Here is a 55422-nt window from a genome sequence, read left to right as displayed (position 1 = left end):
GTGTTCAGCTCGTCGATCCGAGCCTTGAGCGCCCGGTAGAGCGGGCGGGGCAGCCGGAAAACCCGGCCGTGGTCGTGAAAACGCACTGGCACCACGGTGGTGCCGTGCGGGGCCAGCGTGGTCACCACGTGGTCGAGGTCGGCCGCGATGGCCGCCGCGTCGAAATCCGAGCGCAGGGTGTCGTTCATCCCGACGATCACCAGCGCCACGTCCGGCCGGTGCGCGGCCGCCGCGGGCAGCTGATCGGTGCGCACGCATTTCATCCTGGCGCCGGTGAACGCGGTGTTGAGGTAGCCGCCCGGCGGGATGCCGAGCGCGGCCGCCACGAACGGGCCGACGCCGCGCCAGCCGCGGCCGGGCACGGGATCACCGAGTCCGACGGCCGTGGAATCACCGAGTACTGCCAGCCGCTCGGCCCGGCGGGGAAGGGTGGTCAGGGGGATCTGCTCGCTCACCGCGGTCACGTCTACAGACCATCGGGCACGCAGACTCACCAGCGGTGAGCACCGGGTAACGAGCCCGGGACCGCGAGGGGAAATTACCGGAACGCCGGATACAGCGGCAGCGCCAGGCCCGGCCCGAACCGCGCGTCGAGCGCCGCCGCGACCGCGCCGGCGTGCTCCGCCAGCTCGCCCTCGCCCTGGCGGCCCGCGTACGCCTCGAGGTTGCGCCACCACGTCACCAGCGCGGACGGCTTGTCCCCCGTTCCGGACAGCGCGTGCCAGCTGTTGCCCCACACGAGCAGCAGCTGGTGGTCCAGCAGATGGGCCGAGAGCACCTCGTTGTCCGCCAGCCCCGGCCAGACCTGCGTGACCTCGGCGCTCCAGGCGGCCACCATCGCCTCGCTCATGCCCGCGGGCAGCGCCCTCGGTTCGACGCAGGAAACGAACGGCACCCGCAGGTGCGCGGCGTCGATCAGCGCGTTGCGCACCCGGCCGCGCTCGAAGTCCAGGAACCGGACCCCGCCGCTGGTGACCAGGTTGTTGTCCGGGCTGAGGTCGACCGGGCTGAAGGCACGGTAGGCGATGGACTTGGCCCGGCGCAGCACCTCGGCGGCGAATGCGCGGACCGGCTCCGGGGTTTCCACCCCGAGCTGCTCCGCCAGCAGGCCGGGCAGTTGCGCGTACGCCACGGCCGGGGTGCTGTCCTCGTGTTTGACCGGCCCGCCGAGCCGGCGCAGCAGCGCATCGAAATCGGCCTCACGGCCGGCCGTCGTCGCGTGCATCCGGCCCAGCGACCGCGCCCACGACAGCAGCGAACGCTCGGCCGCGCGGGCGTCCGAGCCGCGCAGTTTGTCCTGCAGGGTGGGCGCGCGGCCGAGATCGTCGATCACCAGCACCCGCCGCGCCCCGTCGTGCGCCAGCAGTTCCGGGCACATCCTGTCCTCCGGCGGCAGCGCGGTGAACAGCTGGTAGCTGACGGCCTCCTGGGCGAACGGGTCGGGCGCGCCCTTGGGCGCCGGCTCCGGGTAGTGCTTGATCACCAGGGTGCGGGGCAGCCCGAAGGGCGAGGTGGCGATCCGCGCCCGGACCACCGTCGCCGGCCCGGATCCCGGCAGGACCTCGGGCTCGACGAGTGCGATGGAGCTGCCGAACCGGTGCGAGAGCACCGCTTCACCGGCTTCGACCGCTTGTGCCGCCAAGGTGCTCGCAGTCAACCCGGCTGCGCCTTCGGCGGCAGTGCCTTCTTCTGAAGTGTCCACGGTCATCGCCTTCGACCCTACTAGCGGGCCTGCCTGCCTCACCACAATCATTTGCCCCAAGAACGGTCAAGTTGACCACGTCTGCGCACAGCGAGCACCGCCCCGGCGGCGGCGACGATGCCGGTCAGGTTGACCACCAGCTGCGCCGCGGACTCCCCCGCCCGCGCCCATTCGCCGGTGACGGCCGCCACGATCGCGTAGCCGGCGGCGGGCACGGTGGTGACCGAGATGAATACACCCACCAGCGCCGCCGATTTCGCCGAAGTCATCGCGAGCATCCCGGCAGCACCGGCGAGCACGGCCACGATCAGCGAATACCAGCCGACCTGGTAGACGAAGTCGACGTCGGGCCGCCCCTGCCGAAACGAGGCCACGTCCAGCAGCCCGATCGCCTCGCTCGCCAATGTGGCGAGCGCGGTCACCACCATCGCCACCGGGAACCCGACCGCCAGTGCCAGCGAAGCCCGGCGCACCAGCCCCCACTGGCGGAGCACCAGGCCGACCGCGATACCGGCCAGCGGGCCGAACTCGGGGCCCACCACCATCGCGCCGACGATCGTCACCGGGGAGTCGGTGATCACCCCGACCGACGCGAGCAGGCAGGCGATGGCCAGGAACGCCTGGAACGTGCCGTTGAGCCGGGATTCCTCGCCGGTGCGCGCCACGAGCTCGCGCCAGACCACCGCATCGGCCCCGTCGCCCGGCGCCCGCTCCTCGGCCCTGTCGGCGGCGTCGGAGAGCACGGTGTCGATCGCTTCGAGCGTGACACCGCCCTCTTTCTCCAGTCCGGCCGCGCACAGCAGGTCGATGATCTCGTCGGCCGCCTCCCTGGCGACGTCGGCCTCGATCAGGTCACCGGCCGGGGCGAGCGCGGCGCCCCGGTGCAGCACGAGATGCGCCGTGCCCGGATGCTCCCGCAGCCGGGCCAGCGTGTCCTCGGTCCGCTCCGGCGGGCTGATGGCCCGCAGGTGCAGCATCGATCAGGCCGGCTTGACCGGCGGCTTGGCGTCGATACCGGCTTCCTTGCGCTGCTGCGCGGTGATCGGCGCGGGCGCCGCGGTCAGCGGGTCGAACCCGTTGCCGGTCTTCGGGAACGCGATCACGTCACGCAGCGACTCGGCACCGGCCAGCAGCATCGAGATGCGGTCCCAGCCGAACGCGATCCCGCCGTGCGGCGGCGCGCCGAACTGGAACGCGTCGAGCAGGAAGCCGAACTTCTCCTGGGCTTCGGCCTCCGAGAGACCCATCACCTCGAAGACCCGCTTCTGCACGTCGGCGCGGTGGATACGGATCGAGCCACCGCCGATCTCGTTGCCGTTGCAGACGATGTCGTAGGCGTAGGCGAGCGCGTTGCCCGGGTCCTGCTCGAACTTGTCGATCCACTCCGGGGTGGGCGAGGTGAAGGCGTGGTGCACCGCCGTCCACTTGCCGGAACCGACCGCGACATCGTCACCGATCTCGTCGACCGGGGCGAACAGCGGCGCGTCCACGACCCACACGAACGACCACTCGTTCTCGTCGATCAGGCCCAGCCGGTGCCCGATCTCCACGCGCGCCGCGCCGAGCAGGGCACGCGCCCCGCTCGGGGCACCCGCGGCGAAGAACACGCAGTCACCGGGCTTCGCACCGACCTTCGCGGCGAGGCCCTCGCGCTCGGTGTCGGAGATGTTCTTGGCGACCGGGCCGGACAGCGTGCCGTCCTCGCCGATCAGCACGTACGCGAGCCCCTTGGCCCCGCGCTGCTTCGCCCATTCCTGCCAGGCGTCGAGGGTGCGCCGGGGCTGGCTGCCGCCGCCGGGCATCACCACGGCGCCGACGTACGGGGCCTGGAAAACGCGGAACGGGGTGTCGGCGAAGTAGTCGGTCAGCTCGGTGAGCTCCAGGCCGAAGCGCAGGTCCGGCTTGTCCGTGCCGTACTTGGCCATCGCGTCGGCGAAGGTGATCCGCGAGATCGGGCGCGGCACCTCGTGCCCGATCAGCTTCCACAGCGCGGCCACGATGTCCTCGCCGACCGCGATCACGTCGTCCTGCTCGACGAAGCTCATCTCGATGTCGAGCTGGGTGAACTCAGGCTGCCGGTCGGCGCGGAAGTCCTCGTCCCGGTAGCAGCGCGCGATCTGGTAGTAGCGCTCCAGGCCGCCGACCATCAGCAGCTGCTTGAACAGCTGCGGCGACTGCGGCAGCGCGTACCAGGAGCCGGGCCGCAGCCGCGCCGGGACCAGGAAGTCACGGGCGCCTTCGGGCGTGGAGCGGGTCATCGTCGGGGTCTCGACCTCGACGAAGTTCTGCGCGTGCAGCACTTCGCGGGCCACCCGGTTGGTCTCGCTGCGCAGCCGCATGTTGAACGCCGGGCCGCTGCGACGCAGGTCGAGGTAGCGGTACTTGAGCCGGGTCTCCTCGCCGACGTCGACCCGGTCGTCGATCGGGAAGGGCAGCACGGCGGCCTCGGACAGCACCTCCAGCTCCGTGGCCAGCACCTCGATCTCGCCCGTGGGGATCTCGGCGTTCTCGTTGCCCTCGGGGCGCTTGCTCACCTCGCCGGTGACCCGCACGCAGAACTCCGAGCGCAGCTGGTGGGCGCGCTCGGCCATCTCGCCCTCGCGGAAGACGACCTGGGCGACCCCGCTGGCGTCGCGCAGATCGATGAAGATCACCCCGCCGTGATCGCGCCGCCGGGCGACCCACCCGGTGAGCGTGACGATCTGTCCGGCGTGCCCGGCACGCAGGGTGCCGGCTTCGTGGGTGCGTAGCACTGCGGTTGCTCTCCTCGAAGGCAGGTGGCTAGCAGGGGATTTGCTGCCCGTCAAGGCTAACGAACGCCCCCGGGGGCGGCGCCACCAGGTTTCTCAGAGCAGCCGCATCTGCTCCGGCCGCGGGGCGGGCTCGCCCTCGCGCGGCTGCGGAAGCCGGTGCTCCGGCTCCTGTTCACGGCCGAAACCGTGGCGCCGCAACAACGGCCCGACGCGCGCGGCGAGCGTGCGCCGGTAGCTCGCGTGCGCGTAGCTGCCGCGGCCGTAGATCTCGCGATACCGGGGCCCGAGCGCGGGGTGCTCGCGGGCCAGCCATTGCGCATACCACTCGCGGGCGCCCGGACGCAGATGCAAGGCGAGCACGGTGGCACTCGTCGCCCCGGCGTCGGCGACCGCCGCCAGCAACGCGTCGAGCTGTTCGGTGGAGTCGGTCAGCCCCGGCAGGACCGGCGCGATCATCACCCCGCACGGCAACCCCGCGTCGCGCAGCCGCCGGACGAGTTCGAGCCGGGCCTGCGGGCTGGGCGTGCCGGGTTCGACGCTGCGGTGGAGTTCCCGGTCCAGCAGCGCTATCGACACGCCCAGCCCCACGTCGACCTCGTTCGAAACGCTTTGCAGGAGCGCGATGTCCCGGTTGAGCGTGGTGCCTTTGGTGAGGATCGAAAACGGCGTGCCGTACGTGGCGAAGGCCCGGATGATGCCGGGCATCAGCTGGTAGCGCCCCTCCGCCCGCTGGTACGGGTCGGTGTTGGTGCCCATCGCCACGTGCTCCCCCGTCCACGACGGGCGGCGCAGCTGGGCGGCCAGTACCTCGGCCGCATTGATCTTCACCACCACCTGCGAGTCGAAATCCGCGCCGGCGTCGAACTCGAGGTACGTGTGAGTGTTGCGGGCGAAGCAATACACGCACGAATGCGAGCAGCCCCGGTACGGGTTCACCGTCCAGCTGAACGGCACGGCCGACTGCCCCGGCACCCGGTTCAGCACCGAACGGGCCCGCACCTCGTGGAAGGTGATGCCGTGGAAATCCGGGGAACGCACCGTGCGCACCAAACCGTCGAGCCCGAGCAGAGCCTGTTGCGGATCGGTGCCCGCGCGCTGACTGTCCCACCTCATGACCTCAGTCGAACATCCGTTCTATTCGCTGTCAAGTCGAACGTGTGTTCGCGGCGAAGCCGCCGAGCAGCAGGTCCGCTACCTGCTCACCGATGTGCTCCGCGTCGAAGCGAAGGCTGCGAGCGAAGCGAATCGTGGTCCGGAGGGTGCCGACGATCGCTTGCGGCAGCAGCTCCGCGGGAAGATCCGCGCGGAGGCTGCCTTCCTTTTGCCCGCGCCGGACGAGGTCGGGCACCGCGCGCTGCATAGCCCGGCTCATCGGCGGCGAGAGGGAACGGCGGACCGCTCCCGGCAGCGGCTGCAGATCCGTGCCGACCGACAGCAGCGGATAGCGCTGCGCGATGGCGGCCATCTCGATGATCAGGTCCCGCAACGCTTCCACCACACCGAGATCACGCGCGAACGTGCCCGTGACGATGCGATGAGCCTCCGCTGCCGCGGCCTCGAAGATCGCGCGGCGAAGCGCTTCGCGGTTGGGATAGGGGCGATACACGGTGAGCCGCACGACGCCCGCCTCGTCGGCGATGGCCTGGATCGTTGCTTGCGGATCGGCCGCGAGCAGCCGTGCGGCGGCTTCGAGGATGCGCCGGTCGTTGCGCTGGGCATCCGCACGGCGACGGGTTTCCGGCACACCGCTAAGTGTTACACCTGCGGCACAGATCAGCGCCTAGCGTTTCGAGGATGAACACTCTTCCCACTGGAAGCGGCGTACTGGCATCAACGTCTTCGCCGTGCGGCCGGAAAACCAGCAGGCACTGATCGACGTCATCCAGCAGGCGGGCGACCCGCGCGACATCCCGGGGCTGCTGTCGATGCACCTGCTGCGCAGTCCGGACGGCACCCAGGTGATCAACCACATGCTCTGGGCCGGCGAGGACGCCTTTACACGCGCCACCAAGGAAGACCCGGTCATCGCGGCCACTCGCGACCGCGTCGGCGGGCTCATCGAGGGCGCGCGCCCCGGCCGATACGAGGTGATGCCCTGGCCCACCGACTCTCCCGCTGGGTGAAAGACATGCTGCGTGCCCGCCGTGCGGAGATTTGGATGGTGGGACCGGAAGACGCGACTGCGGGAGTGAACGTGACCTTTCTCGACGAGGAGAAGTGGACCGGCCGGATCTTCACCGGCGACTGGGTACAGGGAGCCGGCGGGGACGCGCCCGTCGTCGAGCCCGCGACCGGTGCCGAACTCGGCCGTGCCGGGCGGGCCGCACCGGCGGACGTGACCACCTCGGCCGCCATGGCCGCGGAGGCGCAAAGTGCTTGGGCGGCAACGCCTTTCCAGGAACGAGCCGCGATCCTGCGGCGCGCGGGCGACCTGTGGCAGGAGCACGCCGAAGAGCTCAGGGGCTGGCTGGTCCGGGAGGCCGGGAGCATCCCCGGCAAGGCGGACTTCGAACTGCACGTGGCCGCGCAGGAGTGCTACGAGGCCGCCGCGCTGCCGTCGCACTCCGTCGGTGAGCTGCTGCCGAGCGAGGCGCCGCGGCTGAGCATGGTCCGCCGGGTGCCCGCCGGGCTCGTCGGCGTGATCTCACCGTTCAACGCCCCGCTGATCCTGGCGATCCGTTCGGTCGCGCCCGCTCTGGCGCTGGGGAACTGCGTGCTGCTCAAGCCCGACCCGCGCACCGCGGTCTGTGGGGGCTTCGCCCTCGCCCGGGTCTTCGAGGAGGCCGGCCTGCCCGCCGGGGTCCTGCACGTGCTGCCCGGCGGCGCGGACACCGGTGCCGCGCTGGTCGAGGACCCGCACGTCCGGGTCATCTCGTTCACCGGGTCGACGGCCGCCGGGCGCGCGGTCGGCGAGCTGGCCGGACGGCACCTCAAGCGGGCGCACCTGGAACTGGGCGGCAACTCCGCACTGGTGGTGCTGGAGGACGCCGACCTCGACGCGGCGATGAGCGCGGCCGCGTGGGGTTCGTTCTTCCACCAGGGCCAGATCTGCATGACCACCGGCAGGCACCTGGTACACGCCTCGATTTACGACGAGTACGTGGAACGCCTGGCGGACAAGGCCGAACACCTGCCGGTCGGCAACCCGGCCACCGACCAGGTCGCCCTCGGCCCGATCATCGACGCCGCACAGCGCGACAAGATCCACGGCCTGGTCACCGGCAGCGTCGACGCGGGCGCCAAACTCGTCGCCGGCGGCACCTACGAGGACCTGTTCTACAAGGCCACCGTGCTCGCCGACGCCGGCCCTTCGGTGCCCGCCTATGACAACGAGGTGTTCGGCCCGGTCGCACCCGTCGCGAAGTTCTCCACTGTGGACGAAGCGGTGCGCTTGGCGGCGGACAGCGAGTACGGCCTTTCGCTGGGCATCATCACCGCCGACGTCAACCGCGGCCTCGCGCTCGCCGACCGGATTCCGACGGGCATCGCGCACATCAACGACCAGACGGTGAACGACGAGGCCCTGGCGCCGTTCGGCGGGGTTGCCGCTTCGGGCACCGGGTCGCGGTTCGGTGGCGCGAGCGCGAACATCGAGGCGTTCACGGAAACCCGGTGGGTCACCGCGCGCGGGGATGTGGCCGGGTATCCGTTCTGACGGTTGACGGGGGCGGGCCGCGCCAGCGGTCCGCCCCCGTCAACACCCCCCGAGTAGGTTTCATCTCATCGCCCGCGACCCGAAATCACTTTGCCCTGGGCCCGCACCCTCCCTCGGATCCGTTACCCGAAAGACCAAAGCGTGCCGGCTCAGGGGAAAGTGATACTCCTGGAAGCAGGCGACGGGATGAACCCCAACTCCCCTACCCAGCCACGCTCCCAACCGGCAGCCGAGGTACGGGCCCCCTTCATCATGGAGCCAGCCCCTCGGGCGAGGAGTTCTTTGGTCTTTTCCCTTGCGCTGCAACAGCAACGGCCGCGCGCGGGGCGGGGTGTGACACGGCTTGCGTTCCCGGCCGGCCGGTAGTCACCGCGCGGTGGCGGCGGCTTCCCTTGCCCTGCCTGGAAAGGCGCGCGCGGCGAGTTCGTCGTAGGGCACGCCCCGGGCGCCTTGACGGTTCCGGCCGGCGAGACTTCCCAGCCAGCAGCACAGGAAACCCGCGGGCACGGAGACCAGCGCGGGGATCGACAGCGGGAACAGATGACCGGCACCGAGCACGTCCGGACCGATGAGCACGAGCCCCACCGACACGACGAGCCCGCCGATCAGCCCGGCTGTGGCGCCGACGCGGTTGAAGCCGCGCCAGTAGATCGTCAGCAACAGTACCGGCATCGTGGTGCTGGCCGCGATCGCGAAGGCGACGTTGGCGAGGAACGCGATGTTCCAGGATTGCAGGCCGAGCGCGAGCAGGATCGCGACCACCGAGATGCCGAGCCCGGAGATCCGGCTGACCACCAGCTGCTTGCGCTGGCTCATCTGCCCCCGGTGCAGCGCCGTGTTGTACAGGTCGTGCGCCACGGCCCCGGAGGACGCGATGGACAGACCCGCCAGCACAGCCAGGATCGTCGCCATCACCACGCCGACCACGATCGCGAACAACAGGTTCCCGCCGACCACCTCGGCGAGCCGGGCCGCGGCGAGGTTGCCTGCCTTGTTGTCGCGGAGGATCTGGTCGCGGCCCACCTCGTTGAGCGCGGCATAGCCGAAGATCGGCAGCAGCAGGAAGAACACGGCGAAAATCCACATCGCGATCTGCGCCGAACTGCGCGCCGCCTTGGCGTCGCGGACGGTCAGGAAGCGCACCATGACGTGCGGCAGACCCATAATGCCCAGCGCGAGGCCGAGGTTGAGCGACACGTTGTTCAGCCCGGTGACGACGCTCGAATGCGAAGGGGTGACCACGCCCGCGCCGTGCGTGCGCTCGGCTTCGGCCATCGCGCCGAGTGGGTTCCAGCCGGTGCGGGCCATCACGATCACCAGCAGCACCAGCACGGTCGCCAGCAACAGAATCGCCTTGAACACCTGGATGTAGGTGGTGCCGACCATCCCGCCGATCGAGGTGTAGACGGTCATCAGCACGCCGATCACGATCACCGCGACCGGAAAACTCACGCCCAGCAACAGTTGCGCGAGCACACCCGCGCCGACGAACTGGATCACCATGTACACAATGGACAGTACGAGCGACGCGATCGCCAGCACGCCGCGCAGCAGCCTGCCGTCGAACCGGGCGGCCACCGCGTCGGCCAGGGTGAAGCGGCCGAGGTTGCGCAGCGGTTCGGCGATCACGAGCAGCACCAGCAGGTACGCGATCGGGATGCCCAGCGCGAGGTAGATCCCGTTGAACCCGGTGAGCGCCACGGCACCGGTGATACCGAGGAACGACGCGGCCGAGAGCTGGTCCCCGGCCAGCGCGAGACCGTTCTGCCAGCCGGAAACCCGGCCGCCGGCGACGTAGTGGTCGTCGGTGCTGCGGTTGCGGCGGGCGGCGTAACTGGTGATGCCCAGGGTGACCGCGACGATGGCCGCCACCACGACGACGGCGAGCACGTTCATCGGCGATCCTCCCAGCGGTTCGCCCACCGGGTATACAAATGCGCCCCGGCCAGCGGGAAGAGGATGGCGAACGCGGCCGCCGGATAGCCGGCCCCGACCGGCCCGGCCTTGCCGTCGAACAGCGTGGTGAACGCCGTCAGCACCGGCACGGCCAGAAACAGCACCAGCGCCACCAGCCCGCCGATGAACGCTATCCGGCGGCGCACCACCAGCTCGGAATTCTGCTCAGGCTCCTCGGCCGCCACGTCGTGTCCTCCGCTCTCGCCAAGGGGACAGCATGGCCACGCGTGCGGGCGCGAGGCAACGAGATCGTTCCGGTGAACGAGATCGGGCGGACCTCAGCCGACGACGCGGTCCACGAAACACCAGCGCCAGTTCTCCCCCGGCTCATAGCTGCGCATCACCGGGTGGCGGGTGTCGTGGAAATGCTTGCTGGCGTGCCGCCGCGGCGAGGAGTCGCAGCAGCCGACGTGCCCGCATTCCAGGCACAGCCGCAGGTGCACCCACGTGGTGCCCTCGCGCAGGCAGTCCACGCAGCCCGTTTCGTCCGAAGTGGCCGTGCCGGCGTTTTCGAGGTGCTCGCAGGAACCGGCGGTGGCCGCGGGGGTGTCGAGTTCGCGGCCGGGGTTGCGGGGGTTCTCCTCGGGCGGTTCCAGCATCGACTCCTCGATGTCCAGGGTTTCGAGCACGTGCCGCAGCACCTCGTCGTCGGCCGTGGCGCGGTCGCGGGCGGTCAGCAGCACCTCGCGCTCGGCTTCGAGCATCGCCGCGCGCAACCGCCGGTAGGCGGCACTCGGTGTCTCCTCGAGACTACTGCGGGCACCGAGCCGTTCCCACGCGGAATCCGAGCGGTAGGCCTGTTTGTCACGCAATCGGTCGATCACGTCGGCCGGGTCGTCCGGGCCGCGGATCTCCTCCAGCCGCGCCAGCCCCGCCGTGGTCATGTCGTGCAGCAGAGCGGCTTCCTGCAGCGCGTCTTCACCCGGGTCGGGCGCCGGAAGATCCAGCCGCCGCACCAGTTTCGGCAAGGTGGTGCCCTGCAGCAGCAGCGTGCCCGCCACCACCACGAACGCCGAAAGCACCAGCACCCCGCGTTCCGGGGTGTCGGTGGGCAGCACGAACGCCGCCGCCAGCGTGACCACGCCGCGCATCCCGGCCCACGAGATCGCGGTGGTCTCGGACCAGGACAGGTTCCAGCCGGGCAGCAGCTTGCGCACCAGCCCGGAGCCGAACAGCCACGCAAGCCGCGCCAGGATCGTCGCGACCAGCACGCATGCGCAGATCCCGGCGATCGCGAGCCCGCTCAGTTCGCTGTCGGCGACCTCGGCCAGTATCCGCCGCAGCTGCAGGCCGATCAGCAGGAAGACGACGTTCTCCAGGAGGAACTGGATGGTCCGCCAGTTCAGCCTGCTCGCCAGCCGGGACGGCCCCGACGACATCCGCGGGGTCTGCTGGCCGAGGATCAGCGCGGCCACCACCACCGCCAGCACCCCGGAACCGTGCACCGCCTCGGCGGGCAGATACGCCAGGAACGGCACCGCGAACGACCAAGCCGTGTCCATCACCGGGTCGGTCAGGCGCCGGCGCAGCTGGAAGGCGCCCCAGCCGATGAGCGCGCCCACCACGACCCCGCCGACAGCGGCGAGCACGAAGTCGAGCCCCACCTCCCACAGCGTCACCGAACCGGCGATGGCGGCGATCGCCGTGCGCAGCGCGACCAGCGCGGCCGCGTCGTTGAGCAGGCTTTCCCCTTCGAGGATGCGCACCACCCGGCGCGGCATCCCGACGCGGCGCGCGACCGCGGTGGCGGCCACCGCGTCCGGCGGCGCGACGACCGCGCCCAGCGCGATCCCCGCGGCCAGCGGCAGGCCCGGGATCACCGCCCAGGTGACGAGCCCGACGGCGATCGTGGTGAACGCGACCAGCCCGACCGACAGCAGCGCGATGGGCGCCTTGTTGACCCGGATCTCCACCAGCGAGGTGCGGACCGCGGTGGAGAACAGCAGCGGCGGCAGCAGCCCGACCAGCACGAACTCCGGATCGAGCTGGTAGGAGGGCACGCCGGGGATGAACGAGGCCGCCACGCCGACCACGACGAGGCACAGCGGCGGGGACCAGTCCAGCCGCCGGGCGGCCCCGGTGACAAGGAGGACCACCAGGACGAGACTGAGGATTTCGGTGGCTACCAGCATCAGCCGTGCGTGAAGGGTGCCGGGGAGGAAAAGGCCTCCGTGTCCGCTGCCATGATCGCCTTTGGCTCGCCGCTGGTGGAAGTCCCATGATATCGGTAGGCCGAGCGCCGGGGAGCCGAAGTGCCACCATCCGAGGTCGAGGTATGGACCGCAAGGGCAGTGCGCCCGATGGCGGCCGACCTGCGCGCGCTCGTTGAACTGGAAACGCCCAGCGAGCACAAGGAACTGCTGGACGCGGGCCTTTCGGAGATCCACCGCTGGCTTGCCACCCGCCTCGGTGAACCGGCGCAGCTGCACCGCCACGACGGCGGCGCGCACGGTGACGTCCTCGAAGCGGCGTACCCGGGCGCGATGCCGGGCGAAGTACTCATTCTGTGCCACTACGACACTGTGTGGCCTGCGGCCACACTGGCGGACTGGCCGTTCGAGGTGGTCGACGGCCGCGCGAGCGGGCCGGGCACGTTCGACATGAAGTCCGGGATCGTGCAGGCGGTGTGGGCGGTGCGCTGCGCGCGCGAGCTGGGGCTGCCGCTGCCATCGGTCCGGTTCCTGCTGACCGGAGACGAAGAGATCGGCAGCCCGGCCGGGCGCGCGCACATCGAGCGGCTGAGCGAGGGCGCGCTGGCCACGCTCGTGCTGGAGGCTTCGCTCAACGGCGCGGTCAAGACGGGGCGCAAGGGTGTCGGGCTGTTCGACGTCGTGGTCACCGGCGTGGAGGCGCACGCGGGGCTGGAGCCGGACGCGGGAGTCAGCGCGATCCACCAGCTCGCCCTGCTCGTCCCGCGGCTCGCGGCGCTGGCCGACCGGGCGCTGGGCACCACGGTCAATGTCGGGCTGATCAGCGGCGGCACCGCGCGGAACGTGATAGCGGGCCAGGCGTGGTGCGCGCTGGACATCCGGGTGGCCGAGCCCGCGGAGATGGCGCGGCTGGACGCGGCTTTCGCGGAGCTGCGGCCTGCGGACCCGCGGGCACGGGTGAGCGTGCGCGGCGAGTGGAACCGGCCGCCGATGGTGCCGAACCCGCCGTCGCAGCGGTTGTTCAAACTGGCCCACCAGGTGGCGGCGGAGCTGGGCATCGCGCTGGCCGAGGTCTCCGTGGGCGGCGCCAGCGACGCGAACTTCGTTTCGGCGCTGGGCCGCCCGGTGCTCGACGGGCTCGGCGCGCTGGGCGGCGGCGCCCACTCGCGCCACGAGCACGTGCTGCTCGATCATCTTTCCCAGCGCACCGCGTTGCTCACGAACTTGCTGGTGGCGCTGGGAAATCCTGGCTAGGTCAGATGCCGCCACGCGGCGGGCTCGGCGTCGAGGAACTCCGCGAAGGTCCACGGGCGGCGGCCGGTGACGTGTTCGATGGTGTGGCTCGTCACCGACATCTCGCCGGTCGCGATCCCGAGGTACGAGCCGACCCAGCCGTCGATCTCCCATTCCTCGGCGCCCGCACGGGATTCCCGGGCCTCCGCCTCGGTTTCCGCGTGGTAGCCGATCTTCCGGCCGGTGGCCGCCGAAAGCAGCCGCGCCGTCTCGTCGAGGTCGATGGCCTCCGGGCCGGACACGTCATATACCTGGCCTGCGTGCGAGGGGTCGAGCAGCACCTCCACCGCGAGCCGGGCGATGTCCGTGCGGGAGACCCAGGCGATCCGGCCTCGCCCGGCCGGCCCGCGCAGCACGCCGTCGGCTCCGACGAAATGCGGGGCCACGTCGGCATACAGCGTGTTACGCAGCGCAGTCAGCCGCAGGCCTGCGCCGGCGATCAGCCGTTCGGTCTCCGCGTGTTCCCTGGCGAACGTGAACGACGCCAGCGGGGCCGCGCCCATGAACGACGTGTACACGACCCTGTCCACCCCGGCCTCGGCCGCCGCCTGCACCGCGGCCCGGTGCTCGGCCATCCGGTGCAGGCCCTCGTGCCCCGACACCAGGAACAGCGTCGAGACACCGGAAAGCGCTTCCCGAAAACCGTTCTCGTAGGAGGCTTGGGCGACTTCGGCGCCGGGCAGCGACGGCGCGCGCCCGGCGTCCCGCACGATGAGCCGTTGCGGCAGTTCACGTTCGGCGAGCAGCCTGGCCACCCGGGAGCCCAGCTGCCCGGTCACCCCGGTGACGGCGATCTTGTCCACTTTCGACATTCCTCCAGGGTAACGGCCGCCCGGCCCAGGGCACGGTGCAGTGCGGGTGCCAGATCGGCCCAGCTGGTGACCACTGCGGCCACGTAAGCGTCCGGACGGATCAGCCACAGCTCCCCCGGGCGCACGGCCAGCGCCTCGGCGAGGGCGCCGGAAGCATCGATGCCGGCCAGTTTCACCAGCCGCACGGGGCCCGGGGACGTCGGCAGCTCCGCACATTCCGCGCCTTCCGTTGCCAGCACGAGGAAACCGTCCCTCGCCAGCTCACGGAACCGGGTCCTGCCTGCCGCCGACACCGGCGCATCCGGCACCAGGATCCCCGGCCCCGCAGCGGGAACACACCCGCGTGCCGGCCGCCCGCGGAAGGGCCGCGAACTGTCCGAAGTGGTCAGTCGTGACTCCGCATACCAGAACGGCTCGGACAGCCGGCCGGAATCCACCCGCGCCCGCAACGCCGGATCCGCCGCCGCGCCCGCCAGCACCGTGCGGCGCGTCCGGTGCTGTTCTTCGTTCTGTGGCACCAGGAAATCCATCGTCGCGGTGGTCACCTCGATGTTCTCCTGCGCCGCGGCGTGGCGTTCTTCGTGGTAGGTCTCGAGGAGTTCCTCCCCCGCCCAGCCATGCAGCACATACGCCAGCTTCCAAGCCGCGTTCTCCGCGTCGCCGACCCCGGAGTTCAGCCCCCGCGCACCGAACGGCGACACCAGATGCGCGCAGTCACCGGCCAGCAGCACCCGGCCGGCCCGCATCCGGTCCACCACCCGCGAATGGAAGCGGTACACCGATTTCCACACGATCTCGTACGGGGTTTCCCCGATGATCGCCCGGATCCGCCGGTCCAGCGCGCCGGTGCGTTCCTCCTCGCCGAGGTCGTACCCGCCCGGCACCTGCCAGTCGATGCGGAACGTCGAGCCGGGGCACGGATGGATCAGCACCTGCCGCCCCGGGTTCCACGACGGGTCGAAGTAGAACCGCCGCTCGGCGGCCCATCCCGGCAGCTCGGCGCGGATGTCGCAGATCAGGAACCGGTCGTCGAAGGAATGCCCGTCGAAGCGCACACCCAGGGCTGCCCGGATGCCGTCGGCGCGCGCGCCCGCGCACGCGACCACGTAGTCCGCGCGGATCTCCTGCCCGTTCGCGCAGGTCAGGGTGACTCCCCCGGTGTCCTGCGCGAGGCCGGTCACCTGATGGCCCCAGCGCACGTCGATCAGCGGCGTGGCGGCGATGCGCTCGTCGAGGAGCTCCTCCGTGCGGGCCTGGGAGATGTTGACGAACGGCGGGAACGCGGACCGGCCGGCGTCGGGCAGCGAGTAGGCGAACAGCTCCTCGTCGCGGTAGAAGGTACGAGCGGTGGTCCAGGTGACCCCTTCCCCGGCGATCCGCCGCCCCACGCCGACGGACTCCCACACGTCCAGGACATCGCGCTGCTGGCAGATCGCCTTGGACCCGACGAGGTCCCGTTGCGCCCGGCCGTCCAGCAGCACCACCGGCACTCCCCAGCGGGCCAGCAGCAACGCGGTGGTCTGCCCGACCGGCCCGTTGCCCAGCACCGCGACCGCGCGGTCGGTGCTCATCCCTGCAGCTGGTCCCAGACCTCGCGGTCGCGCTCGGCCGTCCAGATCACCGGCCGCTCGACTCCGGACAGCTCGTCCCACAACCGGGAGACGTCGAAGGGCAGGCAGTGCTCGAAAATCGGCCAGCGGCCGTACTTCGGCGCCAGTGCCGCGTGCGTGCGCTCGAAGGCTTCCTTGAGCGCTCCGCCGGCCTCCTGCACCGCGCTGACCTCGCGGATCATCACCCGCAGGAAGTCCCGGGTCTGCTCGACGGCCGCGTCCACGGCGTCCCGGCCACGGCTGACCGCGCCACGGCCGCCGATCAGCGCCTCGGCGCCGAACCTCCGCACGTTGTCCAAAGTGGACGATGACCAGTCGCGGTGGAACGCGTCCCCGGTGTACAGCGCGGCCTCGGCCTCGACGAGGTCACCGGCGTAGAGGATCTTCTGCCGGGGCAGCCAGGCGACGATGTCACCCTCGGTGTGCCCGCGCCCGCAGTACTGGAGGACGAGGTCGCCGCGGTCGCCGCCGAGGTCGATGGTGAGCCGGTCGGAGAACGTCAGGGTGGGCCAGGTCAGCCCGGGCACGGTGTCGGCGTCCTTGGCCAGCCGGGGCATCCGGGCGAACTCGCTCTCCCAGTCCTCCTTGCCACGCTCGGCCACCAGCGCGCGGGTGTTTTCGTGGGCGACGATCACCTCGGCGTTGAACGCGGAGGCGCCGAGCACCCGGACCGCGTGGTAGTGGGAAAGCACCAGGTACCGCACCGGTTTGCCGGTGTGCTCGCGCAGTTTCGCCAGCCAGTCGCTTGCGGCGGCGGGGGTGGCGAGCGCTTCGAAGCAGACCAGGAAATCCTCGCCCTCGATGGCACCGACGTTCGGATCGCCTTCGGCCGTCAGGGCGTAGACACCGTCGTCGAGCACCTCCAGCGTCTGCTCCTTCTGGGCCAGATCCCCCGACGACGCGAAAGCCTTCTGGGCCACGGCGCCCACCTCTCATTGATGAAAGCTTTGACTAACTTTCCCGTGCGAGTGTAACCCGGGTCACGCTTGAGGGGAAGCCTAGAGCCCGGCCGGCGAGCGGGACAGCCGTTTCACTGGATTCATCGCGAGGGGCCTAGCCTGTCCCGCATGAGCACCGAGGCACCGCACGCAGCCGGCGTGACGCAGGAGCGACGGCGCGGAGGACCGACCGGGTGCGGGTGTCCCGCATGAGCACCGAGGCACCGCACGCAGCCGGCGTGACGCAGGAGCGACGGCGCGGAGGACCGACCGGGTGCGGGTGTCCCGCATGAGCACCGAGCCCGCCCCGTCACCCGAGGAACTCGACTACCTGACTTTCGTGGATTACGCGATCGCCAAGACGACGGCCGAGCTGCCGGCGGTCGACCCGGCCGCGATGCGGCTCGGGCTCACCCTGCACCGGCTGACCAGCGCGCTGGTCTACGACTGGGAGTCGACGGTGCACCGGCCGCGCGGGTGGAGCTGGGGCGGGTTCCGGGTGTTGTTCGTGCTGTGGCTCGCCGGGCCACTGGAGGCGAAGCGGGTGGCCCAGCTTTCGGGGATGAGCCGGGCCGCGGTTTCGGCCTTGGTGAACACGCTCGAACGGGACGGGCTCGTGTCCCGCAAGCAGGCCGAGCACGACCGCCGGGCGGTACTGCTGAACCTCACCGGCGCCGGGCACGAGGCGATCACGAGCGCGTACGAGGCGCACAACGAGCGCGAGCAGGCCTGGGCGAATTCACTGAGCAAGCCCGAGCAGACGATCCTGATCGGATTGCTGGAGAAACTCACGACCGGCGCCGCGGCGAACGAGGCCAAGCGGCGGTTCTGAGTGACCAAGGATTTGATGTTCTGGTGGAGCTGAGCTGAGGGAACACCCCACACCACAGGCGGGGTGTTCCCGGACGTCTCCTTGCCGGAAGCGCTACGGCAGCGCGGCTTCGATGGCCGCGACGACCTCGGGCGCTTCCGGCTCGGTGCGGGGACGGAACCTCGCGATCACCTTGCCGTCGGCGCCGACCAGGAACTTCTCGAAGTTCCACTGGATGTCGCCCGCTTCACCGTCGGCGTCCGCGGTCTCCACCAGCTCGCGGTAGACCGGGTGCCGGTCGGGGCCGTTCACGTCGATCTTCTCGAACAGGGGGAAGGTGACGCCGTAAGTCGTCGAGCAGAACTCCGCGATTTCCCCCGCGGTGCCCGGCTCCTGCCCGGCGAACTGGTTGCAGGGAAAGCCCACCACGGAGAAACCCTTGTCGCCGTAGCGTTCCTGGAGTCGCTCCAGGCCTTCGTACTGCGGGGTGAGCCCGCATTTGGACGCCACGTTCACCACGAGCAGCGCCTTGGCGCCGAGGTCGTTCAGGCTCGCCGCGTCACCGGAAAGCGTGCGCAGCGGAATTTCGCCGAGAGTCATCGAATCCGTCCTTCACGAGGGGTGTCATCGGGTGCACCTCCAGATCATCACGAAAACCGGCGCAGCCCGTTCCCCTGTGAGGGGGACCACACTCAGTGGCCCGGCCGCGGCTCCGGCACCGTGGTGACCCCCTCGGTGGGCCTCAGGCCCAGTGCCTCCAGCAGCAGCGCGCAGTCGTCCGCGTCCGCCGCCGCGGACGCGACCGCACGCACCGCGCGCCGTCTCTGGTCGAGCACAGCCTCGCTGTCCTCGAGTATGTCGACCGGAAAACCGTTGTCTCCCATAACGTTCCCCTCCTCCGACCGGAAGTCCGTGTAGCGGGCCGGTACCCGGGGTAGCCGGACACCGGACGAAAGGAGCGGCTGTGAACAGCTTTTCCGACCCGGTACGAGCCCGGGGCCCCTCCGCCGTCACCGAAGGTACCCCTGACGGCCCGATCGTGCTGGTGCTCGACCCCGCCGGGGCTGCCCCGCACGAGGATTTGCCCGCGACCTGGCGTGAGCTGGGCGAACAGTGGCGCATCGTGTGGTGCCGGCTGCCCGCCGACGGAGGCCTTTCCGAAGCGGACGACATCCTCGGCGACCGGCCGGGCAAGCTTGTGCATCTGGTGGCCAGCGGCCCCTACGCGGACACGGCGTTGCGCCTGGCCGAGCGCTACAGCGAGTCGGTGCGCTCGGTCCTGCTGGTCGACCCGGGCGCGCGCGGTTTCGTCGAGCCGGGTGATGGCCCGGAGGCCGACGAGGATTGGGAAAACGAGACGGAGACGCGTCGCTGGGCGCTGACGAGATCCGGCGTCGAAGTGCACACGATCGCGCACAGCGAAGGCGGCAAACGGGACCGTGTGCCCGCACCGTTGCCGCTGGGCCACCCCGACGTGGCGACCGCAGTCAGCAAGTTCGTGGCCGGACTCGGCTGAACCCGGAAAGGAAGTGACCCCGTGACCGAACCCGCGGACATCGTGGACGAGGACGTGCTGGCACCGGTGGAGGACGTGCTGGAGCAGCGCCGCGAAATCTCCCCGGACCCGCCGGTGGAGCCGGATTCCGAGGCGTCCACCGAAGCGGACCCGGCCGATGTGGCGGACCAGCGGCGAGTCGTGGTGTACGACGAGGACGAACCCCGCTGAGGAGGTGCCCGGATGTCGGTCGCACGCGCGTTGATCGAGAGCCACCTGCTCTCCGGCGAGCCTGCGCCGGGCAACGAGATCGCGCTGCGGGTGGACCAGACACTGACCCAGGACGCCACCGGCACCCTGGTGATGCAGGAGCTGGAGTCACTCGGCCTGGAACGAGCCCGCACCGAGGTGAGCGTCCAGTACGTCGACCACAACCTGCTGCAGGCCGACGAGAAGAACGCCGAGGACCACGCGTTCCTGCGCTCGGCCTGCCGCCGGTACGGGCTGTGGTTCTCCAAACCGGGCAACGGCGTCTCCCACCCGACGCATATGCAGCGCTTCGGCAGGCCCGGCCGGACGATGGCGGGCTCGGACTCGCACACCTGCGCGGCCGGGTCGCTGGGCATGCTCGCGATCGGGGTCGGCGGGCTGGAGGTGGCACAGGCCATCGCCGGTGAGCCGCTCTACCTGCGGATGCCGGAGATCTGGGGGGTGCGGCTGACCGGCAGGCTGCCGGACTGGGTGTCGGCCAAGGACGTCGTGCTGGAGATGCTGCGGCGGCACGGGGTGAAGGGCGGGCTGAACCGGATCATCGAGTATCACGGCCCCGGTCTGGACACGCTGACCGCGATGGACCGGCACGTCATCGCGAACATGGGCGCGGAGCTGGGCGCGACCACGACGGTGTTCCCCGCCGACGGCGCCGTGCGCGAGTTCCTGCGCGCCGAGGACCGGGAGGAGGACTTCACCGAGCTGCTGCCCGGAGGCGGTTACGACCTCGAGGACGAGATCGATCTGTCCACTTTGGAGCCTTTGATCGCGAAACCGTCCTCGCCGGGCAACGTCGTCCCGGTCCGCGAAGTCGCCGGGACGGAGGTGGGCCAGGTGGTGATCGGTTCGTCGGCCAATCCCGGCCTGCGGGACTTCGCGATGGCCGCGGCGATGGTGCGCGGGCGGCAGACCGTGGATTCGGTGAGCTTCGACGTGAACCCGTCCTCGCGGGAGATCTTCGCGGACCTGACGAAGATGGGTGCCACCTTCGACCTGATCTCGGCCGGGGCACGGATCCACCAGGCGGGGTGCATGGGTTGTATCGGGATGGGCCAGGCACCCGCCGCCGGGCACAACTCGCTGCGCACCTTCCCCCGGAACTTCCCCGGACGGTCCGGCACGAAGGAGGATTCGGTGTGGCTGTGCTCACCGGAGACGGCGGCCGCCGCGGCGCTGACCGGGGTGATCACGGATCCGCGTGAGCTGGGTGTGCCGTACCCGGAGCTGTCGCTGCCCGGGCATGCCTCGGTGAACACCCACATGCTGGTGCCACCGCTGCCGCCGGACGAGGCGGCCCGCGAGGAGCTGGTCAAGGGGCCGAACATCTCGTCGCTGCCGGACTTCCCGGAACTGCCGGACGAGATGGCGGGGCCGGTGCTGCTGAAGCTCGGTGACAACATCTCCACCGACGAGATCTCCCCCGCCGGCGCGCGCTCGCTGCCGTTCCGGTCGAACGTACCGAAGCTCGCGGAGTTCACCTTCAGCCAGGTGGACGAGGACTACACCCGGCGGGCGCACGAGGAGGAGCACGGTCATTTCATCGTCGGCGGGGACAACTACGGGCAGGGCTCGTCGCGGGAGCACGCCGCGATCACGCCCCGCTACCTAGGCCTGCGCGCGGTGCTGGCGAAGTCGTTCGCGCGGATCCACTGGCAGAACCTGGCCAACTTCGGCATCCTCGCGCTGGAGTTCACCGATCCGGCCGACTACGACCGGATCGGCCGCGACGACGTGCTGCGCGTGCAGAAGCTGCGGGAAAACCTTCCCGGGGACGACAAGCTGACCGTCCACAATGTCACGAAGGACGAGGACTACCTGCTCTGTCACCGGCTTTCGCCACGGCAGGTGGAAGCGGTGCTCGCGGGCGGGCGGATCCCGCTGCTGGCGCGGCGGTAGTGCCGGGTGATCTACTGCGGTGAGGCGACGAAAGGAAAACCGTGGACCTGGTCTCGCTGCGCCGCGACGTGCATGCCCACCCCGAGCCGGCCTTCTGCGAGCTGCGCACCGCCGCGCTTGTGTTGTCCCGCTTGCGAAAGCTGCCCGTGCGCCTGCGCATGGGGCCGGAGGCGATGCGCCTGGAGGGTATCCCGGCTTACCCGGATGAGCAGGCGCTGGAGCGTTTCGCCGGGCTGGCGGTCGCCAACGGCGCGGACGCGACCGATGTCGAGACACTCGCCGCCCAGGGCACCGCGGTCATCGCGGACCTCGAAGGCACCCGTCCCGGGCCGACGTGGGCGCTGCGCTTCGACATGGACGCCCTCCCGGTCGCCGAGGCCGAGGACGGCGGGCACGTCCCGGCCGCGGCCGGTTTCCGCTCGGACTACCCGGGATTCATGCACGCCTGCGGGCACGACGGGCACGTCGCCATCGGCCTGACGCTGGCCGAACGCCTTGCCGACCGGGATTTCCCCGGCACGGTGCGGTTCCTGTTCCAGCCGGCGGAAGAGGGCGGGCGCGGCGCCCGCGCGATGCTCGGCGCGGGCGCGGTGGACGGGGTCGACAGGTTCGTGGCCATGCACCTCGGCCTCGACCTCGCGGCGGGAACGGTCGCGGCGGGCATCACCGGGATCTTCGCGACCACCAAGATGCGGGCCCGGTTCACCGGCGTCGCCTCGCACGCCGCGGCGGCGCCGCAGGACGGCCGGAACGCACTGCTCGCGGCCGCGACGGCGGTGCTGGGAATCCACGGTTTGCCAAGGTTTTCCACCGCCGACACCCGGGTGAACGTCGGCACGCTGCACGCTCCCGGCAACGTCAACATCGTGCCGGCGCTCGCGGAGCTGACGTGCGAAGCGCGCTCGCGGGACGGCGCGGTGAACGTCGATCTGACCGAGCGGGTGAAGCAGGTGCTGCGAGGCGCGGCGGAAGCGCAGGAGGTGACCGTCGAGATCGAGGAAACGGGCGGCTCGACCTCTCTGGACTGCGACGACGAACTGCTCGACGCCGTGCTCGTCGCGGCCAAGGCGGGCGGGCACGAGACGGTGCGGCTGCACGAAATGGGCGGCAGCGACGACGCGAGCCTGTTCGCCGAAGTCGTCCAGCGGGCCGGGGGCCGGGCGACCTACACCGTGGTGGGCGGGGGAAATCCGGCGCCGCACCACAACCCGTACTTCGACGTGGACGAGGCGGCGCTGCCGATCGGGGTGGACGTGTTGGAGCGGCTCGTGCGCGGGTGATCGCGGGTGCGGGCGGAGCACGGCCCCGGAGTTGGGTGTTCATCCCGTCGCCTGCGACCCCGAAATCGCTTTGCCCCGCCCCCCCCCCCCGCAGATCCGCGGCCCGACAACGCGAGATTGCGGGTCCGGGGCAAAGTGATACCCCTGGGAGTAGGCGACGGGATGAACACCCAACTCTCTCTCCCAGCCGCGCCGGGACCGGCGGCCGAGCTACGGGCCCCGTTCATCCTGGAGCCAGCCCCTCCGGCGAGGAGAATCTTTTTCCCTTGCGCCGCAACGGTTGCGGCAGCAACGGCCGCGCGCGGAGCGCGCTATGGCACCCACCCCCGCCCCGATCGCGCAGTGTTCAACGGTCGCCGCACCGCGTCAAGGCGGGAAAGATGCCTGGACGCGGCACGTCGGCCGCTGAGGGCGCTGGGGATCGGTTCGGTGGCGGGGTGTGGGCGTGGCGAGGCTCCGCTTGCGTTGCCGGGCACCGGTGGGCGGAGCGTGCTGCTCGCTAGAGCGCGAGCGGCCTCGGGGCGGAGGCCATCGCCTCCGGGGAATCCCAGTCCACGCCGGGCACGTCGACGTACAGCTCGACCTCGTTGCCATCCGGGTCCGCGATGTACAGGCTGTGGGTGGCGAAGTGGTCGCTCATGCCGAGCAACGGGGTGCCGGTCTCGGAGACCCTGGCCAGCGCCTCACGCAGTTCGTCGTCGCTGTCACCGACCTTGAGCCCGAAGTGGTAGAGCCCCACGCGCCGCCCCTCCGGCTGGCTCGCCGCCTCCGGCCCGACCTCGATCAGCAGCAGCTCGTGGTGCGTACGCCCGCCGGGCGCGTTGAAGGCCGCGACCGGCAGCTTGCCCAGCTCGGCGTCCCGGCCGGGCGCGGGCAGGATCTGACGCCAGCCCAGCACGTCCCGGTAGAACGCGGCCGATCGTTCGATGTCCCGGACGTAGAGCACGACGTGCCCCAGCTCCTTGATCTCCACCCCGACGCCTCCGGTCATTGAAACTTCAACCGGAAGCATACGCCGCCTGGATCATCCCGCACGACAGAAGCCGGCAGGACCGACGTCCGCCGCGTCAGTCGTGATCGGTGGCGACCACGGTGGCCAGCTCGGCCAGCGCGGCGTCGGCCTCGGGGCCCTCGGCACGCAGGACAACCTCGTCGCCGTGCTTGGCGGCCAGCCCCATCACCGACAGCAGGCTGCGCGCGTCCACCGGCTCACCGTCACCGAGGCCGATCGTCACCGGCACCGGCTGCGCGGCGGCGGCCTTGACGAACAACGCGGCGGGCCGGGCGTGCAGACCCACCGACGACCCGACGACGACGCGGCGTTCCGGCATGACGATCTCCTTGCTGTGAGGGAAGTACCGCCCAGGTTAGCAATAGGTCTAGACCACATCAACTCTCAGTGCTTCGGCACGCCGGTACTCCCCCGGATCACCAGGCTCGGCTGCAGCACCAGCTCGCGCGGCCGCATCCGCGGCTCGTCCAGCCGTTCGACCACCGCCCGCACCGCCAGTTCCGCCTGCCGCTCCGGATCCTGCCGCACGGTCGTGAGGTCGATGTGCGAAAGCCGCGCCAGGTGGTTGTCGTCGTAGCCGACCACCGACACGTCACCCGGCACGTCGAGCCCGGCGCGCCAGACCGTGTCCAGGAAGCCGACCGCGGAACGGTCGTTGCTGGCGAACACCGCGGTGGGCAACCTGTCCCGGTCGGCGAGCAGGGCCTGGGCCGCGTTCGCGCCGGACTCCTCGGTGTGGCCGCCCGGCAGCACGCGGATGTGCTCGGCGAGCCCGTGCCGGCGCATACCGCTGAGGTACGCGCGGCGCCGTTCGGCGGAGCCGGCCTCGTCGCCGCCGTCGATGTGGACGATCGAGGTGTGCCCGAGATCGACGAGGTAGTCGATGATCTGGCGAACCCCTTTGCCCTCGGCGACGTGCACCGAATCGACCTCCGCGCCGGGGAACCGCCGCCCCACGACCACCGCCGGGATGCGCTTGCCCAGCTCGGTGACGTAGTCCGTATCGAGATGCCCGCCCAGCAGGATCAAGCCCTCGCACCGGTGCCCGAGCAGCGCGTCCACCGCCTTGCGCTCGTCTCGCGCGGGCGGCGCGGCGCCGGAAAGCAGGATCTCGTAGCCGAGCCGTTCGGCCACCGGGTAGATGCCTTCCACCAGATCGGCGTGGAAGAGGTTGCGCACCGTCAGCATCACGCCGAGCACCTTGCTCCGGCTGCGCGCCAGCATCTGCGCGGCGCTGTCGGGCCGGTAGCCGAGCTCGCGCGCCGCGGCGAACACCTTTTCCCGCGTCTCGTCACTGGCACCCGGCTCGTTGCGGAACACCAGCGACACCAGCGCGCGGGAGACTCCGACGCGCGCGGCGACGTCGGACATGGTGGGACGGCGGTCGCGGGCACCCCGTTCACTGACCATTCCCCGATCCTGCCTTCCGCATCCGAAACCGTTGCGCGGAGGGTCTTGACATGCCGATGTGATCCGCAGCATAGTACGCGTCACTAGAGCGCGCTAGTAGCGCGCGACAGGCTCGTTCTCACCCTGCACAAAGAGGTGCATGATGCGCAGAACTCGCAAGTTCGCCCTCACCGCGGTGACCACGGCGGCGGTGCTCACGCTCGCGGCGTGCAGCGGCTCCGGCGGCAAAGGCGCCGAAACCCAGAGTGGCGGGGTGGCCGCCGGCCAGGCCGACACCCCCCGGATGAAGATCATCATGGTCACCCACGCCCCGGCCGGGGACACCTTCTGGGACATCATCCAGAAAGGCGCCCAGGCCGCGGCGGCCAAGGACAACGTGGACCTGACCTACACCTCCGACCCGGACGCGCCCAAGCAGGCCGCGCTGCTGCAGAACGCGATCGATCAGAAACCCGACGGTATCGCGCTCACCATGCCCAATCCGGACGCGCTCGCCGACGGCATCGCCAAGGCCAAGGCGGCCGGCATTCCCGTCGTGGGACTGAACGCGGGCGTGGACAGCTGGCAGAAACTGGGCCTGCTGGAGTACTTCGGGCAGGACGAGTCGATCGCCGGCCAGGCGTTCGGGAACAAGCTCGACGACGCCGGCGCCAAGCACGCGCTGTGCGTGATCCAGACCCAGGGCCAGACGCAGCTGGAAGCCCGCTGCAACGGGGTCAAGCAGACGTTCAAGGGCCAGACCGAGGTGCTCAACGTCAACGGGGAGGACGCCACCGCGACCCAGTCCACGATCCAGGCGAAACTGCAGCAGGACAAGAGCATCGACTACGTCGTGACCCTCGGCGCGCCGATCGCGCTGCTGGCGGTGAAGTCCGTGTCCGGCGCCGGCAGTTCGGCGAAGGTGACGACGTTCGACCTCAACAAGGCGCTGGTGGCCGCGATCAAGGACGGTTCCGTGCTGTGGGCGATCGACCAGCAGCCGTTCCTGCAGGGCTACCTGGCCATCGACGCGCTGTGGCTGTACAAGTACAACGGCGACATCAGTGGCGGTGGCATCGCGCCGGTGCTCACCGGGCCCGCGTTCATCGACAAGAGCAACGTCGACGCCGTGTCGGCCTTCGCCGATCGCGGCACGCGGTAGCGAGGATTCCCATGACACAGGCAATCGCGCCCACCCCGGCCGTCCCGCACGCGCAGGTGAAACCGCGTTCGCTCGGGCGGCGGATCCTCGCCCGGCCGGAACTGAGCTCGCTGCTCGGCGCCGTCGCGGTGTTCGTGCTGTTCCTCGCCGTGGCGCCGCCCTTCCGCGAAGCGGCTTCACTGTCCACTGTGCTCTATGCCAGCTCGACGCTCGGCATCGCCACGGTCGGTGTCTCGCTGCTGATGATCGGCGGCGAGTTCGACCTTTCCGCGGGCGTCGGCGTCACCACGTCCTCGCTGGCCGGGTCGATGCTGGCGTTCCAGCTGACGGTCAACGTGTGGGTCGGGGTGCTGCTGGCGCTGGTGCTCTCGCTGGGCATCGGGTTCTTCAACGGCTGGCTGGTGATGCGCACCAGACTGCCCAGCTTCCTCATCACGCTGGCCAGTTTCCTGATGCTGCAAGGGCTCAACCTCGCGATCACCAAACTGGTCACCGGGAACGTGGCCACCGATTCGATCGCCGACATGGACGGGTTCGACTCGGCCAAGGCGGTGTTCGCCTCCGACGTGCACATCGGCGGCGTCGCGGTGAAGATCACCGTCTTCTGGTGGATCCTGCTGCTGGCCATCGCCACCTGGGTGCTGCTGCGCACCAAGGTGGGCAACTGGATCTACGCGGTCGGCGGGCAGGCCGATTCGGCCCGCGCGGTCGGGGTGCCGGTGAAATGGACCAAGATCGGGCTGTTCATGACGGTCGGGTTCTGCACCTGGTTCGTCGGGATGCACCAGCTGTTCGCGTTCGACGTGCAGCAGTCCGGCCAGGGCGTGGGCAACGAGCTGTACTTCATCGCGGCGGCGGTGGTCGGCGGCTGCCTGCTCACCGGCGGGTACGGCTCGGCGATCGGTGGTGCGATCGGGGCGCTCATCTTCGGCGCCACCACCCAGGGAATCGTCTACGCGGGCTGGAATCCCGACTGGGTCAAGTTCTTCGTCGGCGCGGTGCTGCTCATCGCGACACTGCTCAACATGTGGGTGCGGCTGCGCACCGCGAGGAGGTGACCGGCCATGGCGGAGGAAACCGGGCCGATCGTCGAGCTGACCGGGGTCGGCAAGAACTACGGCAACATCACCGCGCTGAGCGGGGTCGATCTCGCGGTGCGCGAAGCCGAGGTCACCTGCGTGCTCGGTGACAACGGCGCGGGCAAGTCCACGCTGATCAAGATCGTCTCCGGGCTGCACGCGCACGACGCCGGTGAGTACAAAGTGGACGGACAGCCGGTGCGTTTCGGTTCCCCGAGGGAAGCACTGGACCGCGGGATCGCCACGGTGTACCAGGATCTGGCCGTGGTCCCGCTGATGCCGGTGTGGCGCAACTTCTTCCTCGGCTCGGAACCGACGACCGGGGTCTGGCCGGTGCGCAGGCTCGACGTGAAGAAGATGCGCGAGACCACCGGCACCGAACTGAGGAAACTCGGCATCGAACTGCCCGACGTGGACCAGCCCATCGCGAGCCTGTCCGGCGGGCAGCGCCAGTGCGTGGCGATCGCGCGGGCGATCTACTTCGGCGCCAGGGTGCTGATCCTCGACGAACCGACCGCCGCGCTCGGCGTGAAGCAGTCCGGGGTCGTGCTCAAGTACATCGCCTCGGCGCGCGACGCGGGGCTCGGCGTCATCTTCATCACCCACAACCCACCGCACGCGTTCATGGTCGGCGACCATTTCGTCGTGCTGCGCCAGGGAGAAGTGGAGCTGAACGCCCGCCGCGCCGAGCTCACCCTGGAACAGCTCACGCACCACATGGCGGGCGGCTCCGAACTGGACGCGCTGCGCCACGAGATCGACCGGATCCAGGCGCCCGAAATGGGTGCCCTGCACGAGATGGGGAGCAGTACATGAAAGCGATCCACCACGTGGCCATCACGGTCGCCGATCTGGCCGGGGCCCGGGAGTTCTACACCCGGGTGCTCGGCCTGACCGAGCGCACCGACCGGCCCGGTGAGCTGGCACCGGGCACCTGGCTCGACGTCGGCGGGCAACAGGTCCACCTCGTGGCCGGCACCCCGCCCGCCGCGCAGGGACAGCATTTCGCACTGCTCGTCGACGATCTCGACGCCACCGTCGGACAGCTGCGGGCGGAGGGGGTGCAGGTGAGCGATCCGGTGCCGATCGGCAAGGCCCGGCAGTGTTTCCTCGCCGACCCGTCCGGTACTGTGCCGATCGTTACTGATCCGACTACAGCCACGGCGGAAATGGGTTTCTCCGAGCAAGTCCGCTGCGGTTGGTGTCCGCCTACCTTCGGTCGGATCAGTAACGCGATCGAACTCCACGAGGCGGCGAAATGACCGGTGTCGCGGTGATCGGCGCCGGGATGGCGGGGCGCGCCCACGCGGCCGGTTACCGCTCGGCGGGCACGGTGTTCGACCTCGACCGGAGTCCGGTGCGGCTGGTCGCGATCTCCGACCTCAACACCGCGCTCGCCGAGGATGCCCGGCGCCGCTACGGTTTCGAGCGCGTCGAACAGGACTGGCACGCGATCGCGGAAGCGCCGGACATCGACGCGGTGAGTGTCGTGGTGGCCAACCAGCTGCATCGCGAAATGCTGGAAACCCTGCTGGCGGCCGGAAAACACGTGCTGTGCGAGAAGCCGCTGGCACCCACCGCCGCCGACGGCCGCGCGATGGCCGAGGCCGCCCGGCGCACGGACCGGGTGGCCGTGGTCGGGTACACCTACCGCCGCTCCCCCGCGGTCAGCGCGATCCGGGAAGCGCTCACCGGGGGCAGGCTCGGCGATCCCGTCCACTTCAACGGGCACGCCTGGTACGACTACGCCTTCGACCCGCTCACCCCGTTGACCTGGCGCTACCGCGGCGGGCCTGGGTCGGGCATCCTCGCCGACACCGGCAGCCACCTGCTGGACCTGGCGGAGTACCTGTGCGGCCCGGTGACCGAGATCAGCGGCGGCAGACTGGAAACCGTGATCCCGCGGCGGCCCATCCCGGCCGGGCCGACCGTCGGGCACGCCCGCGCGGAGCTGACCGGCGAGTATGCGGCGGTGGAGAACGAGGACGTGGTCACGTTCACGGCGAAGTTCGCGAACGGGGCGCTGGGCACCTTCTCCGCTTCGCGGGTGGCGCACGGGATGCCGGACGGGCTGGCCCTCGAACTGTTCTGCGGCAAGGGATCCGCGGCGTTCAACCTGCACCGCCCCGGCGAGTTCACCATCTCCGACGAAGCGCCGCGCGCTGAGCTCAACGGACACCGGACCGTGTACGTCGGGCCCGCGCATCCGTATATCCACAATGGACTCCCGATGGACTCGCCCGGCGCCGGGCACGGCACCGCGGACCTGTTCACCTACCAGGCGCGGTCGTTCCTCGACCAGATCGCCGGGATCAAGGAACTGCCACCCTGTGCGACGCTCGACGAAGGCGCGCACGGGCTGGCGGTGCTCGAAGCGGTGGTCACGTCCGCGCACAACGGCGGGGCCGCGGTCACGATCGGGAGAAACGGATGAAGTTCGGCGCCTACACCGCCTGCCTGCACGACCGGACCCTCGACGAGATCCTGGAGCTACTGCCCGGGATGGGTCTGGACAGCCTGGAGGTGAACGCGGGCGGGTTCATCCCGGCCCCGCACATTCACGTCGACGCCCTGCTGGCGAGCGGACGCGCGCGACGCGAGTACCTGGCCCGCATCGCCGGCGCCGGGATCACGCTGACCGCGCTGAACGTCAACGGCAACCCGCTGCACCCCGACGTGGCCGTTTCGGCCAAGCACGCGGGTGACCTGCGCTCGGCGATCGAACTGGCCGGGCTGCTCGGCGTGCGGAACGTGGTGGCGATGTCCGGCCAGCCCGGCGCGCACCCGGGCGCGCTCGCCCCGGCGTGGATCGTCGAGCCGTGGAACTCCGCGGCGAGCGAAGTGCTGGAGTACCAGTGGAGCGAGGTGGCCGTGCCGTTCTGGCAGGACATCGAGCAGCGGGCGCGGCGGGCGGACGTGCGGGTGTGCATCGAGATGCATCCGCACAACGTGGTCTACAACCCGGCCACGCTGACCCGGCTCATCGAGCGGACCGGCTCGACGCAGATCGGTGCCGAGATGGACCCGAGCCACCTGTTCTGGCAGGGCATGGAGCCGATCACGGTGATCGGGCATCTCGGCGACAGGGTCTTCCACGCGGCCGCGAAGGACGTGCGGATCAACGAGGAACACTGCCGGCTCAACGGGGTGCTCGACGACCGGTTCCGCACCCCGGGCCCCGGCGAGCCTTCCGTGGGCATCGGCGGGCGGTATGTGCTCAACCGGTTCCCGGAGACCCCGCCGTGGGAGTTCGTGTCGGTCGGAAAAGGGCACGACGTGGCGTACTGGGCGGATTTCCTGGCCGCGCTGGCGAAAGTGGATCCGGACATCGCGATCAATATCGAGCATGAAGACGTGGAGCTGGGCCAGCTGGAAGGGTTGACTTTCGCCGCCGCGCAACTGCTGGCGGCGAGAGAGCAGGTAGCTTCGGGAGCATGATCGGCATAGTGCATCCCGGAGACATGGGCGCCGCCGTCGCCGCCTTGGTGCCCGGCGCGGCGTGGGCGTCCGGCGGCCGGAGCGAAGACACCCGGCGGCGCGCGGCGGGGCTGACCGATCTGGGCGGTATCGCCCGGATCAAGGACGAATGCGAGATCGTGCTGTCGGTCTGCCCGCCGCACGCGGCGGTGGACGTGGCCACGGAATTCCAGGGCTACCAAGGGCTTTACGCGGATCTCAACGCCGTCAGCCCGGCCACGCTCGCGCGGATCGCCGGGCTGGTCCCCCGGTTCGTCGACGGCGGGATCGTCGGCCCGCCGCCCCGCGAGGCCGGCACCACCCGGCTGTACCTGGCCGGTGCCGAGGCGCCGGCGGTCGCGGAGTTGTTCGCGGGTTCGGTGCTCGAAGCCCGGGTCCTCGACGGCGAGATCGGTGACGCGTCGGCGTTGAAGATGGTCTACGCGGCGTGGACCAAGGGCACCAACGCGATCCTGCTCGCCGTTCGCGCGGCGGCGCGATCCCTTGGTGTGGAAGAAGAACTGGTGAGGGAATGGCGGCAGAGCCAGCCGGAGCTGCCCGCCCGTTCCGAGCAGGCGGCCCGCGTCGGCCTGGAGCGGGGCTGGCGCTGGTCGTACGAGCTGGACGAAATCGGGCGCACGTTCGCCGCCGCCGGCCTGCCGGACGGGTTCGGCCACGCGGCCGCCGAGGTCTACCGGCGGCTGCCGAAGGACGCGGGTGAGGATTTGGAAACAGCGTTGTCCCACCTCGTCGAAAAGCCTGCCACCTCCGCGTAGCTGATGATGTCCGCCGCGACGGGCTCGCCCGCGGCCACCGCGGCGGCTACCCGCACGGCCGCGTCGAGTGCGGCGCGGAACAGCAGCGAGCCACAGCTGACCCGGCCGACGCCGAGCTCGGCCAGGCGGGCGAAGCCCGGGCCCGCCGGTGAGTACAGGATGTTCAGCGGCACCGGGATTTCCCGCACCGCAAGCGCGATCGAGGACTCGCCGGTCATCCCGGGGATGAAGATGCCATCCGCCCCGGCGTCCACATAGGACTGTGCGCGCCGGAGCGCTTCGGCGTCGAGGTCGACCCCGTCCGGCTTGAGCCAGTGCGTATCGGTGCGCGCGTTGACGAACAGGCCGCTGGTCTTGGCCGCCGCGATCAGCTCGCACTGACGGCCGACGTCGCCCAACGCGTCTTCGAGGTTCACCCCGGTCACGCCCATCCCGGCGAGTTCACCCGTGAGCACGGCGACTTCGCCCGGCTCGTCGCCGAACCCGGTCTCGATGTCGACGGTGAGCAGACAGGGCAGCGTGACCAACCGCCGGGCGAGCGCGACGGTCTCTTCCCGGGTTACCCCGACGCCGTCCGGCAGTCCCGCCGCCGCAGCCACACCGAGGCTGGTCGTGCCCAGCGCCGGAAACCCTTGTGCGACAAGGGCCGCGCCCGACGCGTGGTCCCAGGCGTTGGGCAGCAGTAGCGGACGCCCGGCGTGGTGCAGAGCCGTGAACTCGTTCACCGAACCGACGAGGCGACGACGTTGCCGGTGCGTGGAAGTCATGTCCTCAGGCTAGATCCGTGACATGTCGGCCGCGACCGACGCATCCTGACAGGAGATCAGCCCGGGACTGTCGCGAGCAGCGCGCGCGTTTCCACGACGACGCGGTCCTGGAACGCGGGGCCGCCGACCAGCTTCGAGCCGAGCATCGGCCGGCCCCGCTCGTCGCAGTAGACACCGTCGCACCGGGGTCGCACACAACGGGCACCGCGTGCCCGCGCGGCGGCCGATACCCGAGGCCGGGCCGGTGATGACGTACGCCCTGCGTGGTGCGATCCCGACTCGGTCATCTCCTTGATTGTCTGTCTGGTCACTGACTTATCGGGTCAGAAAAAGGCCCGCGACCGTGGCCATCGCCCCATGAGTCGCGGCGCGGGTCTCCTGAGTGATGTCATCGGAGACGCTCCGCCGAAATCCCGGCCAGCGAGGCGGTGACCATCCCTGTTTTCAACTCGAGGTACAGCTGGTCGAAGAGTTCGGCCGTCGTCGCGAAGTAGGTGAAGAGCGAGCCGTTCGAGATGCCGGCTGCGCGCGCGATGAGCGCCATCAGCCTAGGTAAATGAGCGACTGGTCAGTCAACCGTGCACCGGTGTCAGTGCGCGGGCGATGCCGCGGGCGGCTGTCCGCACCAGCTGCGCCAGCGCCGCCGGTTGCGCGCCATCCGCGTGCGCGACAAGGGAAAGCGCGGCGAGCACGGTGCCGTCGGGGCCGGTGATCGGCGCGGCGACGGAGACACTGCCGACGGTGACCTGCCCGTCGCTGACCGCGTACCCGGTGCGGCGCACCGAGGCGAGCACCTCGCGCAGCCGGACCGGGTCGGTGATGGTCCGGTCGGTGTAGGCGCGCAACGGCGAACCGAGGATCTCCTCCTGTACCTCGGCCGGCGCATGCGCGAGCAGCACGAGGCCAACGCCGGTGGCGTGCAACGCGAAGCGGCCGCCGACCCGGGTCAGCACCGGGATCGCCCGCCTGCCGGTGATCCGCTCGACGAACACCAGCTCGAGCCCTTCGCGCACGGCGAGCTGCACGTTCTCGTGGGTCACCTCGTACAGGTCCTCGAGGAACGGCATGGCCGCCTCGCGCAGGACCAGCCCGCGGGGAGCGAGCGAGGCGACCTCCCACAGCCGCAGGCCGATCCGGTACCGGCCGTCCTGGCCACGCTCCAGCGCACCCCATTCGGCGAGCTCGGCGGCCCGGCGGTGCGCGGTGGACAGCGAGATCCCGGCCCGGCGCGCCAGCTCGGAGAGGGTCAGTTCGGGACAGGCCGGGCTGAAGGCGTCGAGCAGCGCCAGCACCTTGCTGGTGACCGACCGGCCCTGGACCGCGCGGTCGTCGTCGACGTGCACTGCGACCTCCACCTTCATGGTGCCACTCGGTGCTAGAGATCGAGCACGAGACGGCCCGCGGCGCAGCGGGAGACACAGATCATCATCGTATCGTTCGCCGCGCGTTCCTCGTCGGTGAGCAGCGAGTCGCGGTGCTCCGGCACGCCTTCGAGCACCGATGTCTCGCAGGTGCCGCACGTGCCCTCCCGGCATGACGAGAGCACCGTGACCCCGGCGTCCTCGATCGCCTGGAGGATCGACATGTTCTCCGGCACTTTCACCACTCGCCCGGACTGCGCCAGCTCCACTTCGAACGACCCGTTCGGTGCGGCGGACTCCTTGGGCGAGAACCGTTCCACGTGCAGCGCGCCCGGCGGCCACGCGCCGCACCGCTCCTCGACGGCGGCCAGCAACGGTTCCGGCCCGCAGCAGTAGACCGCGGTGTCCGTGCGTGGCTCGGCGAGCAGGCCGTCCAGATCCAGCAACCCCATCTCGTCCTGCGGCCACACGCTCACGCGATCGCCGTACGCCGTGCACAGCTCTTCGCGGAACGCCATCGACGCCCGGGTGCGCCCGCCGTACACCAGTCGCCAGTCCGCGCCGCGCGCCTCGGCCGCGGCGAGCATCGGCACGATCGGGGTGATCCCGATGCCGCCCGCGATGAACAGGTACCGCCGCGCCTCGGCGAGCGCGAAATGGTTACGGGGCCCGCGAATCCGCAGCCGGTCGCCCTCGGAAAGCTCGTCGTGCACGTACCGTGAACCGCCACGGCCGTGCTGCTCCCGGAGCACAGCCACCGTCAACGCCGAGCGGTCCGCCGGATCGCCGCAGAGCGAGTACTGGCGCACGAGGTCCGGCCGCGGCACGAGATCCACGTGCGCCCCCGGCTCCCACGCCGGCAACGGTGCGCCGGAGGGATCCCGCAGCGTCAGCCGCACGACACCCTCGGCGAGAATCTCCTTGCGTGCCACCAGAAGATCGAGCTCGGTCATGCCACACCGTGCCCGTCGGGATGGGCCAGCAGCCACTCCCACAGCTCCACCGGATCCTCCGACTCGTGCCGTGCGCCGCAGTGGCACACGCCGATGAGCAGGTCGGTGCCCAGTTTCCAGTGGATGCGGTACACCGTTTCGCCGTTCAGCATGGCGGTCATCGCGCCGCGGCCAGCTTCTTCAGGATCCGGCGCGCGGCGAGGCCACCGGTGTCGATGTTGACCGACAGCTCCTGGTAGCCCTCCGGCTCCTGCTGGATCACCTGCTCCAGCAGGTCCAGCGCCACCACGTCCTGCAGCACCACGGTGCGGTTGTTCTCCGCCAGGAACGCCGAGACCTCCTCGTCGTCGAGGGCGAAATCCCTTGCCACGGCCCAGAAGTCGTGCGTGCTGTGCTCGGTCTCCGGAGTGATCGCGTAGACCACCTCGACGTGGCAGGCGTCCGGGTCGGTGCCGTCCGCGCGGGGCAGCACACCGGCCGGCGCGATGCGGCTGTGCAGCAGGTACAGGCACGGCGGCCGGTACTCGATGTCCTGCCACCTCGTGATCCGCCCGTCGATACCGGTGGACTTGGCGTAGAACGGCGGGCAGGCCGCGTCGTCCATGTGCCTGCTGACGTAGATGATCCCGCGTTCCTCGTCCACCTCGGTGGTGATCGGCGTTTCGGCCACCTCCGGCGTGCCGATGTAGCCGCCGTGCAGGTAGGTCTCGTGTGACAGGTCCAGCAGGTTGTCCACCAGCAGCTCGTATCGCGCCTTCAGCGGCTCCATCCCGGACACCGTGGTGTAGCCGGGATCGGCGAGCCACGGCGCGCGCGGGACCGGTGTTTCTGCGGCTAGGTCACGGTCCCCGATCCACACCCAGACGAAGGAGTCCTGCTCCACCACGGGATACGAAGGCACCCGCGCCGTCCGCGGGATCCGGCTCTGCCCTGGCACGGATACGCAGCTGCCTGCCTGGTCGTAGGTGAAACCGTGGTAGCCGCAGACGATCCGGTCCCCGTCGAGCCTGCTTTCCGAGAGCGGGAAACGCCGGTGCACGCAGCGGTCGGCCAGGGCCACCACCTCGCCCGCGACGGTCCGGTAGAAGACAAGGGGCTCGCCCAGAATGGTTCTCGCGAACAGCTCCCGGCCGATCTCCCGGCCGTAGGCGGCCACGTACCACTGGTCCCGCGCGAACGAAGTCATCCGCCGCTCCTTTGCGTGTAGATGTGCCTGCCGCACACCATCACCGCCGGACGGGCCGTGGGACTACCGACGTTTTCACTGGCTGAAAGCGGAAAACCCCGGCCTCGGCGCGGGAGAGGCCAGGGTTTTCCGTGCGAGTGGGCTCAGACCTTCGCGAGCTCACCCTCGTCCACGGTGGCGGGGTTGACCGGCTGGGGCTTGCGGCCGAGGAAGCCGTAGGCGGCACCGACCAGCAGCCCGCCACCGACCAGGTTGCCGAGCCCGACGTAGAGCAGGTTCTTGGCGAACGCGCCGATCGTCGCCCCGGGCACGCCCTCCATCATGCCGAGCGAGAACGTGGTCATGTTGGCGACGACGTGCTCGAACCCGGAGGCGATGAACGCCAGCAGGCACCAGAAGATCACCGCCAGCTTCGCCCCGTCGGACTTGGTGCGGGCGGCCATCCACACGGCGAGGCAGACCAGGAAGTTGCACAGCACGCCGCGGAAGAACAGCGTCCCGGCGGATTCGGCCGCCTTCGTCTTGACCAGGCTCGCGAGCAGCGCCGCACCCGGGGCCGCGTGCCCCGGCGTGCCGCCGATGCCCATGACGCCGCCCGCGTGCACCAGCCACGCGAACACGATGGCGCCGATCAGGTTGCCCACGAAGGAAAAGACGATGACCCCGATCCCGGCCCCGACGCCCTTGCGGCGCGCGATCATGCCCTGGATCATCGTCATCATGTTGCCGGTGGACAGCTCCGCCCCGGCGAACACCACCAGGGTCAGCGCGACCCCGAACACCAACCCCTGCACCAGTTTCGTCCACGGTGAGTTCGCGGCGTTCAACGGTCCGGTGGTGGCCAGCAGCAGCACCACGGCGACACCGATGAAGGCGCCCGCCAGCATGGAGCTGACCAGGTAACGGCCGGGGCTGCGGAGTTCCCCGATCTTCCCGGCGGCCACCCCCGCCTGTTCGTCGAGTGCTGCGGATACTGCGATAGGCACGGTTTCGTCCTCCCGGTATTTGATCCTCGTGTAGGCCGTTCGGACCATTCGAACCGGATCAAGGGACGAACTCGTGGCTGCGAGATCAGCAGCCGGTATCGGAACGCTCACGGGCCGCACCGCCGGGCGTGAATACCGGCATTTCAGGCGCCCCCGGGCAGTCTGCGCGATCGGCGAATCCCACCATACGCACCTTTTGCCCGGACCGACCCGCCCGGCGACGAAGGCCGTCAGCTCCTCGGGGCTTCCAGCGGCGCCGCCCGGGGGCCCGCGCCGGTAGAATCCGGACAATTGTCACGCACCGTGAAGATGCGATGCGAATCACGTAAGTCCATTCAGTGAGCCAAGTCGCCCCGTCGAGTGCAAATCAGTTAGCATAGGTCAACTAATTTTGCCGCTTGTAGTCAATGGTGACGTGAGCTTTCCCTGGTTGGAGTGATGGAAGTGCAGTCTGCTCTGCAGCAGACGGTCGATCCGAAGGTTCAGCATTCCCGGCACAAGCGAACCTGGTCGATCGAGGAACTCGGGCCCCGCTACAAGTGGATAGCCCTGTCGAACACCACGCTCGGCATGCTGATGGCCACGATCAACTCCTCGATCGTGCTCATCGCGCTGCCGGACATCTTCCGGGGCATCCACATCAACCCGCTCGAGTCGAGCAACACCAGCTACCTGCTGTGGATGATGATGGGCTTCCTCGTCGTCACCGCGGTGCTCGTCGTCGGCTTCGGGCGGCTCGGCGACATGTTCGGCCGGGTACGGATGTACAACCTCGGCTTCGCCGTCTTCGCGTTCTCCTCGGTACTGCTCGCGATCACCTGGATGGACGGGAGCGGCGCCGCGATCTGGCTGATCGGCTGGCGGGTCATCCAGGGCATCGGCGGCGCGTTCCTGATGGCCAACTCCAGCGCGATCCTGACCGACGCCTTCCCCGCCAAACAGCGTGGCCTCGCACTGGGCATCAACGGTGTCGCGGCGATCGCGGGCTCGTTCCTCGGGCTTGTCATCGGTGGTCTGCTCGGCCCCGTCGAATGGCGCCTGGTCTTCCTCGTCTCGGTGCCCTTCGGCGTGTTCGGCACCATCTGGGCCTACCTGAAGCTGCACGACACCAGCGAGCGGCACCACGCCAAGATGGACTGGTGGGGCAACATCACCTTCGCCGTGGGCCTCATCGCGGTACTGGTCGGCATCACCTACGGCATCCAGCCCTACGGCGGCCACACCATGGGCTGGACCAGCCCGATGGTGCTGTCCTGCCTCATCGGCGGGGTGATCGTGCTGCTGATCTTCGGGATCATCGAGACCAAGGTCGCGAACCCGCTGTTCAACCTGTCGCTGTTCAAGATCCGCGCCTACAGCTTCGGCAACGCGGCCAACCTGCTCGCCTCACTCGGCCGCGGTGGGCTGCAGTTCATGCTGATCATCTGGCTGCAGGGCATCTGGCTGCCACAGCACGGCTACAGCTTCGAACAGACACCGTTGTGGGCCGGCATCTACATGTTGCCCATGACGGTCGGCTTCCTCATCGCGGCACCGATCTCCGGCGTGGTCACCGACCGGATCGGCGGCCGTGCGCTGGCCACCTTCGGCATGATCGCGACCGCGGTCAGCTTCCTGTTGCTGGAGATCCTGCCGGTCAACTTCAACTACTGGGCGTTCGCGGCGATACTCCTGCTCAACGGCGTCGGGATGGGCCTGTTCGCCTCGCCGAACCGGGCGGACGTGATGAACAGCCTGCCCGCCAACGCACGCGGCGCCGGCGCGGGCATGACCGCGACGTTCCAGAACTCGGCGATGGTGCTGTCCATCGGGTTCTTCTTCAGCCTGATGATCGCGGGCCTGTCCGGCAGCCTGCCCGACGCGCTGAACCACGGCCTGACCGCGCACGGCGTGCCTGCCGGCGCGGCCGCCGGAATCGCCCAGCTGCCGCCGGTCGGCGTGCTGTTCGCGGCGTTCCTCGGCTACAACCCGATCCAGCAACTGCTGGGTGGGGTGCTCAACCAGCTGCCCCCCGACCAGGCCTCGTTCCTGACCGGCCGCAGCTTCTTCCCGAACCTGATCTCGCAGCCGTTCTCCGACGGGCTGACCGCGGCCTTCTGGTTCGCGATCATCGCGTGCGTGGTCGGCGCGGTCTGCTCGTGGTTCGTCGGCAAGCCCAAACCGCTCGCCGCGACCGTCCCGCACGAGACGGTCGGCTCCGAACTGGCCGCCGAATCCGGTGAGCTGGTCGACATCACGACCTCCAGTGCCATCGACGCGCCCACCGTGCGGCGGGCGGCGGTCGCGCCGGGGCGTCCCGGCGAGATCAGCGGCACCCTGCGCACCCCGGGCGGTTCCGGCGTCGCGGGCGCGGTGATCACCGTGACCGGTGCCGACGGGATGCAGGTCGGCCGCGCCAGGGCCGGCCAGGACGGAACGTACACATTGGACGGTGTCGCGCCCGGCACCTACACGCTGATCGTGACCGCGCCCGGCTTCCAGCCGGCGGCGGCTTCGGTCACCGTGAACGGGCTCGGCGCGGTCCACGACTTCGTCGTCGAAGGCGGCGGGGTCGTCGCGGGCATCGTGCGCCGGGCCGATGGTGTCCCGGTGGAAGGCACCGCGGTGCTGGCCACCGACTCCACCGGCCAGGTTGTCGGGCAGACCAGCAGCGCGCACGACGGGAAGTTCCTGCTCTCCGGGCTGCCCGCGGGCGAGGTGACCATCACCGCGCACGTGGACAACCACCAGCCGCACGCGGTCACCGTGCTCGCCGGCGCGGCCGAGCCCGCGGTGGTGGAACTGGTCGTGGCGGCGATGGGCGTGCTGCACGGCACGGTCACCGGCCCGGACGGCCAGGCGCTGGTCAACGCGACGGTGACCGTCAGCGACTCGCTGGGACAGCAGGTCGCCACCACCCTCACCGACGCGGCGGGGCACTACGAACTGCGCGATCTGGCGCCGGGCGAGTACACCGTGGTGACGAGCCTGTACGAACCCGCGGTGCGGCAGGTGGACCTCACCTCCGGCGAGTCCGCGGGCGTGGACGTCGACATGACCACCGGCGCGCGGGCGGACGCGGCGTCATGACCACCGGTATCCCACAACAGGACCACCGTGCCATCGAGATCGCCGGCCGGGTGCACGACCCGGACGGCGGTCCCGTCGCCGGCGCGGCGGTGACCCTCGTGGACGCCACCGGCCGCCAGATCGGCCGTGGCGCCACGGATTCCAGCGGTGCCTTCACCTTGCTGGCGCCCGGCCGCGGCGGCTACGTGCTGATCACCTCGGCCGCGACGTACCAGCCCGAGGCCGTCACGGTGAACGTGCTGGACGGCCCGGTGCGGATGGACGTCGCCCTGACCGGCGCGGGCGGGCTTCGCGGCGTGGTCCGCGCGGCCACCACCGGCGTGCCGATCATGGACGCGGCGGTCACGATCACCGACGTCAACGGCGACGTGGTCGGCTCCCGGCTTTCCGGCACCAGCGGCGAGTACGCGTTCACCTCGCTGCCGCCGGGGATGTACACGCTCGCCGTGAACGCGACGGGCTACCGGCCCACCGCGCTCACCGTGACGGCGGGCGAATCCGGCACCGCGCAACAGGACGTGGAACTGGCCGACGGGGCCGTGATCCACGGTTCGATCGCCGTCCCGGACGAGCCGCGGCCCGCGGTCACGGTGACCCTGCTGGACGATTCGGGCCAGCTCGTGCGGACCACCCGCGCGGATGAGAACGGGCGGTATGTCTTCCACGATCTCGACCCCGGCACTTACACCGTAGTGGCGACGAGCTACTCCCCGTCGCGACAGGTGGTGCGCATCGCGGACGGGGTGCCCACGCGGCACGACGTCCAACTGGCGTAAGCGCTTACTCTCACTGGGCGTACACTCCGGCACGCCCAGTGAGAAAGCGCTTTCCGTGTGCTATCGGTGAACTCCGGTGGCACGCGGAGTCAAGATCAGGTCACGGGCTGGACACAATGGCTGCTCTCTGATTGCATGATGCGGCCGACACGGGCGGCCGGGGAATTCGGGGGCCGGCTCCTTCGCCCGTTTGCGACGAGAAAGCTGTGGAGTAGATGGCAACGCGGGCTCGAGAACTGCTCAACCGGTCACGAGCACTGCTGGACCGCTCCCGCGAAGCGGCCGCGCAGTTCCTCAACGCACCTCCGGCGCAGATCCGGCCGCCCCTGGTGCTCGAATCGGCGCCCGCGGCCCCGGACAGCCATGAGAAGTCCTCGGACGAAACGCTGGCGGCGATCTGCGCGAACGTGGCGCTGCGTGACCTCAACCTGGTCGATTCCCTGCTCTCCCAACTGGAAGACATGGAGTCGAAGGAGGAGGACACCGACCGTCTCGCGGAGCTGTACAGCCTGGACCACCTGGTCACCCGGCTCCGGCGGAACGCCGAGAACCTCCGCGTGCTCGCCGGGCGTGACGCGAGCGAGGCGGCCGCGGACACCTCGTCGCTCGTGGACGTGGTGCGCGCCGGGATGTCCTCGATCGACCACTATTCGCGCGTCACCATCGGCCGGGTCGTCTCACTCGGGGTCGTCGGGTTCGCCGCCGAGGACCTTTCCCGGCTGCTGGCCGAACTGCTCGACAACGCGACGAAATCCTCTCCCCCCAACGCTCCTGTCCGCGTCAGCGCGCATCTGACCGAGCAGGGCAGCGTGCTGGTGCGCATCGAGGACGAGGGCATCGGGCTGCCGCCGGAGAGGCTGGCCGAGCTCAACCACCGGCTCGCCGACGCCCCGGTGCTCGACGACGACGCCGTGCGGCACATGGGCCTCGCCGTCGTGCGCCGCCTCGCCGCGCGGCACGAGATGCGCACCTGGCTGGACCGCCGTGTCCCCCACGGCACCACCGCTTCGGTGCTGCTGCCGGCCTCGCTGGTGAGCGAACTGCCGGAGGCGAACTGGTCCGGCGCGCAGACCGTGGTTTTCCCGCAGCAGAAGCCCGAACCCGCCCCGGGGTTCGTGCCCGAGGTGCCCGCCGGACGGGCCGGTGCCGGCGGGCTGCCCCGCCGCACCGCGACGGCGGAGGCCCCGCCCGCGCCGCGGCCCCGTCCGACGCCGTCCCCGCCGGCCGTCGGCGGCACCACCGCCAGCGGCCTGCCGCGCCGGGTGTCGCAGAGTTTCAAGAACCCCAACGGCAAGCCCGTGCCGCCGCCGCCGGCGCCGGACCGGAAAGCGGGCCACGACAAGCTGCTCGCCGACCTCGACGCGTTCGCCGACGGGGAGCGTGCCGCCAGAGATGACCAGCAGGACACGGATTCCACCGAAGGAAAGCAGTGACGGACGAGAACAACGGCAATCCGGCACAGGATTTCACCTGGCTGATCAACGACTTCGTCCGCAAAGTGCACGGTGTGAGCCATGCGCTGATCATGTCCTCCGACGGGTTTCCGCTGACCGCGTCGGACGCCATGAGCACCACCGAAGCCGAACAGCTCGCCGCGATCGCCAGCGGCCTGCTCAGCCTCGCCGGCAACAGCGCGAGCCTGTTCGACAAGGGCAGCTGTGAGCAGATCATCATCCGGCTCTCGCACGGATACTTCCTGTTCATGGGCATCGACAGCGGCGCCGGGCTGGCGGTGCTGACCGGTCCGGAATGCGACATGAAGGTCGTCGCCTACGAGATGACGCAGTTCGTCACCCACGCCGGGCACGCGCTGACCCCCGAGACCCGCGCGGACCTGCGCCGCGTGCTCACCGCCCGCCGCCCGCTCGGCTAGCCGGACAAGGAAGTGATCACGATGTCTGAGGATCCGGGGCGGGGACAACCGGTGAAAAAGCCGCGCAGCAGGAGAATCCGGCCGTACACCCTCACCGGCGGCCGCACCAGGGGACGCCACCAGCTGCTGGTGGAAACCCTGATCTCGGTGCCGCGCTACGACCCGGCGCTGTCGGACAAGCTCATGCCGGAGTCCAGGGCGCTCTACGAACGCGCTCGCTCGCAGGTCTCGCTCGCCGAGCTGTCGTCGATGCTGTCCATCCCGCTGGGCGTCGTGCGTGTCCTCGTCAGCGACCTGGCCGCGCAGGGCGCGGTGTTCATCCACCCCACGGCGCACGCTTATCACCACGACCGGAACGTGCTCGAGAGGATCCTCAATGGACTCAAGCAGCTCCCCGTCTGATCCCGGCCTGCTCACGATCTCGGCCAAGATCGTGGTGGCGGGTGGCTTCGGGGTCGGCAAGACGACGCTGGTCGGGTCGGTATCGGAGGTTCCCCCGCTCAACACCGAGGCCTGGATGACCGAGGCCAGTGTCGGGACCGACGACCTGCCGCCGGACGGCACCAAGACCACCACCACGGTCGCGATGGACTTCGGCCGCATCTCGCTGTACCCGGATCTCATGCTGTACCTGTTCGGCACGCCGGGGCAGGCGCGGTTCTGGTTCCTGTGGGACGACCTCTCGCGCGGGGCGCTGGGCGCGATCGTGCTGGTCGACACGCGACGGCTGGACCAGTCCTTCGCGGCGATCAACTATTTCGAGAACGACTCGGACCTGCCGTTCATCGTGGCGGTCAACCTGTTCGACGGGGAGCTGGCCCACGATCTGGAGGAGGTCCGCGAGGCGCTCGCGCTGCGCGCGGACGTCCCGCTGATCACCGTGGACGCCCGCGACGGCGCCTCGACCAGTGCAGCGCTGCAGGAACTGGTCTCCTACACCCTGTCCTTGGCTGAAGTTTCGGAATCGGGGAAGGTTCGCGCGCATGCGTAAGATCCTGATCGTCGGTGCGGGCCAGTCCGGCCTCCAGCTCGCCCTGACTTTGCGGGAACACGACTACGACGTCACGCTGATGTCGGCGCGCACCCCGGACGAGCTTCGCGCCGGGTATGTCACCTCGACACAGTGCATGTTCCACGACGCGCTGACCATCGAGCGCAAGCACGGGCTGAACCTGTGGGACGACGTCGCGCCCGCGATCACGCACCAGGGCCTGAGCCTCGGTGACGAGAACGGCAACCGGCTGCTGAACTGGCGCGGGCTGTGGGAGCTCGGGCCGGCGCAGTCGGTGGACCAGCGGGTGAAGATGTCGGCCTGGCTGGAACTGCTGGAGGAGCGCGGCGGCAAGGTGATCATCCACGGGGTGACCACGGCCGACCTGAACTCGCTGGCGAGCATGTACGACCTGGTGATCGTCGCCGCGGGCAAGGGCGAACTGGTGCAGCTGTTCGACCGCGACCCGTCGCGCTCGCCGTTCACCAAGCCGCAGCGGCATCTCGCGGTGTGTTACGTCGACGGGCTCGTGCCGCGCTCGGAGTTCCCCGGCTCGGTGAACGTGTGGCTCGACGTGCTGCCCGGGATCGGCGAGCTCATCCACATGCCCGGCTACACGCTGACCGGCCCGAGCGACATCCTGTACCTTTCGGCGGTTCCCGGTGGCCCGCTGGACCAGTTCCGCGACCGCCCGCAGCCGGAGGAACAGCTGGCGCGGCACAAGGAACTGTTCCGCAAGTTCGCGCCGTGGGAGTACGAACGCTTCCACGACGCCCAGCTGACCGACCGGCGCGGCGTGCTCACCGGTGGCTACCCGCCGGTGGTGCGGCATCCGGTCGGAGAGCTGCCTTCGGGCATGTTCGTACTCGGCATGGCCGACGTGGTGGTGGCCAACGACCCGGTGACGGGCCAGGGCGCCAACAACGCGGCCAAGTGCGCGGAGTCCTATTTGGACTCGATTCTGGCGCACGGGGACAAGCCGTTCGACCGCGAGTGGATGCAGGGCGCGTTCGACAAGTACTGGGAGTACGCGCAGCACGTCGTGAAGCTGACCAACACGATGCTGCTGCCGCCGCCGGAGAACATCCAGCAGATCCTCGGGGTGGCGCAGACCAACGAGAAGGTGGCCAACCGCTTCGCCGGCGGCTTCAACAACCCGCCGGACATGGCGGAATGGTTCTTCGAGCCGGAGAAGACCGAGGCTTATCTGGCCAGCGTCTCGTAGCGCAGGGGCGGGCCGCCCCAGAGTTGGGTTTCATCCCGTCGCCTGCGACCCCGAAATCACTTTGCCCTGGGCCCGCACCCTGCGCCGGAACCGCCGCCCGAAAGACCAAAGCGTGCGGGCCCAGGGAAAAGTGATACTCCTGGAAGCAGGCGACGGGATGAAACCCGGCTCCCCACCCAGCCACGCTGGAACCGTCGGCCGAGCTACGGACCCCCCTTCATCCTGGAGCCAGCCCGCCCGGCGAGGGCAATCTCTTGATCTTTTCCCCTCACCCTGCGACAGCAACGGCCGCGCGCAGAGCGCGCTCTGTGGCCCGGGCGGGTGGTTGCCGTCGCGTTTGCTCGGTGACGGTTGCGCGGGTGGTTGCCGTCGCGTTGCTCGGTGGCGGTTGCGCGGGTGCTGGTGTGCACGTGGTGTATGCGTCAGCGCGGGGCATACATGATCACCGCTACACCGGCCAGGCAGATCAGCGCACCGATGACGTCGAAGCGGTCCGGGCGGTAGCCGTCGGCCACCATGCCCCACGCGAGCGATCCGGCGACGAACACGCCGCCATAGGCGGCCAGGATCCGGCCGAACTGTGCGTCCGGTTGCAGGGTGGCGACGAAACCGTACAACCCGAGTGCGATGAGCCCGCCGCCGATCCACACCCAGCCGCGGTGTTCTCGCACCCCCTGCCACACCAGCCACGCGCCGCCGATCTCCAGCAGGGCGGCGAGCAGGAACAAACCGGCCGAACGTAGCAGGGTCATCCGTCCATTGTGGTCACGCCGTCGTCCGGGAGCCGAGGTGGGCCCGGCCCGGTTTCTCAGCTGTTTCACGGATACGGCGCAGGCAGTTCTCAGCAGGCGCGCGTTCACTGGTGTCATGAGCTACTACCCGCCCCTGCCTCCGCGACCGCCGCAGCGCAGGCAACCAGGCCCGTTGCGGAGCCTGGGCTTGGCGCTGGGCGCGGTCGCCCTCGCCGCGCTGATCGGTGTCGGTTTCCTGGTCGCCGGGGTCGGCCAGTCGAACTCGAACTCGCTGAGCCTGTCCCCCGGCGGCTCCTCCTCCTCATCCCAGACCTCCAACCAGGGGCAGACCCAGTCCCTGGACGCCGGCGCGGTCGCGCAGAAGGTCGATCCGGGGCTGGTGGACATCAACACCACGCTCGGCTACCAGCAGGCGCAGGCGGCGGGCACCGGCATGGTGCTCACCTCGACCGGCGAGGTGCTCACCAACAACCACGTCGTCGAAGGGGCCACCTCCATCTCGGTGACCGACATCGGCAACGGCAAGACCTACCAGGCGTCGGTCGTGGGCTACGACCGGTCCGAGGACGTCGCGGTGCTGCAGCTGCAGAACGCGTCCGGCCTGGCCACGATCACCACTGGCGACTCGTCGAAGGTGGCCACCGGGGACGCGATCGTCGGCATCGGCAACGCCGGGGGCACGGGCGGCACGCCCAGTGTCGCGGCGGGCACGGTGACCGCGCTGAACCAGTCGATCACCGCCAGCGACGAATCCAGCGGCAGCTCCGAACAGCTCGAAGGGCTCATCCAGGTCAACGCCAACATCCAGTCCGGTGACTCGGGCGGCGCGCTGGCCGACCGCAATGGCCAGGTCATCGGGATGAACACCGCCGCGTCCACCGGCTACCAGTTCGGCCGCCGCGGCGGGCAGAGCGGCACCGGCGGGACCGGGTTCGCGATCCCGATCAACCAGGCGCTGACCATCGCCAAGCAGATCGCGGCCGGGACCGGTTCCGACACCGTCCACATCGGATCGTCGGCGTTCCTCGGGGTGTCGGTCGCCGACGCGCAGGAAGCCGGCCCGGACAGCGGCGACACCCAAGGTAGCGGCGGCGCGCTGATCCAGCAGACGGTCAGCGGCGGCCCGGCGGACCAGGCGGGGCTCGCGGCGGGCGACACCCTGATCGGCGTCAACGGCAAGACCGTGGACTCGGCGACCGGGCTGACCACGGTGATGGACTCCCTGCACCCGAACGACAAGGTCACCCTGACCTGGGTCGACCGGACCGGACAGCAGCAGAGCGCCTCGGTGACGCTCGCCGAAGGCCCGGTGGGCTGAGGCCCGGCCGCTCTTGCGCGGACGCGCGGCGGGAGCAAGGCTTGCGGCCCGGGGCATCGAACCGAGGAGCAAGCCATGACCGGTGTACGGGTGCTGGTCGGCACGCGCAAAGGCGCTTTCGTGCTGACAGCCGATGGAACTCGACGGCAATGGGACGTCAGCGGCCCGCATTTCGCCGGCTGGGAGGTCTACCACCTGGCCGGCTCCCCCGCGCAGGAGGACAGGTTGTTCGCCGCGCAGTCCACCGCCTGGTTCGGCCAGCTCATCCAGCGTTCCGACGACGGCGGCCGGACGTGGGAACCGGTGGGCAACAAGTTCGAGTACGAGGGCACCCCGGGTACCCACCAGTGGTACGACGGGACCCCGCACCCGTGGGAGTTCGCCAGGGTGTGGCATCTCGAGCCCTCCCCCACCGACCCCGACCTGGTCTACGCCGGGGTCGAGGACGCGGCGCTGTTCCGCTCGGCCGACGGCGGGCTGAGCTGGCAGGAGCTGCCCGGTCTCCGCACCCACCGGTCGGGCCCGTCGTGGCAACCGGGCGCGGGCGGGATGTGCCTGCACACCATCAAGCTGGATCCGCGCGACGAGTCCCGGATGTACGCGGCGATCTCCGCGGCCGGGGTCTTCCGCAGCGAAGACAAGGGCGAGAGCTGGCGGCCGATCAACCACGGGCTGAGGTCCGAGGGCATCCCGGACCCGGACGCGGAGGTCGGGCACTGCGTGCACCGGCTCGCCCAGCACCCCGCCCGGCCGGACGTGCTGTTCATGCAGAAACACTGGGACGTCATGCGCAGCGACGACGCCGGGGACAACTGGCACGAGATCAGTGGCGACCTGCCGACGGACTTCGGGTTCGCCATCGACGTGCACGCGCACGAGCCGGACACGGTGTACGTGGTGCCGATCAAGAGCGACTCCGAGCACTTCCCGCCCGAAGGCAGGCTGCGCGTGTACCGAAGCCGCAGCGGCGGGGGCGAATGGGAGGCGCTGACCCGTGGCCTCCCGCAGGAACACTGCTACGTCAACGTGCTGCGGGACGCGATGGCCGTGGACTCGCTCGACTCGTGCGGGGTGTACTTCGGCACGACGGGCGGGCAGGTCTACGCCTCCCGCGACGCCGGGGACAGCTGGGATCCGATCGTGCGGGACCTGCCGACGGTGCTGTCGGTCGAGGTCCAGACCTTGTCATGATCCGGGTGGTGCTGCCGGCACATCTGCGCAAGCTGGCCGGGGTGCACGGTGAGGTGGAACTGGAGCTGACGGGCGTGGTCACGCAGCGCGCCGTCCTGGACTCGCTCGAGGCCCGGTTCCCGGTGCTGCGCGGCACGATCCGTGACCAGAACACCCTGCGCCGCCGCCCGTTCGTGCGGTTCTTCGCCTGTGAGGAGGACCTTTCGCACGACGCTCCGGATACGCCACTGCCGGCGGAAGTCGTCCTCGGCAAGGAACCGTTCCTGGTGATCGGGGCGATGGCGGGCGGCTGACCAGGGCAGCGGCCTCGGGAGGCGCATCACGCTACGGCTGCCGCCGACACGCCGGGGCCGGAACCGACGCGGCCCTCACGCGGAAAACGTAGTGTTGGCTCGTCCGGTCCGCCTGCCGGCGGATCTGGCGTAAGTTGGATGTCGATGCGGCGTCTCTACCCCGACACCGATGTCAGGACGCCGAAAGGTCGTGATCTTCATGACGGAGAACATCTCGGAACAGGCCCCGCAGACCTGGGACACGTTGCTGGCGCAGTACCGGCACAGCGCGGTCGAAGTCCTCACCCAGCATCTGCGTACAGGCACCCGCTGTCAGGCATGTGGCCAGCCGTGGCCATGCCGGGCCGCGTGCGCCGCCGAGGCCGCGCTCGAACTCTGATCAGGCGTCCGCAAAGGACCGTGCCGGCGCGGGACGTCCGGACATGTGCGCGAGATTTTCGGCCATGTGCGGGGCCCGCGCCCGGCCGTAGCGTCAATTTTCATGAGCAGCAAGATCGCCGTGTACGGCGCGAGCGGTTTCACCGGGGGCCTGGTGACCGCCGAACTCCACCGAAGGGGCCTTTCCCCGATCCTGATCGGCCGTGACAGGGCGCGGCTGACCGAGTCCGCCCCACCCGGCGCCGAGATCCGCGTCGCCGGCCTCGACGAACCACACGCGCTCGCCGCCGCGTTCCGGGGCCTCGACGTGGTGATCAACTGTGTCGCGCCGTTCACCGTCTGGGGCGAGCGGGTACTGCGAGGGGCGATCTCGGCCGGCGCGACCTACCTCGACACCAACGGTGAACAGGATTATCTCGCAAGGATTTTCGCCGGCTACGGCGAAGCCCCCACGACGATCGTGCCGATGGTCAACGACGGTGGTTTCCTCGCCGACCTGCTCGCCGGCCTCACCGCGGACGGGCCGGTGGACGAACTCCGCCTGGTGCACGAGACCACCGGCTCCGCCCTGTCCCGGGGCAGCGGCCGCACGGCGCTGGCGAACCTCGACAGCTTCACCGGCGGCGGCCTCGTCTACGTCGACGGCACGTGGCGGAGGGATGTGCCGCGGGAGGATCCGCCCGGGCTGACCCGGTTCGCGATGCCCGAGATCATCACCGTGCCGCGCCATGTGCGAGCCCGGCGCGTCGAGGCGTTCGGGAAAAGCGCGCTGCTGCGACGGTTCACCGCCGTGACCCCGGAGATCGTGGAGACCCTGCCCGAAACCCGTTCCGAGGAGGCGCGCCGGTCGGTCCACTTCGGACTGACCGTGGACGCCGACGGCCGCCGCGGCACGATCACCGGCACCGACACCTACGGCACGACCGCTCAGGTGGCCGCCGAGGTCGCCATCCGGGTGGCCGGAAACGGCGCCCCCGCAGGGGTTTTGACTCCGTGGCAGGCCGTGGAGCCGCGGGACCTGCTCGATTCGCTCGACGTTTCCTGGGCCGTCGGGTAGGAACGGAGGGCGGGTTCACTACGTGGACGAGGTGCGTTCGTTCTTCCGGCTGGTGCGCCGAGCGAACTCCGCGAACACCGCCTTCGGCTCCCAGCGCATGTCCGGATACGTTGTGCCGTAAGCGTTTTCCAGCACAGCGACCAGGCCGTACGCGGACAGGTCGAGATCCCGTTCGGGGTCTTCGCGGCGGGGCAGCTCGAAACCGGCGAAGCTGAACCAGAACGCGGAATCGACGCCCTCGGCCTCGAACACGTCGAGCAGCTCCCGCAGATAGGTGACCTGCTCCTGCTCGTCCCGCTGGTACTCCCCCGTCACGCGGGTGCGCCGCTCGTCCACGATCAGCCAGCCCGAGCCGCCGCGCTCGGCCGCGCCACGGTAGGTGCAGCAGCCGAACTCGGTGACGGCGACCGGCTTGCCGAACCGGCGGTACGCACGGACCTGCTCGGCGAAGTTCCCGGCGTTCGCCGCATCGCGGTAGGCGTCGATGGAGACGAGGTCGAACAGCTCCCAGTCCACGTCCTCCCACATCCCGGCCGCGTACGTGATCCGGCCGGGGAACACCTTCCGCGCGGCTTCGGCGATTTCCCGCTGCGTGGCCTTGAACTTCGCCAGGCCCGCGGCCAGCTCGGCGAAGGTGGCGGGATCGGACCACGCCGCCGGGCCGGACATCGTCGCCACCCGGCCCGCGAGCCCGTCGCCAGGCACGAAACCGTTGCAGAACAAGGAGATCTCGCACCCCAGCACCAGCACCGGGTCGCCCGGCAGCGCCGCCGCGCGACGGGCGGCCTCGGTCAGGAACGCGACCAGCTCGTCCGGTTCGAGCCCGTGCACCACCGGGGCGAACCACACCTCCAGGCCGGCGGCGAGCCGGGCGGCGGCACTGAGCCGGTCCAGATCGCTGCCCGAGATCCGCACCGCCGTGGCCCCCAGGTCGCGGGCGATGATCTCCAGTTCGCGCCGGGCCACGTCCTCGTCGAACGACCGCCGGGTGCTGCGACCTTCGAAGACCAGACCGGTGTCGTAGTTGACGCCGAGATTACACATGCCGGCCACCTTAGCAAAAACATACCGAGTATGTTTTTTTTATGGGCCGGCGCGAGGACAAGAAGGCGGAGCTGCGTGACCGCATCTCCGACGTGGCCACCGAACTGTTCCTGGAGCGCGGTTTCGACGCCGTGACCGTCACGCAGGTGGCCGAGGCCGCGGAGGTCGCGCGGCCGACCGTGTTCGCGCACTTCCCGCGGAAAGAGGACCTGCTCTTCGACCGCTACCCGCAGGCGATCGGCCTGCTGACCGGCGCGATCGAAAACCGCACCGAAGGCACGTCGGCGGTGCTGGCGTTGCGCGATCTGCTGGTGGGGCTCAGCAGGCAGGGGCATCCGCTCGCGGCGATACGCCCGGAGTTCGTGCCGTTCTGGCGGCTGGTCGCCGGTTCACGACCGCTGCTGGCCTACGTGCGCGAGCTCTTCGAAGCCGCCGAGGCCGAGGTCGCCGCCGCGATGAAACGCACCGGCGTGCGCGACGCAGAGCTGACCGCCGCGCTGGCGCTGGCCGCGTACCGCACAGTGCACCTGGCCTCGATCCGGAAAGTCCTCAATGGACAGAAGGCCACCGGCCACGAGGCGGCGATCCGCCGGGTGCTCGGCGCCGTCGCCGCGCTCGGCTGAGCCGGTTCAGCATCTGGACCTGGTTGCGCATACCTGCCGACGGCGGTCCACTCGCGTCCGGACAGCTCAACCGAAACGAGGGATGACAATGTCCGTCACCGACGAACTGCTCGAGAACAACGCCCGCTACGCCGAGAGCTTCACCGGCCCGCTGCCGCTGCCGCCCGCCAAGCACGTGGCCGTCGTCGCCTGCATGGACGCGCGGATCAACGTGTACGGCGCGCTCGGCCTGCACGAGGGCGAAGCCCACGTGATCCGCAACGCCGGCGGGGTGATCACCGAGGACGAGATCCGGTCGCTCGCGATCAGCCAGCGCCTGCTCGGCACCGAGGAGATCATCCTGATCCACCACACCGACTGCGGCATGCTGACCTTCACCGACGACGGGTTCAAGAAATCCATCGAAGACGAGGTCGGCATCCGGCCCGCGTGGGCGGCCGAGGCCTTCACCGAGCCGGAAGCCGATGTGCGGCAGTCGATCGCGCGGATCAAGGCCAGCCCGTTCGTGCCGCGCAAGGATTCCGTGCGGGGCTTCGTGTTCGACGTGGCGACCGGGCGGCTCAACGAAGTGAAGTAACGCTCACCAGTCGGAAAGCACCGTCTCGAAGGCGAGCTCGGCGGCGCCGAGCAGTTTGGCGTCCGAACCCAGCGCGGACGTCACCACCCTGGTGCCGCCGAGCGCGCGGCTGACCAGGCTGCGTTCCCGCACCACCTGCTCCACCCGCGCGACCAGCGGGGCGGGCAGCGCGGTGAACAGGTCGCCGAGCACCACCAGCTGCGGGCACAGCAGGTTCACCACGTTGCCCAGCCCGAGCGTCAGCCACTCGGTGAACTCGTCCAAGCGCGACAACGCTTCCGGGCCTTTCGCGCTCAGCGCCCGCAGCTCCGCGACTATGGCGCCGACCGGCGAGTCCTCGTCGATACCGAGCGCGCGACACAGCGCCCGCTCCCCGACCTCGGTCTCCCAGCAGCCCTGCGCCCCGCAGTAGCAGCGCTTCCCGCCGGGCCGCACCACCATGTGGCCGACTTCGCCGATGTGGTGCCCGCCCGCGCCGCGCAGCGACAGCCCGTTGGAGATGACGCCACCACCGACGCCCACGTCCGCGCTGATGTAGACGACGTCCTCCGCGCGACGAGCGGCGCCGCGCAGATGTTCGGCCACCGCGCCGAGTTCGGCGTCGTTGCCCATGTGCACCGGCAGCTTCAGGGTGCGTGAGAGCCACGCGCCCAGTGGCACGTCGGCCCAGTGCAGGTTCGGCGCTTCGTGCACGAAACCGTCGGAATGCCGCACCACGCCGGGCACCGAGACACCGATGGCGACCGGCGCGGCCTCCTGCTCGGCGATCAGCGGCCCGAAGTAGTCCGCGATCTTGGTGAACACCTCGACCGGTTCCCGGTTCCCGTCGCGGACCTTCCAGCTGTCGCGGGCCAGGATCTGGCCGCCGATCCCGACCAGCGCCATGGAGGCCCGCTCGACCCGGATGTCGATCGCCAGCACCACCGCCGCCTGCGGCTGCGGCAGCACCAGCAGGGACGGGCGGCCCGCGCCGCTGCGCTGCGCGGGCACCCGTTCCTCGACCACCCCGTCCTCGGCCAGCCCGTCCACCAGCGCCTTGATGGTGCTGCGGTTGAGGCCGAGCGCGGTGGCCAGGCTGGCCCTCGTGGAGGGACCGTCGATGTGCAGCCTGCGCAGCAGTGCCGCACGGTTGTGGCGACGGACGTCGTCCGGGCGTGTCCCGGCGGTGGGTGTGCTCGTCACCTCGTCTTCCCTGCTGCTGTACCGGCGTGGCCTCCGGTGGTGCGCACGCCCGTCAGCGTGCCGCCGCGGCGCGCCTGCGGGACAGGGCGTCGACGGCAGCCGCTACCAGCAGGACCAGTCCGGTGGTGATGTTCACTGTATCGGCCTGGTATCCGAGCAGTCCGAGACCATTCTGGACGGTCGCCAGCACGAGCCCGCCGATGACGGCGTCGCGCAGCCGGCCCCGGCCGCCGAACAGCGAAGTACCACCGATGACGGCGGCACCGACCGCGAACAGCAGGGTGTTGCCGTTGCCCGCGTTGCCGTCCACCGACCCGACCTTCGAGCTGTAGACGATGGCGCCGATCGCCGCGACCGAGGAGCAGATGACGAACACGCTCATCCGGATCTTGTCGACCTTGACCCCGGCCCGCCGCGCGGCCTCCTTGTTGCCGCCGACCGCGTAGACGTGCCTGCCGTAGCGGGTGCGGTCGAGCACGAAGGTGCCCACGACGAGCAGCACCAGGATGATCGGGATGACGTACGGGATGCCCTCGATGGTCGTCAGGTTCGGGTTGGGCGAACGGTTGACGCACAGCAGATACGTCGCCACGGCGCCGAGTACGACCACCGCGGCGACCTTGACCGTGATGAGTGTGGTCGGCTGGGCCACGAGCCCGTGCCGCAGCCGCGAGAAGTGCCGGAACAGCACCACCCCGGCGTAACCGCCGCCGGCGAGGACGAACATGATCCAGCTGCCCACGATGTTGAGGTTGCCGTTGGCGACATCGAAAAGCACCTGGCTGTCCCGGATCGGGATCGTGCCGCCCTGGCCGACCAGCGCCAGCACCACCCCGTACCACGCGATGAACAACGCCAGCGTCACGACGAAGGCCGGGATGCCGATCTTGGCCACCAGCGCGCCGGTCAGGCTGCCGATGACCGCGCCGATGCAGACCGCCAGCAGCATCTCGATCCACGGGTTGGCCGGGATGCCGAGCAGGAAGATCAGGATCATGCCCGCCGAGAGCGCGGCGCCGATCCAGATCCGCATCCACACGCACAGCGCCACCGCGACGGCCGCGCCGATGACGAACCCGTAGAACAGCGGGCTGCCCAGCTGACCGAGCAGGTTTCCGTTCTGGGTGAAGTGCAGTGCCATCACCGAGGCGCACACGCCCGAGGCGGTGCCGGCCGACAGGTCGATCTCGCCGAGCAGGAGCACCGGCACGATGCCCATCGCGATGATCGTCTGGCCGCCGCCCTGCGCGAACAGGTTGGCGATGTTGTTCAGCGTCAGGAAGGAGTCCGACAGCCCGGTGAACACGAGCACCAGCACCAGCAGGCCGAGCAGCGCGGGCACCGCGCCCAGCTCGCCGCCGCGCAGCCGCCGGAAGTAGTCGCCGATCGCCTCGGACGAGCTCCGGGACGTGGTGTCGATGCCGAAGTCGGTGATCGCCGCGTCCGGATCGGAAGGCTTGATGGGAGTCTCAGTCATTTCTCTTCCTCGCCTAAACGGCCGCGACTTCGGGGCGGGCCAGTCCGAGATCGCCGGAGCGGCCCGCGGTGATCAGCTCGACCACCTGGCTGTTGGTGACGTCCTTGGCCGCGACGTCGGCGGCCATCCGGCCGAGGTAGAGCACCGCGATCCGGTCCGCGACTTCGAACACGTCGTTCATGTTGTGGCTGATCAGCACGACGCCGAGGCCCTGCTCGGCGAGCCGGCGCACCAGGTCGAGCACCTGGCGGGTCTGCGCGACGCCCAGCGCCGCGGTCGGCTCGTCGAGGAGCACGACCTTGCTCTCCCACAGCACCGCCTTCGCGATGGCCACGGTCTGCCGCTGCCCGCCCGAAAGCGCGGCGACGGGGGTGCGCACGGATTTCACGGTGCGCACGGACAGGGACGCGAGCGTCTTGCGCGCCGCGAGTTCCATCGAGGCCTCGTCGAGCAGTCCGGAACTGGTCCGCTCGCGGCCGAGGAACATGTTCTGCACGATGTCCAGGTTGTCGGCCAGCGCGAGGTCCTGGTAGACGACCTCGATGCCCAGCGCGGCCGCTTCACGCGGGTTGTGGATGTGCACGGGTTCGCCGTTGAACAGCACTTCGCCGCTGTCCGAGCCGTGGATGCCGGCGATGCACTTGACGAGCGTGGACTTGCCCGCGCCGTTGTCGCCGACGAGCGCGGTCACCTCCCCCGCGCGCACCTGCAGGTCCACGTCGTGCAGGACGTGCACCGGGCCGAAACTCTTGTTCACACCGCGCAGTTCGAGGATCGGCTCGTTCACCGCGGTACCTCCACATCGTCGGGGTGCACCCGTCGCGCCGAAGTGCCGGGGGGCGGCACTT

General features: G+C 70.0%; 59 protein-coding genes (1 of these 59 only partly in view). 29 read left to right on the top strand and 30 right to left on the bottom strand.

Translation table 11 applies throughout. From position 1 onward, the window contains the following. From VHD82_RS27565 to VHD82_RS27540, 6 genes are all read right to left on the bottom strand, one after another. On the bottom strand, window positions 1–455 hold the 5' portion of the coding sequence (locus VHD82_RS27565) for an SGNH/GDSL hydrolase family protein (RefSeq protein WP_325710181.1). 397 nt of this gene lie to the left of the window's left edge; only the first 455 of its 852 coding nucleotides appear in the window; it begins with the start codon at window positions 453–455; the stop codon falls past the left edge of the window. Window positions 456–538: 83 nt separating this feature from the next. Next, complete coding sequence (locus tag VHD82_RS27560; RefSeq protein WP_325710178.1) at window positions 539–1708, bottom strand: phosphotransferase; 1170 nt, start codon at window positions 1706–1708, stop codon at window positions 539–541. 41 nt (window positions 1709–1749) lie between these two features. Then, entirely contained in the window at window positions 1750–2679 is a 930-nt protein-coding gene (locus VHD82_RS27555) for a DUF389 domain-containing protein (RefSeq protein WP_325710175.1), read from the bottom strand. A 3-nt stretch (window positions 2680–2682) separates the two neighbouring features. Further along, window positions 2683–4455: an aspartate--tRNA ligase gene (gene aspS / locus VHD82_RS27550; protein WP_325710172.1), complete on the bottom strand. Its 1773-nt coding sequence runs from the start codon at window positions 4453–4455 to the stop codon at window positions 2683–2685. Between the two features lie 93 nt (window positions 4456–4548). Continuing rightward, complete coding sequence (locus VHD82_RS27545; protein WP_325710169.1) at window positions 4549–5568, bottom strand: Rv2578c family radical SAM protein; 1020 nt, start codon at window positions 5566–5568, stop codon at window positions 4549–4551. A gap of 31 nt (window positions 5569–5599) precedes the next feature. Next, window positions 5600–6199 carry a TetR/AcrR family transcriptional regulator gene (locus tag VHD82_RS27540; protein ID WP_325710166.1) on the bottom strand — a complete coding sequence of 200 codons (600 nt, stop codon included), beginning with the start codon at window positions 6197–6199 and terminating at the stop codon, window positions 5600–5602. Between the two features lie 85 nt (window positions 6200–6284). On the opposite strand from VHD82_RS27540, the gene VHD82_RS27535 reads away from it, so the two are divergent. Then, window positions 6285–6578, top strand: coding sequence for an antibiotic biosynthesis monooxygenase family protein (locus VHD82_RS27535; RefSeq protein ID WP_325710423.1), 294 nt, complete (start codon window positions 6285–6287; stop codon window positions 6576–6578). 71 nt (window positions 6579–6649) lie between these two features. Beyond that, window positions 6650–8110 carry a benzaldehyde dehydrogenase gene (locus VHD82_RS27530; RefSeq protein ID WP_325710420.1) on the top strand — a complete coding sequence of 487 codons (1461 nt, stop codon included), beginning with the start codon at window positions 6650–6652 and terminating at the stop codon, window positions 8108–8110. Between the two features lie 366 nt (window positions 8111–8476). Here the strand turns inward: VHD82_RS27530 and VHD82_RS27525 are convergent, their stop codons facing one another. From VHD82_RS27525 to VHD82_RS27515, 3 genes are all read right to left on the bottom strand, one after another. After that, a complete protein-coding gene (locus tag VHD82_RS27525) occupies window positions 8477–10006 on the bottom strand; it encodes a cation acetate symporter (RefSeq protein ID WP_325710163.1) in 1530 nt (509 codons plus the stop codon). Beyond that, a complete protein-coding gene (locus VHD82_RS27520; protein WP_325710159.1) occupies window positions 10003–10251 on the bottom strand; it encodes a DUF485 domain-containing protein in 249 nt (82 codons plus the stop codon). Before VHD82_RS27520 ends, VHD82_RS27525 begins: the two co-directional genes overlap by 4 nt. A gap of 93 nt (window positions 10252–10344) precedes the next feature. Next, window positions 10345–12198, bottom strand: a complete 1854-nt coding sequence (locus tag VHD82_RS27515; RefSeq protein ID WP_325710156.1) for a Na+/H+ antiporter — start codon at window positions 12196–12198, stop codon at window positions 10345–10347. A gap of 168 nt (window positions 12199–12366) precedes the next feature. Between VHD82_RS27515 and VHD82_RS27510 the strand changes: the two genes are divergently transcribed. Further along, window positions 12367–13470, top strand: a complete 1104-nt coding sequence (locus VHD82_RS27510; protein ID WP_414637581.1) for a M20 family metallopeptidase — start codon at window positions 12367–12369, stop codon at window positions 13468–13470. Here the strand turns inward: VHD82_RS27510 and VHD82_RS27505 are convergent. From VHD82_RS27505 to VHD82_RS27495, 3 genes are read right to left on the bottom strand one after another with little or no spacing between them, the layout of a single operon-like run. Next, window positions 13467–14321, bottom strand: coding sequence for an SDR family oxidoreductase (locus VHD82_RS27505; RefSeq protein WP_325710149.1), 855 nt, complete (start codon window positions 14319–14321; stop codon window positions 13467–13469). The genes VHD82_RS27510 and VHD82_RS27505 overlap by 4 nt on opposite strands. Further along, the gene (locus tag VHD82_RS27500; RefSeq protein WP_325710146.1) at window positions 14285–15892 is read right to left on the bottom strand and encodes an FAD-dependent monooxygenase; all 1608 of its coding nucleotides are present in this window, start codon (window positions 15890–15892) and stop codon (window positions 14285–14287) included. Before VHD82_RS27500 ends, VHD82_RS27505 begins: the two co-directional genes overlap by 37 nt. After that, the gene (locus VHD82_RS27495; RefSeq protein ID WP_325710143.1) at window positions 15889–16851 is read right to left on the bottom strand and encodes an MBL fold metallo-hydrolase; all 963 of its coding nucleotides are present in this window, start codon (window positions 16849–16851) and stop codon (window positions 15889–15891) included. Before VHD82_RS27495 ends, VHD82_RS27500 begins: the two co-directional genes overlap by 4 nt. Window positions 16852–17158: 307 nt before the next feature. Between VHD82_RS27495 and VHD82_RS27490 the strand changes: the two genes are divergently transcribed. Continuing rightward, the gene (locus VHD82_RS27490) at window positions 17159–17701 is read left to right on the top strand and encodes a MarR family transcriptional regulator (RefSeq protein ID WP_325710141.1); all 543 of its coding nucleotides are present in this window, start codon (window positions 17159–17161) and stop codon (window positions 17699–17701) included. Window positions 17702–17794: 93 nt separating this feature from the next. Here the strand turns inward: VHD82_RS27490 and VHD82_RS27485 are convergent, their stop codons facing one another. Further along, complete coding sequence (locus tag VHD82_RS27485) at window positions 17795–18280, bottom strand: glutathione peroxidase (protein WP_325710138.1); 486 nt, start codon at window positions 18278–18280, stop codon at window positions 17795–17797. Between the two features lie 92 nt (window positions 18281–18372). Further along, complete coding sequence (locus tag VHD82_RS27480; protein ID WP_325710135.1) at window positions 18373–18564, bottom strand: hypothetical protein; 192 nt, start codon at window positions 18562–18564, stop codon at window positions 18373–18375. 80 nt (window positions 18565–18644) lie between these two features. Between VHD82_RS27480 and VHD82_RS27475 the strand changes: the two genes are divergently transcribed. From VHD82_RS27475 to VHD82_RS27460, 4 genes are read left to right on the top strand one after another with little or no spacing between them, the layout of a single operon-like run. Then, entirely contained in the window at window positions 18645–19196 is a 552-nt protein-coding gene (locus VHD82_RS27475; protein WP_325710132.1) for a hypothetical protein, read from the top strand. 21 nt (window positions 19197–19217) lie between these two features. Further along, a complete protein-coding gene (locus VHD82_RS27470; protein ID WP_325710129.1) occupies window positions 19218–19406 on the top strand; it encodes a hypothetical protein in 189 nt (62 codons plus the stop codon). A 12-nt stretch (window positions 19407–19418) separates the two neighbouring features. Further along, window positions 19419–21341, top strand: a complete 1923-nt coding sequence (locus VHD82_RS27465; RefSeq protein WP_325710126.1) for an aconitate hydratase — start codon at window positions 19419–19421, stop codon at window positions 21339–21341. A 41-nt stretch (window positions 21342–21382) separates the two neighbouring features. Then, a complete protein-coding gene (locus VHD82_RS27460) occupies window positions 21383–22621 on the top strand; it encodes an amidohydrolase (RefSeq protein WP_325710124.1) in 1239 nt (412 codons plus the stop codon). Between the two features lie 499 nt (window positions 22622–23120). On the opposite strand, the gene VHD82_RS27455 is transcribed toward VHD82_RS27460, so the two are convergent. The 3 genes from VHD82_RS27455 to VHD82_RS27445 all read right to left on the bottom strand — a co-directional run bounded on the left by VHD82_RS27455 (window position 23121) and on the right by VHD82_RS27445 (window position 25043). Then, window positions 23121–23612 carry a VOC family protein gene (locus VHD82_RS27455; protein WP_325710121.1) on the bottom strand — a complete coding sequence of 164 codons (492 nt, stop codon included), beginning with the start codon at window positions 23610–23612 and terminating at the stop codon, window positions 23121–23123. A 76-nt stretch (window positions 23613–23688) separates the two neighbouring features. Beyond that, complete coding sequence (locus VHD82_RS27450; protein WP_325710118.1) at window positions 23689–23952, bottom strand: HPr family phosphocarrier protein; 264 nt, start codon at window positions 23950–23952, stop codon at window positions 23689–23691. 65 nt (window positions 23953–24017) lie between these two features. Then, entirely contained in the window at window positions 24018–25043 is a 1026-nt protein-coding gene (locus VHD82_RS27445; RefSeq protein ID WP_325710116.1) for a LacI family DNA-binding transcriptional regulator, read from the bottom strand. A gap of 139 nt (window positions 25044–25182) precedes the next feature. On the opposite strand from VHD82_RS27445, the gene VHD82_RS27440 reads away from it, so the two are divergent. Genes VHD82_RS27440 through VHD82_RS27410 form a run of 7 tightly spaced genes read left to right on the top strand, consistent with a single transcriptional unit; the run spans window position 25183 to window position 31495 of the window. Further along, window positions 25183–26184, top strand: a complete 1002-nt coding sequence (locus VHD82_RS27440; protein WP_325710113.1) for a sugar ABC transporter substrate-binding protein — start codon at window positions 25183–25185, stop codon at window positions 26182–26184. Window positions 26185–26195: 11 nt separating this feature from the next. Beyond that, window positions 26196–27242 (top strand): ABC transporter permease, encoded by a 1047-nt coding sequence (locus VHD82_RS27435; RefSeq protein WP_325710110.1) that lies wholly within the window; start codon window positions 26196–26198, stop codon window positions 27240–27242. Between the two features lie 6 nt (window positions 27243–27248). Then, on the top strand, window positions 27249–28079 hold the full coding sequence (locus tag VHD82_RS27430; protein WP_325710107.1) for an ATP-binding cassette domain-containing protein: 831 nt from the start codon (window positions 27249–27251) through the stop codon (window positions 28077–28079). Further along, a complete protein-coding gene (locus VHD82_RS27425) occupies window positions 28076–28525 on the top strand; it encodes a VOC family protein (protein ID WP_325710104.1) in 450 nt (149 codons plus the stop codon). The genes VHD82_RS27430 and VHD82_RS27425 overlap by 4 nt, the downstream gene beginning before the upstream one ends. Then, window positions 28522–29697 (top strand): Gfo/Idh/MocA family oxidoreductase, encoded by a 1176-nt coding sequence (locus VHD82_RS27420; RefSeq protein WP_325710101.1) that lies wholly within the window; start codon window positions 28522–28524, stop codon window positions 29695–29697. Before VHD82_RS27425 ends, VHD82_RS27420 begins: the two co-directional genes overlap by 4 nt. Beyond that, on the top strand, window positions 29694–30701 hold the full coding sequence (locus VHD82_RS27415) for a sugar phosphate isomerase/epimerase (protein ID WP_325710098.1): 1008 nt from the start codon (window positions 29694–29696) through the stop codon (window positions 30699–30701). Before VHD82_RS27420 ends, VHD82_RS27415 begins: the two co-directional genes overlap by 4 nt. Continuing rightward, window positions 30698–31495 carry a DUF1932 domain-containing protein gene (locus VHD82_RS27410; RefSeq protein ID WP_325710095.1) on the top strand — a complete coding sequence of 266 codons (798 nt, stop codon included), beginning with the start codon at window positions 30698–30700 and terminating at the stop codon, window positions 31493–31495. Before VHD82_RS27415 ends, VHD82_RS27410 begins: the two co-directional genes overlap by 4 nt. Here the strand turns inward: VHD82_RS27410 and VHD82_RS27405 are convergent. The 8 genes from VHD82_RS27405 to VHD82_RS27370 all read right to left on the bottom strand — a co-directional run bounded on the left by VHD82_RS27405 (window position 31411) and on the right by VHD82_RS27370 (window position 36748). Continuing rightward, the gene (locus VHD82_RS27405) at window positions 31411–32262 is read right to left on the bottom strand and encodes an isocitrate lyase/phosphoenolpyruvate mutase family protein (protein ID WP_325710092.1); all 852 of its coding nucleotides are present in this window, start codon (window positions 32260–32262) and stop codon (window positions 31411–31413) included. The genes VHD82_RS27410 and VHD82_RS27405 overlap by 85 nt on opposite strands. Window positions 32263–32318: 56 nt before the next feature. Continuing rightward, entirely contained in the window at window positions 32319–32456 is a 138-nt protein-coding gene (locus VHD82_RS27400; RefSeq protein ID WP_325710089.1) for a hypothetical protein, read from the bottom strand. Window positions 32457–32650: 194 nt separating this feature from the next. Beyond that, window positions 32651–32806, bottom strand: a complete 156-nt coding sequence (locus VHD82_RS27395; RefSeq protein ID WP_325710086.1) for a TetR family transcriptional regulator — start codon at window positions 32804–32806, stop codon at window positions 32651–32653. 28 nt (window positions 32807–32834) lie between these two features. Continuing rightward, window positions 32835–33623, bottom strand: a complete 789-nt coding sequence (locus VHD82_RS27390; protein ID WP_325710083.1) for an IclR family transcriptional regulator — start codon at window positions 33621–33623, stop codon at window positions 32835–32837. Window positions 33624–33637: 14 nt separating this feature from the next. Further along, a complete protein-coding gene (locus VHD82_RS27385) occupies window positions 33638–34576 on the bottom strand; it encodes a PDR/VanB family oxidoreductase (RefSeq protein WP_325710080.1) in 939 nt (312 codons plus the stop codon). Then, window positions 34573–34737, bottom strand: coding sequence for a hypothetical protein (locus tag VHD82_RS27380; protein WP_325710077.1), 165 nt, complete (start codon window positions 34735–34737; stop codon window positions 34573–34575). Before VHD82_RS27380 ends, VHD82_RS27385 begins: the two co-directional genes overlap by 4 nt. Beyond that, on the bottom strand, window positions 34734–35762 hold the full coding sequence (locus VHD82_RS27375; protein WP_325710074.1) for an aromatic ring-hydroxylating dioxygenase subunit alpha: 1029 nt from the start codon (window positions 35760–35762) through the stop codon (window positions 34734–34736). The genes VHD82_RS27380 and VHD82_RS27375 overlap by 4 nt, the downstream gene beginning before the upstream one ends. Before the next feature lie 143 nt (window positions 35763–35905). After that, window positions 35906–36748, bottom strand: coding sequence for a formate/nitrite transporter family protein (locus VHD82_RS27370; RefSeq protein WP_325710071.1), 843 nt, complete (start codon window positions 36746–36748; stop codon window positions 35906–35908). Window positions 36749–37318: 570 nt separating this feature from the next. On the opposite strand from VHD82_RS27370, the gene VHD82_RS27365 reads away from it, so the two are divergent. From VHD82_RS27365 to VHD82_RS27335, 7 genes are all read left to right on the top strand, one after another. After that, window positions 37319–39817 (top strand): MFS transporter, encoded by a 2499-nt coding sequence (locus VHD82_RS27365; protein WP_325710417.1) that lies wholly within the window; start codon window positions 37319–37321, stop codon window positions 39815–39817. Continuing rightward, entirely contained in the window at window positions 39814–40593 is a 780-nt protein-coding gene (locus tag VHD82_RS27360; RefSeq protein WP_325710069.1) for an MSCRAMM family protein, read from the top strand. The genes VHD82_RS27365 and VHD82_RS27360 overlap by 4 nt, the downstream gene beginning before the upstream one ends. Window positions 40594–40808: 215 nt before the next feature. Beyond that, a complete protein-coding gene (locus VHD82_RS27355; protein ID WP_325710067.1) occupies window positions 40809–42026 on the top strand; it encodes an ATP-binding protein in 1218 nt (405 codons plus the stop codon). Beyond that, complete coding sequence (locus VHD82_RS27350) at window positions 42023–42466, top strand: roadblock/LC7 domain-containing protein (RefSeq protein WP_325710064.1); 444 nt, start codon at window positions 42023–42025, stop codon at window positions 42464–42466. Before VHD82_RS27355 ends, VHD82_RS27350 begins: the two co-directional genes overlap by 4 nt. Before the next feature lie 21 nt (window positions 42467–42487). Then, window positions 42488–42868, top strand: a complete 381-nt coding sequence (locus VHD82_RS27345; protein ID WP_325710061.1) for a DUF742 domain-containing protein — start codon at window positions 42488–42490, stop codon at window positions 42866–42868. Then, window positions 42843–43457 (top strand): GTP-binding protein, encoded by a 615-nt coding sequence (locus VHD82_RS27340; RefSeq protein WP_325710058.1) that lies wholly within the window; start codon window positions 42843–42845, stop codon window positions 43455–43457. The genes VHD82_RS27345 and VHD82_RS27340 overlap by 26 nt, the downstream gene beginning before the upstream one ends. Continuing rightward, window positions 43450–44682: a styrene monooxygenase/indole monooxygenase family protein gene (locus VHD82_RS27335; protein WP_325710055.1), complete on the top strand. Its 1233-nt coding sequence runs from the start codon at window positions 43450–43452 to the stop codon at window positions 44680–44682. The genes VHD82_RS27340 and VHD82_RS27335 overlap by 8 nt, the downstream gene beginning before the upstream one ends. A 422-nt stretch (window positions 44683–45104) precedes the next feature. On the opposite strand, the gene VHD82_RS27330 is transcribed toward VHD82_RS27335, so the two are convergent. Next, the gene (locus VHD82_RS27330) at window positions 45105–45434 is read right to left on the bottom strand and encodes a YnfA family protein (RefSeq protein WP_325710052.1); all 330 of its coding nucleotides are present in this window, start codon (window positions 45432–45434) and stop codon (window positions 45105–45107) included. A 115-nt stretch (window positions 45435–45549) separates the two neighbouring features. Here VHD82_RS27330 and VHD82_RS27325 point away from each other — a divergent pair, with 115 nt between their 5' ends. The 5 genes from VHD82_RS27325 to VHD82_RS27305 all read left to right on the top strand — a co-directional run bounded on the left by VHD82_RS27325 (window position 45550) and on the right by VHD82_RS27305 (window position 49671). Beyond that, a complete protein-coding gene (locus tag VHD82_RS27325) occupies window positions 45550–46752 on the top strand; it encodes a S1C family serine protease (protein WP_325710049.1) in 1203 nt (400 codons plus the stop codon). A 75-nt stretch (window positions 46753–46827) separates the two neighbouring features. Then, window positions 46828–47943 carry an exo-alpha-sialidase gene (locus VHD82_RS27320; protein ID WP_325710045.1) on the top strand — a complete coding sequence of 372 codons (1116 nt, stop codon included), beginning with the start codon at window positions 46828–46830 and terminating at the stop codon, window positions 47941–47943. Continuing rightward, window positions 47940–48236 (top strand): MoaD/ThiS family protein, encoded by a 297-nt coding sequence (locus VHD82_RS27315; RefSeq protein ID WP_325710042.1) that lies wholly within the window; start codon window positions 47940–47942, stop codon window positions 48234–48236. Before VHD82_RS27320 ends, VHD82_RS27315 begins: the two co-directional genes overlap by 4 nt. A 169-nt stretch (window positions 48237–48405) precedes the next feature. Beyond that, window positions 48406–48615, top strand: coding sequence for a hypothetical protein (locus VHD82_RS27310; protein WP_325710039.1), 210 nt, complete (start codon window positions 48406–48408; stop codon window positions 48613–48615). A 102-nt stretch (window positions 48616–48717) separates the two neighbouring features. After that, a complete protein-coding gene (locus VHD82_RS27305; RefSeq protein WP_325710036.1) occupies window positions 48718–49671 on the top strand; it encodes an NAD(P)H-binding protein in 954 nt (317 codons plus the stop codon). An 18-nt stretch (window positions 49672–49689) separates the two neighbouring features. Here the strand turns inward: VHD82_RS27305 and VHD82_RS27300 are convergent, their stop codons facing one another. Continuing rightward, entirely contained in the window at window positions 49690–50715 is a 1026-nt protein-coding gene (locus VHD82_RS27300) for a hypothetical protein (RefSeq protein WP_325710033.1), read from the bottom strand. A gap of 41 nt (window positions 50716–50756) precedes the next feature. On the opposite strand from VHD82_RS27300, the gene VHD82_RS27295 reads away from it, so the two are divergent. Together VHD82_RS27295 and VHD82_RS27290 are read left to right on the top strand one after the other, a co-directional pair. Beyond that, window positions 50757–51338 (top strand): helix-turn-helix domain-containing protein, encoded by a 582-nt coding sequence (locus VHD82_RS27295; RefSeq protein ID WP_325710030.1) that lies wholly within the window; start codon window positions 50757–50759, stop codon window positions 51336–51338. Window positions 51339–51426: 88 nt separating this feature from the next. Continuing rightward, window positions 51427–51915, top strand: a complete 489-nt coding sequence (locus tag VHD82_RS27290) for a carbonic anhydrase (RefSeq protein ID WP_325710027.1) — start codon at window positions 51427–51429, stop codon at window positions 51913–51915. 3 nt (window positions 51916–51918) lie between these two features. Here the strand turns inward: VHD82_RS27290 and VHD82_RS27285 are convergent, their stop codons facing one another. The 3 genes from VHD82_RS27285 to VHD82_RS27275 are packed head-to-tail and all read right to left on the bottom strand — an operon-like array spanning window position 51919 to window position 55361. Next, window positions 51919–53097, bottom strand: coding sequence for an ROK family transcriptional regulator (locus VHD82_RS27285; protein WP_325710024.1), 1179 nt, complete (start codon window positions 53095–53097; stop codon window positions 51919–51921). A 52-nt stretch (window positions 53098–53149) separates the two neighbouring features. Beyond that, window positions 53150–54574, bottom strand: a complete 1425-nt coding sequence (locus VHD82_RS27280) for an ABC transporter permease subunit (RefSeq protein WP_325710021.1) — start codon at window positions 54572–54574, stop codon at window positions 53150–53152. A gap of 13 nt (window positions 54575–54587) precedes the next feature. Continuing rightward, on the bottom strand, window positions 54588–55361 hold the full coding sequence (locus tag VHD82_RS27275) for an ATP-binding cassette domain-containing protein (protein ID WP_325710018.1): 774 nt from the start codon (window positions 55359–55361) through the stop codon (window positions 54588–54590). Window positions 55362–55422 lie beyond the last annotated feature (61 nt).

Source organism: Amycolatopsis sp. (genome assembly GCF_035546795.1).
Lineage (GTDB): Bacteria > Actinomycetota > Actinomycetes > Mycobacteriales > Pseudonocardiaceae > Amycolatopsis_E.
Note: the sequence above shows the minus strand (reverse complement) of the source record. Positions and strands in the feature narration are given on the sequence as shown.

Coding starts and splice junctions, on each gene's coding strand:
- VHD82_RS27555 (WP_325710175.1), bottom strand. CDS start 2,679: ATGCTGCACCTGCGGGCCATCAGCCCGCCGGAGCGGACCGAGGACACG.
- VHD82_RS27305 (WP_325710036.1), top strand. CDS start 48,718: ATGAGCAGCAAGATCGCCGTGTACGGCGCGAGCGGTTTCACCGGGGGC.
- VHD82_RS27325 (WP_325710049.1), top strand. CDS start 45,550: ATGAGCTACTACCCGCCCCTGCCTCCGCGACCGCCGCAGCGCAGGCAA.
- VHD82_RS27435 (WP_325710110.1), top strand. CDS start 26,196: ATGACACAGGCAATCGCGCCCACCCCGGCCGTCCCGCACGCGCAGGTG.
- VHD82_RS27335 (WP_325710055.1), top strand. CDS start 43,450: ATGCGTAAGATCCTGATCGTCGGTGCGGGCCAGTCCGGCCTCCAGCTC.
- VHD82_RS27290 (WP_325710027.1), top strand. CDS start 51,427: ATGTCCGTCACCGACGAACTGCTCGAGAACAACGCCCGCTACGCCGAG.
- VHD82_RS27330 (WP_325710052.1), bottom strand. CDS start 45,434: ATGACCCTGCTACGTTCGGCCGGTTTGTTCCTGCTCGCCGCCCTGCTG.
- VHD82_RS27355 (WP_325710067.1), top strand. CDS start 40,809: ATGGCAACGCGGGCTCGAGAACTGCTCAACCGGTCACGAGCACTGCTG.
- VHD82_RS27440 (WP_325710113.1), top strand. CDS start 25,183: ATGATGCGCAGAACTCGCAAGTTCGCCCTCACCGCGGTGACCACGGCG.
- VHD82_RS27280 (WP_325710021.1), bottom strand. CDS start 54,574: ATGACTGAGACTCCCATCAAGCCTTCCGATCCGGACGCGGCGATCACC.
- VHD82_RS27485 (WP_325710138.1), bottom strand. CDS start 18,280: ATGACTCTCGGCGAAATTCCGCTGCGCACGCTTTCCGGTGACGCGGCG.
- VHD82_RS27420 (WP_325710101.1), top strand. CDS start 28,522: ATGACCGGTGTCGCGGTGATCGGCGCCGGGATGGCGGGGCGCGCCCAC.
- VHD82_RS27445 (WP_325710116.1), bottom strand. CDS start 25,043: ATGGTCAGTGAACGGGGTGCCCGCGACCGCCGTCCCACCATGTCCGAC.
- VHD82_RS27310 (WP_325710039.1), top strand. CDS start 48,406: ATGTCAGGACGCCGAAAGGTCGTGATCTTCATGACGGAGAACATCTCG.
- VHD82_RS27320 (WP_325710045.1), top strand. CDS start 46,828: ATGACCGGTGTACGGGTGCTGGTCGGCACGCGCAAAGGCGCTTTCGTG.
- VHD82_RS27490 (WP_325710141.1), top strand. CDS start 17,159: ATGAGCACCGAGCCCGCCCCGTCACCCGAGGAACTCGACTACCTGACT.
- VHD82_RS27395 (WP_325710086.1), bottom strand. CDS start 32,806: ATGGCGCTCATCGCGCGCGCAGCCGGCATCTCGAACGGCTCGCTCTTC.
- VHD82_RS27415 (WP_325710098.1), top strand. CDS start 29,694: ATGAAGTTCGGCGCCTACACCGCCTGCCTGCACGACCGGACCCTCGAC.
- VHD82_RS27375 (WP_325710074.1), bottom strand. CDS start 35,762: ATGACTTCGTTCGCGCGGGACCAGTGGTACGTGGCCGCCTACGGCCGG.
- VHD82_RS27300 (WP_325710033.1), bottom strand. CDS start 50,715: ATGTGTAATCTCGGCGTCAACTACGACACCGGTCTGGTCTTCGAAGGT.
- VHD82_RS27385 (WP_325710080.1), bottom strand. CDS start 34,576: ATGACCGAGCTCGATCTTCTGGTGGCACGCAAGGAGATTCTCGCCGAG.
- VHD82_RS27365 (WP_325710417.1), top strand. CDS start 37,319: ATGCTGATGGCCACGATCAACTCCTCGATCGTGCTCATCGCGCTGCCG.
- VHD82_RS27450 (WP_325710118.1), bottom strand. CDS start 23,952: ATGCCGGAACGCCGCGTCGTCGTCGGGTCGTCGGTGGGTCTGCACGCC.
- VHD82_RS27465 (WP_325710126.1), top strand. CDS start 19,419: ATGTCGGTCGCACGCGCGTTGATCGAGAGCCACCTGCTCTCCGGCGAG.
- VHD82_RS27425 (WP_325710104.1), top strand. CDS start 28,076: ATGAAAGCGATCCACCACGTGGCCATCACGGTCGCCGATCTGGCCGGG.
- VHD82_RS27405 (WP_325710092.1), bottom strand. CDS start 32,262: ATGACTTCCACGCACCGGCAACGTCGTCGCCTCGTCGGTTCGGTGAAC.
- VHD82_RS27500 (WP_325710146.1), bottom strand. CDS start 15,892: ATGAGCACCGACCGCGCGGTCGCGGTGCTGGGCAACGGGCCGGTCGGG.
- VHD82_RS27515 (WP_325710156.1), bottom strand. CDS start 12,198: ATGCTGGTAGCCACCGAAATCCTCAGTCTCGTCCTGGTGGTCCTCCTT.
- VHD82_RS27380 (WP_325710077.1), bottom strand. CDS start 34,737: ATGACCGCCATGCTGAACGGCGAAACGGTGTACCGCATCCACTGGAAA.
- VHD82_RS27410 (WP_325710095.1), top strand. CDS start 30,698: ATGATCGGCATAGTGCATCCCGGAGACATGGGCGCCGCCGTCGCCGCC.
- VHD82_RS27560 (WP_325710178.1), bottom strand. CDS start 1,708: ATGACCGTGGACACTTCAGAAGAAGGCACTGCCGCCGAAGGCGCAGCC.
- VHD82_RS27480 (WP_325710135.1), bottom strand. CDS start 18,564: ATGGGAGACAACGGTTTTCCGGTCGACATACTCGAGGACAGCGAGGCT.
- VHD82_RS27315 (WP_325710042.1), top strand. CDS start 47,940: ATGATCCGGGTGGTGCTGCCGGCACATCTGCGCAAGCTGGCCGGGGTG.
- VHD82_RS27360 (WP_325710069.1), top strand. CDS start 39,814: ATGACCACCGGTATCCCACAACAGGACCACCGTGCCATCGAGATCGCC.
- VHD82_RS27455 (WP_325710121.1), bottom strand. CDS start 23,612: ATGACCGGAGGCGTCGGGGTGGAGATCAAGGAGCTGGGGCACGTCGTG.
- VHD82_RS27345 (WP_325710061.1), top strand. CDS start 42,488: ATGTCTGAGGATCCGGGGCGGGGACAACCGGTGAAAAAGCCGCGCAGC.
- VHD82_RS27505 (WP_325710149.1), bottom strand. CDS start 14,321: ATGTCGAAAGTGGACAAGATCGCCGTCACCGGGGTGACCGGGCAGCTG.
- VHD82_RS27295 (WP_325710030.1), top strand. CDS start 50,757: ATGGGCCGGCGCGAGGACAAGAAGGCGGAGCTGCGTGACCGCATCTCC.
- VHD82_RS27390 (WP_325710083.1), bottom strand. CDS start 33,623: ATGAAGGTGGAGGTCGCAGTGCACGTCGACGACGACCGCGCGGTCCAG.
- VHD82_RS27510 (WP_414637581.1), top strand. CDS start 12,367: ATGGCGGCCGACCTGCGCGCGCTCGTTGAACTGGAAACGCCCAGCGAG.
- VHD82_RS27430 (WP_325710107.1), top strand. CDS start 27,249: ATGGCGGAGGAAACCGGGCCGATCGTCGAGCTGACCGGGGTCGGCAAG.
- VHD82_RS27545 (WP_325710169.1), bottom strand. CDS start 5,568: ATGAGGTGGGACAGTCAGCGCGCGGGCACCGATCCGCAACAGGCTCTG.
- VHD82_RS27340 (WP_325710058.1), top strand. CDS start 42,843: ATGGACTCAAGCAGCTCCCCGTCTGATCCCGGCCTGCTCACGATCTCG.
- VHD82_RS27525 (WP_325710163.1), bottom strand. CDS start 10,006: ATGAACGTGCTCGCCGTCGTCGTGGTGGCGGCCATCGTCGCGGTCACC.